The organism is Mesorhizobium quangtriensis (assembly GCF_040081925.1).
Taxonomy (GTDB): Bacteria; Pseudomonadota; Alphaproteobacteria; order Rhizobiales; family Rhizobiaceae; genus Mesorhizobium_K; species Mesorhizobium_K quangtriensis.
Genome location: NZ_JBEBMF010000002.1, coordinates 442515 through 498818, shown reverse-complemented (window position 1 = coordinate 498818; position 56304 = coordinate 442515). Strand labels below are relative to the sequence as shown.

The following is a 56304-nucleotide window of genomic DNA, read 5'->3' as shown; positions in this document are numbered from 1 at the left end:
CGCCGTCTCCAGGCTGGTCGTGTCGGAGGCGACGCGCCCGTCGAGGAACCGCAGCGTGCGCCGGGCGTAGTCGGCGATGTCCTGTTCGTGCGTCACCATCACGATGGTAAGGCCGAGCTCTCCGTTCAGCCGCGTCAACAAATCCATGATTTCGTGGCTGCGGGCGGTATCGAGATTGCCTGTCGGCTCGTCCGCGACGAGCAACGTAGGGCGAGTCACGATGGCGCGGGCGATCGCCACGCGCTGCTGCTGGCCGCCTGATAGTTCAGCCGGCGTGTGCGTTTCTCTTCCCTTCAGCCCGACATCGGCAAGCGCGTTCATAGCGAGCTCTCGCCGTTCTCGCGACGCGACACCGCGATAGATCAGCGGGAGCTCGACATTCTCCACAGCTGTCGTACGCGGCAGGAGGTTGTAGCCCTGGAAGACGAAGCCGATGTAGCGATTCCTCAGCGTCGCGCGGCTGCCCCTGTCTAGCTTGCCGGCATCGACATCGAGGAAGCCGTATCGGCCGGACGTGGGTGTATCCAGGCAACCGACGATGTTCATCGCCGTCGACTTGCCCGAGCCCGAAGGTCCCATGATGGCGACGAACTCGCCCTGGCCAATGGAGACGTCGATGCCCGCCAAGGCGTGCACCTGCGCCTCGCCCTTGCCGTAGGTCTTCCAGACATTCTCGAAGGTGATCAGCGGCTGGCGCCGCATCGCGATGTTCATCATCGCCCCTGCGTGCTCGCGCTTCTGCTGCCGGTGATGACGTGGTCGCCTTTCGAAAGACCCGATACGATCTCGACAACTTCGCCGTCGCTGGAACCGGTCTTCACCTGAGCAGCTTGCGGTGCGCCGTCCTTCAGGACATAGACGGTGCGGGTGCTCGGGTCCGCATTACGCTGTTGCTGGCGCTGCCCGCGCGGGCCCATGCGCGGCATGAACATGTCACGCAGGCTGAAGCCTCGGCTTTCGGTCGTCGCGGGCGGGCTGTAGCGGAAGGCTGCGCCCGGCGCGGTCAGCACACCTTTTGCTTCGCGCGTCACCACCGAAACCGTAGCCGTCATCCCGGGCCGCAGCAGCAGTTCGCTGTTATCCACGTCCAGCCGCGCGTTGTATGTCACGACGCCTTCGGTCGTCACCGAAGCAAACGAGATGTCGCGGATGTCGGCGTCGAAAGTCCGTTCCGGAAAGGCATCAACGGTGAAGCGCGCGCTCTGTCCGGCCTTCACGCTGCCGATGTCAGCCTCGTCGATCGCGGCCTCAAGTTCCATGTTTTCCAGATTTGCCGCCAGCACGAAGAGGACGGGAGCCTGCATGGAGGAAGCGACGGTCTGGCCGGGATTGACCGAACGCGTCAGCACGATGCCGTCGATCGGCGCATAGATCTTGCTCTTCACGAGATCCGCTTCCTGCTGCTTCAGTGTGGCCTGGGCAATCGCCAGGTTGGCTTCCGCCATGGCGACGTTTGCTTCGGCGCGGTCGCGGGTCGCTGTAGCCGTATCCAGCACCTGCTGCGCGGCCATGCCTCGCTTCAGGAGCTGTTCGGCGCGCGTGAATGCCTGCTGACTTTCGGTAAGAGTCGTCTTGGATTCGAGAATCTTGGCTTCGGCCGACTTGACCGAGGCTCTGGCCCCGTCAATCTGAGCTTCGAGGCGGGTGGTGTCGAGTTCGGCCAGCACCTCGCCCTGTTTCACGCTCTGGTTCTCGTCAACCGACACCGAACGCACGACGCCCGACAGTTCGCTCGAAATATCGACCTGGATCAGCGGCTGCAGCGTGCCGGTAGCGGAGACCTGCACCGTGATATCGCCGGGCTCGACCGGGGCGGTGACATAGGTTGGCTGGCTGGATGATCCGCCGGCGAATTGCCAGTAGCCGGCGACGGCTGCGAGGATTGCAAGCGCACCCGCCGCAAGCGCATAGAGCGAGCCGCGACCGCGCTTCCGGCCCTTCGCGCTGGTCAGGCCGAGCGATTGGGAAGCCGACTGCGGCTTGTGTTCCTGCGGTTCAGGCGCACTTCTATTCTGCAGGCTGCCATTACGGTCGACGATCTGGTCCATTGCGCGCCCATGTCTTTTCGATATTGCTACGCGCCGACACACGTATTCCTACGCTGAACTTGTGCCCTCGGGCGGTGATTACAAGTTAAATTTCGCTCATGTTTGATTTTTGGCAGGTGGCAAGCCCATGAAATCGCGTCAATATTTTGTTTACGATGTCTTCGCGGACACTGCGCTTGCAGGCAATCCGCTCGCTGTCGTTATGGATGCGGAGGGACTGGACACCGGCCGCATGCAGGCCATCGCACGGGAGTTCAACCTGTCCGAGACAGTGTTTGTCCTGCCGCCGAAGAACCCGATCCACAAGGCGTCGATCCGCATTTTCATGCCGCGGGGAGAGCTACCTTTCGCCGGCCACCCAACGGTCGGCACGGCGGTCGCGCTGGCGGAACGCGTGAGCGATGATTGCGCTGCCGGCATTCTCGTGCTGGAGGAAAAGGTCGGTCCCGTGCGCTGTGTCGTCACGCGGGGCGAATGGCCGACGTTTGCCGAGTTCGACCTGCCGAAGCTTCCGACACGCATCGATGCCACGCTCGATGCTGCGGCGGTGGCTGCGGCGCTAGGGCTGGTGCCGCACGAGATTGGTTTCGAAAACCACAAGCTCGGCATATGGTCTGCCGGCGTGCCTTACGTAACTGTACCGGTCGCCGGACTCGACGAAGTGGGCAGGGCGGCGGTCGATGCCGCGATGTGGCTCGATATCGCGCCGCGAGTGAGTGGCTCCGTCCCCGCGCCCTATATATACTCCCGGGAGACCGTCGGGCATGATTGCGCTTTCCATGCGCGCATGTTCGCGCCATGGGACGGTATCGCGGAAGACCCTGCGACGGGCTCGGCTGCCGCCGCGTTTGCCGGCGCGGTCCACCATTTCGACCAGCCGACAGACGGGCAGCATCGTTACTGGATCGAGCAGGGGGTCGAGATGGGCCGGCCGTCCCGGATCAGGCTGGAGGTCGACGTGGCGTCGGGCCGGCTGACCCATGCGCGCATCGGCGGGCACGCGGTCAAGGTCGCCGAAGGTCTGCTCTACGCCTGATGGCTCGGGCGCAGGGCCGCGCCTCGTTATCGCCGCTTTGCCCATATTGCCCAGATGATCGCGCCGACCATTGCGCCCATCGGTGCGAAGTAGAACGCGGCACCTTTCACGAAGGCTGTATCCACTTGCGAAGAGTCGAGCATGTATGTTGCTGCGATGGCCAGCGCCATGGCCGTGGCCGCTCCGAATACTACGCCAAAAATCAGCCCCAGAATCAGTCGGTTGGACTTGGACATCGGTTTCCCCTCAACCTCATCCCAACCCGTGCTCAGGGATGATCGCCGCGGCTATTTCGTCGACCGCTCGGCCTGCGTCAACAGCTAAAGCTTCGAAAAAATGATCTTCGTCGTGGCTGGCACAGTCTGATGTCAGAAGCGGCAACGCGCTGCGATCGCGCCGAGCGGCCTAGGCAGCGATCTTCCTCTTGTTTGCCTGTTTTTCGACCTGATGCACGAGTGTCCTGAACTTCATCGCGGCAGGAGAAAGGCTCCGCGAACGTCGCCAGATGAAGCCGTAATTGAGCGTAAGCCAAGGCAACTCCAACGGCAGCGCTTCCAGGTTCAATTCTCCCTCGTATCGGTCAAGCAATACCCGGGGAAGTGCCGAAAGCGCATCGCTCTGACCGATGATGTGTTTAAGGCCGGAAACCGTCTCCACCCTCAATCGCGGTGATCCAAAACCGGTAACTGGATCCACCACACCGTACGGTTTGACTTCCTTGGGAAGGAGGGCCAGCGCGGCATCGGGTATATGCACGCCCGCCCAGGGAAACTCGAAGAGGTCCCCCATGGTCACGCGTTCCAGTCGCGTCAAGGGGTGCCCGGACCGGCATACAACGAGTAGCGGGCACTTTCGAACCAGCGATGTTTCCAGTTCCGGATACTTTAACGCCTCGGTTATGTCTGCCAACCCGAGATCGCAACGTGCATGGAGAACGTCGTCCAATACGGCTGGCCAATCCTTCACGCTGAAGTCGCAAAGGATGGATGGATGTGCACGCGATAGCATCCCCAACGCGTCTTGCCCTGAAATCTCCGCAGGATAGGCACCGACACTGAGAGACAGGCGTCCGCTGTCGATGCCTTTTGTCAGCTCTATCTCGCGGAGGAGTTCGGCGAAGCTGCCGAGTATAGCTTCGCCGCGTTCGAGAACGATGTCTCCGAAGACGGTGGGCGCGACCACTCCGCCTCGATCGAACAGGGGCACGCCGAGCGTTTTCTCGATGTGACGAAGCCCCTTTGTCAGCGCCGGCTGCGAAATGCCAAGTGCCTCGGCAGCCTTTCCAAAGTGCCGATGCGTCCCAAGAGCGACAATCAATTCAAGGTGCCGAACAGAGTTCACGATAGACCCGCACTATTAACTTATGACTATCGGTTATTGGACTTGGTAGTATCCATACACTACGGTTCTCCAAATCCACAATAGATCCGCTCGTGGACGCGTGCGGCCTTCCACTCGACTTCGTTGTCCGGGTGCGAAGACGCACGTTTTTTTACGAACTGCGGTGGGCCTAGCATCACAAACAGGAGTCTCTCATGACCACTCGACGCGAGTTCCTCGGAGCTCTTCCGATCGCAGGGGCCGCATTCGCGGTGGCGGGCGATTTTCTCGGAGAGGGCGGGACAGCACGGGCTCAAGAAGCTCCTCTGGCCGGCCATTTTCATCCGCAGGGCAAGGCGCCGTCGAAATTCACGAAGGAGATCCTGAAGCAATCACGCGCCGGTCTGCCGTTCGCGGATACGCGCGATTTCGACGAGCAGAAGCGTGGCCTGATCGCGTCGATGACCGAAATGACCATCCCGGCGGACGCCGGGCATGTCGCCTGGGACATGGAACGGTTTCTTTTCCTCGACCAGCAGGAGAAGTTTGACAGCATTCATCCCTCGCTGCACCGCATCTCCCGGCTCAACAACAACTACGGGCTGTACGAGGTGATTCCGGGAATTTATCAGGTCCGGGGTTTCGACCTATCCAACATCACCTTCGTCCGCGGCAAGACCGGCTGGATCGTGTTCGACCCGCTGGTTTCCTCGGAGCCGGTGCGGGCTGCATGGAAACTGTTCCAGGATCACAAGGGCGAAGGGCTGCCGGTATCAGCCGTGATCTATTCCCATACGCATGGCGATCACTGGGGCGGCGTACGCGGGCTTATCGACGAGGCCGACGTGCGTTCCGGCAAGGTCGAAGTCATCGCTCCAGTCGATTTCATGGACTTCACCGTCTCCGAGAACGTCTATGCCGGCAACGCCATGAACCGCAGGCTGTTCTATCAATACGGCCTGCTTCTCCCGGCGGGTCCGCACGGTTACGTCGGTCAGGGGTTGGGCCAGGGTGTGTCGGCCGGCGGCACCGGACTGATCGCGCCAACGCGCCTGGTTTCGGAGCCGATTGAGGAATTCGAGGTCGACGGCGTGCGCATGATCTTCCAGAACACGCCGAACACGGAAGCGCCGCGCGAGATGAACACTTATCTCCCGGACCTGAAGGCGCTGTGGATGGCAGAGAACATCAACGCGACGCTGCATAACATCTATACGCTGCGCGGCGCCCAGGTACGCGACCCGCTGGCCTGGTCGAAATATATCGCCGAGGCACTATACCGGTTCGGCATCGAGGCTGAGGTCATGTTCGCCTCGCACCATTGGCCACGATGGGGCAACGAGCGGGTGCAAGAGGTCATGCGCGGCCAGCGTGACATCTATGCCAACATGAACAACCAGGTGCTGCACCTTGCCAACCAGGGCGTGACGATCAATCAGATACACAACGTGTATGAGGTGCCGAAGGGGCTCCAGCAAAAATGGTACTGCCGTGGCTACCACGGTTCGCCGGAGCATAATGCGCGTGGTGTGGTCCAGCGTTATCTCGGTTTCTGGGACTGCAATCCGGCGACGCTGATCCAGCTGTCGCCGACAGACTCTGCCCCGCTCTACGTGGAGATGATGGGCGGTAGCGAAAAAATCCTTGCCCGGGGCCGCGAACTGCACGAAACGGGAGATTACCTGCTGGCCACCGAGATCCTGAACAAGCTGGTCCAGGCTGAACCCGACAACACTGAGGCCAAGCAATTGCTGGCCGACGTTTTCGAGCAGATCGGCTATCAGCAGGAAAATCCCGGTCTTCGCAACAGCTTCCTGGCCGGCGCCTATGAGCTGCGAACCGGCATCCCGCAGGGCGAGGCCGCCAGTTCATCGAGCCCTGACATCATCCGCGCGATGACCACGGAGCTTTTCCTGAACTTCCTCGGAATCAGGATGGACAGCCGCAAGGCTGAAGGGCTCCGCTTCACCATGAATCTCGTCACGCCCGACAACGGCGAAAAATTCATTGTCGAACTCGAAGATGCGACACTCACCAACATCAAAGGTTTCCAGGCTGCGAAGCCTGACCTGACCCTGACCATCAACCGGTCGGATCTGGAGCAGACCATGATGGGCGTGAAAACGCTCGAGGCACAACTCGCCGACGGAACGGCAAAGTTTGAAGGCGACGTTACCGTGCTGGCCAAGCTGGCTGCGACCATTGTCGACTTTGATCCGCGCTTCGAGATCATGCCGGGCACAAAGGCCACGGGCCAGCAGGTTGTGCACGCCGATCCCTATCAGGCAGTGCCGGGCAAGGCGGTTGCGGAATAGCTTCGGCAACACAAGGCGTCGGTGAGGGTAGCGTCGGCGTATCGATCTGATGTGCTGGCGTGGGCGACCCGAAGTTATGAAAGCTTCAGAAAGACAAGATCATGTCCATTGTTGCGAAGACCGCAGTTGTCATAGGGCTGATTTCGCTCACTTCGCCCGCCGTCTATGCAGCAGACCTCATAGACGGGCAAGCGCCGGTAGAAGCGGCTCCTGAACAGGATCGATGGGCATTCAGCATCGCCCCCTATCTTTGGGGGGCGGGATTGCAAGGTGATGTCGGCTTGTTTGGGCTACAGCCCGTCGATGTCGACATGAGCTTCGGGGATATATTTGATAATCTGCGCTTTGGCGGCATGGTCGTCGGCGAGGCGCACAATGGTACTTGGGGTATTCTTGCCGATATCGTCTACGTCAAGATTGAGCTGGACGAGACAGTGGAACGAACGGTGCAGAATGTCGGGCCTGTCGCGCTTGCTGGCAACGTCCAAACAAGCAGCTTCACCGGCACACTGATGGGCCAGTACCGCGTGGTCGCAGAACCGACAGCGACGGTAGATCTGATGGCCGGCGCCCGCATCTGGAGTGTCAACAACGACATATCGCTCAGCCTGTCCGCAGGTGGACCACCGCTTGCCGAATTCAGCGGCAGCGATGGCGCGACCTGGGTCGACCCGATGGTGGGTATCAGAGGGCGCGTTGATCTTAACCCGGCATGGTATCTGACCGGTTGGGGCATGGTCGGCGGTTTGGGCGCTGGCTCCGATGTAAGCTGGGATGTACTGGGCGCGGTCGGCTATCAATGGACCGAGCGAACCTCGATCGTCGGTGGATATCGTGCCCTGGGCGTCGACTACGAGAACGACGGCTTCCTCTACGACGTCGTTCAGTCCGGACCGGTCCTGGGGGCGGTCTTCCGATTCTGAACTCCATCCCATGACGATGTGCTGCTGCTTGTCAGCCTGCCAAGCCTCTGGTCTACCTCGCGCTCTGGGCAGGTTGAGGGGAGATTCTCTTGTCAGGCTTTCTAAACAGGCGGTCCCTGATTGTGGGGGGCGCTTCATCTCTGGCGCTGTTCGGACGCGCTGAGGCTTCGCAGAAGCGTTGGTATATCGGGAGAATCCCGGATCAGCCGTATGATATTCGTCTCGTCGACATGGGGCTTGTTCCCCCGCAGTTCCACCGGCATTCAGTGCCCTATTCGGGCAGGGAGCCTGTCGGAACCGTCCTCATCAACAAGGAAGAGCGCTTCCTGTACTATATCGAAGCGCCGGGTAGGGCGATCCGCTTTGGGATCGCGGTCGGTCGAGCGGGCCGGAAATTCAGCGGGGAGACCATCATCCAGCGAAGGGCAAGATGGCCGGCCTGGCATCCCACCGCCAATATGCGGAGCCGCAATCCGGAATTGCCTGCGCGAGTTCCCGGAGGCCCGCAGAATCCCCTCGGTGCCCGGGCGCTGTACCTCTATCGCAATGGCCGGGACACGCTCTATCGCATCCACGGCACCAACGAGCCGTGGTCGATCGGCAATGCCGCCTCGGCAGGTTGCATTCGCATGTTCAACGAGCACGTCTTCGAACTTTTCGGAACCGTCCGAAACGGCGCGCGCGTCATCGTTCTCTAGTCGTTTGGGACGAGATTTGACTGCCCTCGGGCCCGAAGGTCTCGTCTCAGGAGATTGTTCGCTAGCGGAATGGTGGGTGCGACAGGGATCGAACCTGTGACCCGCTGATTAAGAGTCAGCTGCTCTACCAACTGAGCTACGCACCCGTGCGTCCGGCGAACCGGAGGTCGCGGCGGATATAGCCACAGCTTCCCTGCCTGTCCAGCCCCTAAACAAGCTATCCGCGAAAACGCTTCAAAGCGTTGCGAAACGACGGCCAGCAAACAGGATGGCCCACTGCTGCCTGTCGGAAGTCCGCAATCCCGAATATCCGCGTAATGACCTCTGTTTCGGGACATTTAGGGGGCCAGGCAACCTGTCTGCTTGCCCGGATGTATGAAGACCTGTCTTGCGACAGTCATGGACTTGGATCATGTTGCACGCGCGCGACCGTTTCGATCAATGACTGTCGCGATCAAGCACTCCCAAGCATTCTTCTGGAAATCATCTGGCTGAAAGGATTTGACCGATGGGAACAGTCACAACCAGCGACGGTGTCGAAATCTTCTACAAGGACTGGGGACCGAAGGACGCCCAGCCGATCCATTTCCATCACGGCTGGCCGCTTTCCGCCGATGATTGGGACAACCAGATGCTCTTCTTTCTGCACAAGGGTTTTCGCGTGATCGCTCACGACCGTCGCGGTCATGGAAGATCCTCGCAGGGTGACAGCGGTCACGACATGGATCACTACGCGGCGGACGCCTCGGCGGTGGTCGAACACCTCGATCTCAGGAACTCCGTGCATATCGGCCATTCGACCGGAGGCGGGCAGGTGGCGCGCTACGTCGCCAAGTTCGGCGAACCGCAGGGGCGCGTCGCCAAGGCAGTGCTTATGAGTGCAGTGCCCCCTTTGATGCTGAAGACCGAGAAGAACCCCGGTGGCCTGCCGATCGAGGTGTTCGACGGTTTTCGCGCCGCGCTGGCGGCGAACCGTGCTCAGTTCTTCCTCGACGTGCCGTCGGGGCCGTTCTACGGATACAACCGTCCCGGTGCGAAGGCCGACCAGGGCGTCATCTACAACTGGTGGCGGCAGGGGATGATGGGCGGAGCGAAAGCCCACTACGACGGCATCAAGGCGTTCTCGGAAACGGACCAGACGGAAGATCTCAAGGCGATTTCCGTGCCGACGCTCGTCATGCACGGCGACGACGACCAGATTGTGCCTTATGCCGATTCTGCGCCGCTCTCGGCGAAGCTGCTGAAGAACGGGATCCTGAAGACCTATCCCGGCTTCCCGCATGGCATGGCGACGACGCATGCCGACACGATCAACGCCGATCTTCTGGCCTTCATAAAGAGTTGACGCCAGGCAAGGACGCTCGCCTCCGCGTAGCTGGCCGGGCTTCCTTGCTGACTATTTATCGGAGACGCCGGCCTCGGCAAAACTCGCCATGCCGATGTGACAGGCCAGCGCTGAGCGCACGACATTGATCGCCAGCGCTGCGCCCGAACCCTCGCCAAGCCGCATGCCGAGATCGAGTAGCGGCCTCAGGTTCAGCGCTTCCAAGAGGCCGTGATGGCCGGCTTCTGCCGAGACATGCGCTGCGAGCGTGTGCGCCAGCCCGTTGGGATCGAGCCTCTGCAACGGCGCGGCTGCGGCGGTACAGACGAAACCGTCCAGCAATACGGGAACGTTCTTGTGCCGTGCGGCGAGCGTCGCGCCCATGATCGCGGCGAGTTCGCGGCCTCCCAGTGCGGCGGCGACCTTCAGCGGATCGCCGAGAGAAGCCTTGTGCAGGGCCAGGCCCTTCTCGATCGCGACCGCCTTGCGCTTCAGCCCGGCGTCATCGACGCCGGTACCTCGCCCGACCCATCGGGCTGGTTCTCCGCCGAACAGGGCTGCCGCCAAGGCTGCTGCGGTCGTCGTATTGCCGATACCCATCTCGCCGAAGCAGGCGAGGTCGGCGTCGTCCGCGACAGCCGCGTAGCCAGCCGAGACGGCGGCGAGGAATTCTGCTTCGTTCATCGCAGGTTCCTGCGTGAAGTCTCGCGTCGGGTGCTCGACCTCCAGCGGCACGACCGACAGTTCCGCGCCGGCCTGCCGCGAAAGCTGGTTGATCGCCGCGCCGCCGGCGGCGAAATTTGCCACCATCTGGTGCGTAACCTCGGCCGGGAAAGCAGACACGCCCTGCGCCGTGACACCGTGAGAGCCAGCGAAGACCACCACCTGCACCTTGTCGAGCTTTGGCATGGTGCGTCCCTGCCAGCGTGCCAGCCATGCAGCCAGTTCCTCGAGCCGGCCGAGGCTACCCTGCGGCTTGGTCAGCGTATCCTGGTGGGCAAGCGCAGCGGCCTGCGATCGTAGATCGCCTGTCGGCAGCGTCGTGCAGGCCGCGCGCAGTTCATCGAAGGATTTGAACGACATGGCGAAAAGAGCTCCGTGGTCGAGTCAAGGTTTTGAGAATTCGATTCAGGTGATGAGAGTGGCCGCCACGACCAGCACGGCGATTTCGCTGAGCTGCTGCAGCGCTCCCAGCGTGTCGCCGGTCTGGCCGCCGATCTGGCGCAGGCAGAGCGCACGAAATGCGAAGAAGACGAGGGCGAGGACGATCGCAGCGAGGGTCGCCGCAGTGAGACCGAGGCAAGCGACAAGAACCGCCGCGCCGATTGCAAGCGCAGTATAGGCGGTATTTGCCTCAACCTTGCCTGCGCCTGCTGCGAGGCCGTCCGTTCGTGCCGGAGGCATGATCTGCATGAAGGCTGGAATGAGCGCGCGGGAGACCGTGTGCGCGACGATCAGGCTCCAGAACGTCAGCGAGGGGCCGAACAGCGAAATCAGCGCGCTCCAGCGCAGCAGCATCGACATCATGAGCGCCGAAGCACCGTAAGCGCCGATGCGGCTGTCGCGCATGATCTCCAGCTTGCGTTCGCGGGTGGCTCCACCGCCAAAACCGTCGGCTACGTCCGAAAGCCCATCCTCGTGCAGGCAGCCGCTCGCCAGCATCGTGGCAGCAAGCGCAAGCGCGCCGGCTATCAGGAAGGAGACGCCGAGCCATACCATGACCACGTGCACCAGCCCGCCCGCCAGCCCCACGGCGAAACCCGCTACGGGGGCTGCCCAGATTGCCTCGCCGAGCGTGCGCGCGCCGAATTCGAGGCGCGGAAGCGGCAGCCGCGTAAAGAACACGAGGCACAGCGCGATATCGTCGACAATGCGTCTCGGGTTCATCCGTCCCTCGCGATCGCGTGGAAGAATGTCCCGCTGACCAAGCCGCGCCTGCCGCCCGAGACACCCAAGGCGTTGCCCTGACCGTCGGCAATCTCGGCCAGCGGCTCGTCGGAGCCGGGATCGATGACCCTGGAATAATGGAACTCGTGGCCGCGCACCGCGCTGCCCGAAGGGCCCAGCGCCGACGCGGCTTTCATGCGCGCCCGCCGGTAGCCGAGATTCATCTTGCGCTCGGCGTAGCTTGTCGCATGGGAAAGCAGGCCGAGCATCTCGTGCCGCTGGCCTTCCGCATCGACCAGACCTTCGCCCAGCGCCATGAAGCCACCGCACTCTCCGTGGACCGGCTTTCTCGCTGCGAATGCCTGCATGCCGGAACGAAAATTCTGCGCCGCAGCCAGTCTTCCTGCATGCAGTTCAGGATAGCCGCCGGGCAGCCAGCAGACGTCGCAGCTTTCGTCGGGTGCCTCGTCGGCGAGGGGAGAAAATGGGACGATCTCCGCGCCAGCCTTGCGCCAATGCCGCGCCACATGCGGATAGACGAAGCTGAACGCTTCGTCCTGCGCCAGCGCGATCCGCTGGCCCGGCGGGGGCAGCGCTGCCGAAGTGTCGCTGCCGATTGGTGCGAACGGCGCCATCAGATCGAGTACCCGATCGATGTCGATCGAGCGTTCCATGACATCGGCGAGACGGTCGATATGTGTTTCGATGTCGTCGTGCTCGCCGGCCTGCACCAGTCCCAGATGCCGTTCGGGCAGGCTGAGCGTAGGGTCGCGCATCACTGCGCCCACGACCGGTATGCCCAACGCCTCGATCGCTTCGCCGGCCAGCCGCCTGTGCCGTTCGCTGCCAAGCCGGTTGAGGATTACTCCCGCGATTTTGACGCCCGGATCGTAGCTGGCAAAACCCTTGGCTATGGCGGCAGCCGTCTGCGATTGGCCCGACACGTCGAGCACCACCAAAACCGGCAGTCCGAAGAGCTGGGCGAGATCGGCCGCTGAGCCCGAGCGTCCCGGTTCGGCGGGAATGCCGTCAAACAGGCCCATGGCGCTTTCGACGATGACGGCCTCAGAATCACCGGCTGCTTCCCCCGCAAGTGCCGACAGCAGTCCCGGCGGCATCGCCCAACTGTCGAGGTTGACGCCGTCCTTGCCCGTCGCGGCGGCGTGGAAACCGGGATCGATATAGTCCGGGCCGGATTTCGCGCCGCGAACAGCGATACCGCGCCTTGCCAGTGCGCGCAGCAGGCCGATCGTCACCGAGGTCTTGCCCGAGCCCGAACGGGGTGCGCCGATGATGACTGCCTTCGCCGTCATGCGCCGCTTCTCAACCTGTCGCGCAGGCTCACGATATGCCCGATCACGATCAGGGCGGGGGACACAATGTGCTCTCGGAAGGCTGCTTCCGCCAGCGTGCCCAGCGTGGCGGTCACGACGCGCTCCTCCGGCAGTGTCGCGCTCTCTACGAAGGCGGCGGGTGTATCGGCCTTGAGGCCGCCCTGCATCAGAGCAGCCACGGTATCGGCCATGTGGGTCAGGCCCATGTAGATGACGATCGGCTGGCCTGTTCTGGCAAGTGCCGCCCAGTCTGGGCGGTCGTCGCTCTGGGCGGCGAAGCCGGTCGCGAGGATCACCGCGCCGTTGATGCCGCGCATGGTCGCAGGAATGCCCGCAGAGGCAAGGCCGCCGAAAGCGGACGTGACGCCGGACAGCACGCGGTAAGGGATACCTTCCGCCGCCAGCGCCAGCGCCTCCTCGCCGCCGCGCGCGAAGACCAGCGGGTGGCCGCCCTTCAGCCGCACCACCTTGCGGCCTTCCTTGGCAAGCCGCACCAGAAGCGCGTTGATCTCGCCCTGCGGGATCGACAGCCTGCCACCGCGCTTGCCGACGAAGAACTTTTCGGCCTGCGTCGCGACCGCCACGACCTTCCCCGCAACCAGCGCGTCATGCACCAGCGCGTCGGCCTGCGCGAGCGCCGACAGCACGTCGAGCGTCAGCAGGCCGGGATCGCCCGGACCAGCACCGGCAAGCCAGACGTGGCCCGGCTGCAATTCCGGTTCGTCATGGGCTAGGCGCGCGATCGCCTGTTCGAGGAAAGCCTTGCTCATGCGTTTCCCCCATGACGCGCCACGTCGCGCGCCCTATAGATCACGCCATGGTCGAGGAAAACCTGCCCTCCGGAACGCCGCTGAAGCGCGGCTGGACAACCGGCGCCTGCGCCGCTGCCGCTGCCAAGGCCGCTGCCACTGCGCTTGTTTCGGGCGACTTTCCCGATCCGGTGGAGATCGCGCTGCCTTCCGGCCGCCGCGTCGCCTTCGCGCTGGCGAGTCACGATCTGTCCGAAGGCACCGCCACCGCCGCAATCGTCAAGGACGCCGGCGACGATCCTGACGTCACCCACGGCGCGCTGGTGACCGCCACGGTGCGCCGGGGCGCTGCCGGCTCCGGCATTACCTATGCGCGGGGTGAGGGGGTGGGTCTCGTGACGCGACCGGGCCTGCCGATCCCGCCCGGCGAACCGGCCATCAATCCCGTTCCGCGCAAGATGATCGCTGCGTCCGTTCAGGAAGCAGCGGGCGAGAGCGCCGACATCGAGGTCGAAATTTCCGTGCCGGGTGGCGAAGAGATGGCGACGCGCACGCTCAACGCGCGCCTCGGCATCCTCGGCGGCATCTCCATCCTCGGCACGACCGGTGTCGTCATTCCCTATTCCTGCTCGTCCTGGATCCATTCCATCCATCGCGGCATCGATGTCGCGCGCGCCATGGGCTTTTCCCATGTCTCCGGCGCGACCGGGAATGCCTCCGAGGTCGCGGCCCAGAAAATGTACCGCCTGCATGAGGTCCAGCTCATCGACATGGGCGACTTCGTCGGGGGCATGCTGAAATATGTCCGGGATCATCCCGTGCCGCGCGTCACGGTAGCCGGCGGCGTCGCCAAGATGACCAAGCTCGCGCAGGGCATGCTCGACGTTCATTCCGCGCGGGGCATGGCCGACCTCGATGCACTGGCTGTCGTCGCAGAAACGTCCGGTGCATCCGACGAGCTCGCGGCGCGGATGAGGGCGGCCAACACGGTCGCCGAGGCGTTTTCGCTTGCTGTCGGCGAAGGAATTCCGCTTGGCGGTGCCATCGCGTCCCTGGCGTGGAGCACCGCCGCTACGGTGCTCAAGGGCACCGGCATCGAACTCGAGCTTCTTGTCTTCAACCGCGACGGCGACCTGATGGGCAAGAAGGACTTTGCGGCGACCTGAGCGCATCAAAGTCCCTCCCGGCCGCGGAACCGCCGCTGGTAGTAGGCGTCGTACAGCGAACTTTCGCGAAAGCCTTCAGCCGCCAGCCCGCGTCCCACGAAGACGATGGCGCTGCGCTCGATCGGATCGGCGGCAAGCTTCGCCTCGATGTCGGCCAGCGTCCCGCGCACGACGCGCTCCTCCGGCCATGAAGCCCGGAACACGACTGCGACAGGGCAGTCCGCGCCATAGAGCGGCGTGAGGTCGGCCACGATCTCGCCGATCGCATGGATCGCGAGATGGATCGCCAACGTAGCGCCGGTCTTGCCGAAGCCTGCCAGCGTCTCACCGGGCGGCATTTTTGACGCGCGGCCCGAAACGCGGGTCAGCACCAAAGACTGTGTGACTTCCGGAATAGTGAGTTCACGTCCAAGAGCAGCAGCCGCCGCCGCGAAGGAGGGGACGCCTGGGGTCAGCGTGTAGGGAATGCCGAGCGCTTCCAGCCGCCTGATCTGCTCGGCAACGGCGCTCCAGACGGAGAGGTCGCCCGAATGGAGCCGTGCGACGTCCTGGCCGGCTGCATGCGCGGCGGCATATTCGGCCTCGATTTCGTCGAGCGACATTGGGGCCGTGTCGACAATTCGCGCGTCTGGCGGGCAGTATTGCAGCAGTTCCGCCGACATGATTGACCCGGCGTAGAGGCACACGGGACAGGCAGCGATCAGGTCGCGTCCGCGCACCGTGATGAGGTCCGCAGCGCCCGGACCTGCGCCGATGAAGTGCACGGTCACGGCTCAGCTCCGAAGGCGATTGCGCAGGTGACGGAGCCGACAATTATCCGCGGGCCGGCCAACCTTGCGCCTTGTCCGGCGGCTGCAAGCGCTGCGGCCTCGGAGACTGAAGGCGTGTTCGCCGTCGCCATGGAAGCTGCGGACTTGGTGAGAGTCGCCGCCGACACATCTTCCAAGGCCTTCTGGTCGATCAGGATCAGCGGAAGGTTCATCATGCCGCTCGCGGCGATAATGCCTGGTTCGTTCCCCTTCAGGCTCGCCGTTGCCAGCATAGCCAGCCCACTTCGATGCAGCGCGTGATCAGCCAATGCAAGATCCACCGCAACGACAACTTCCGCCGCGCTCACGCCCTTGCGACTGCCGATGCCCGCAACGATCATGGTTTTACCCACGACCACTGGGTCACCGGCATAGCGGGACGCCAGCCGCTCATCGAGCCGATAGCGGTTTCGCGCGAGATCGCGATGCGGACAAGGTCGCCGCCGAGCTCGGCGTGTTTCGCCAGCAGAAGGCCTTCCATTTCCAGCGTCACCGCATTGGCCACCAGCCGACCGCCTGCGGGCAGGGCGGATATTGCCGCATCCATCACGCCACCGTCTGTGCCGCCGCCGCCGATGAAGATCACGTCGGGTGTAGGCAGTCCAATCAGCGCGGCGGGTGCTGCTCCCTCAACGACCGTCAGGCCCGGCACGCCGAATGCGGTCGCGTTGCGCCGGATGCGCGCGGCCCGTTCGGCGTTTTCCTCGATCGCCACGGCGCGCATGGCGGGGTCGGCCAGCATCCACTCGATGGAGATCGAGCCGGAGCCGGCGCCGATGTCCCACAGCAATTCGCCGCGCCGGGGCGCAAGGGCAGCTAGCGTCATGGCGCGAATCTCGCTCTTGGTGATCTGCCCGTCATGCTCGAACAAATCATCGGGCCGTCCGGCCGTCAGCGGCAGGATGCGTGCCTCGCGATCCGATTCAAGTTCGAGCGCCAGAACGTTGAGCGGGTTGATGTTTTCGAGAACGAATTCGCTCGCGGACGTTGTCCGGATACGCTCGTCTGGCCCGCCCAGCGCTTCCAGCACGGTCAGCCTCGATCGGCCGAAGCCAAGCTGGGCCAGCAGCGCCGCTACCGCCCCGGGTCCGTCGCCGTCCGACGTTAGCGCCAACACGCGCCGACCCGATTGGAGCAGCGGGCGGATGAGGTCGATGGCGTGTCCGTGCAGCGACACCGTCTCGATATCCTGCAGCGCCCAGCCGAGACGCGAGGCCGCCAGCGAGAAGGCGGATGGAGCAGTGATCACGATCATTTCACCAACCGGCACCTGCCGCGCAAGCGTGACGCCGACACCGTGCAGGAACGGATCACCTGATGCCAGGACGCAGACCCTTTGTCCGCGCAAGGCGATGACTTCGCGCATAGCGGTATCGAACGGGCTCGGCCAGGCGCGCGATTTACCTTTGATCAGGCTTGCCGCCAACGCCAAATGCCGTTTCCCGCCGAAGACGATCTCGGCTTCGGCGACTAGTCGCTTGGCCGCATCGCCAAGTCCACTGACGCCGTCCTCTCCAATGCCGACGACGGAGAGCCATTTTGAGGAGGCCCTCATACTGCACTCCTCGAGAAGCGCAGGTTCCTCGCCCACGCGAAGCGAGGGAGAGGTGGCGCGCGAAGCGCGACGGAGAGGGGGGGCGGCCTGACTAGCTGAAGGGTCCCCCTCTCCGTCTCGCCCCTGCGGGTCGATCCACCTCTCCCCCACTTCGCGGGGGCGAGGAACCAGCGCCAACCTTGGCGAACGCCTCTCCCCGTATTCACCGTAAGCAGGTAAGGGTGAGGGGTAATGCGTGACTCCGGCACCCCATGAAGAAAATCCTCGTCCTCGGTGGCACCGCCGACGCCCGCCAACTCGCCGGCAAGCTCGCGGCTGCGTACGACGTCACCCTGTCGCTCGCCGGTCGTACCGAAAATCCGGTGGCGCAGGGTGTGCCGGTTCGAACAGGCGGCTTCGGCGGCGCGGAGGGACTTGCCGCCTACCTTACCGAAAACCGTATCGATCTGCTGATCGACGCGACGCACCCCTATGCAGCCCGCATTTCCGCCAATGCGGCGAAGGCCGCTGCGCTCGCCCATGTTCCGGCCATCGCGCTGCGTCGTCCCGCCTGGGAGCGGCAGCCCGGCGATCGCTGGACGCTGGTCGACAGCGCCTCGGAGGCCGTCGGCCTGCTCGGTGCGAGCCCGCGCAGAGTTTTTCTGGCTTTGGGCCGGCAGGAGCTGCTTCCCTTTGAAGCTGCGCCGCAGCACGCCTACCTCATTCGCAGCGTCGATCCGGTCGAGCCGCCGCTTCACCTGCCGGACGCCACTTACATCCTCGCGCGCGGACCGTTTTCCGAAGCCGGCGACCGCGCGCTTCTTGAGACGCACGGCATCGACGCCATCGTATCCAAGAACAGCGGCGGGCAGGCGACCTACGGCAAGATCGCAGCGGCCCGTGCGCTCGGCATCGAGATATTCCTGATACGCCGGCCGGCGCTGCCCGACATGCCGGCCGGCATGGATGTCGACGAGACGATGCGGCTCGCAGATCAAGCCTTGGCTCCCTGAGCAGACAAAAAGCGAGGCGTGTAGACCAGCGCAGGCTGTACGCCGCGCTCGATGACGCGCGTCTCAGCGGAACCGATGATCACGCAGGTCGCCATATCGGCCTGTCCCGCGTCCGCCTCGCCGAGCGGCGTCACCACGATCTTCTCATCGGGCCGTCCGGCGGCGCGGCCGAAGATGATCGGCGTCGTCGTTGACAGGATCGCACGCAAAAGCTCGAGGGCTTTGCCGAGTTGCCATGGCCGCGCCTTGCTGATCGGGTTGTAGAGAGCGATGACGAAGCCCGCCGTGGCCGCTGCTACCAGTCGGTTCTCGATGGTTTCCCAAGGCTTGAGGTTGTCGGATAGCGAGATCGCGCAGAAGTCGTGGCCGAGCGGCGCGCCGATCCGGGCGGCAACCGCCAGCATCGCAGTCACGCCCGGCACAGTGGTCATCTCGATGTCGCGCCATTCGGCCGGGCCTGCTTCGATCGCCTCGCATACTGCCGCGGCCATCGCAAACACGCCGGGATCGCCACCCGAGACGACCGCCACGCGCTCTCCTTCGGCGGCCTTCTGTAGCGCGGCCTGTGCGCGCGAAATCTCCTCGCGGTTGTCGGATGCGACTTTTACCTGGTCGGGCCGCAACTCCAGCCGGTCGACATAGGGGAAATAGCCGTAGAACCACTTCGCAGCCGCCACCGCCGCGCTCGCCTCAGGTGTCACCTGATGCGCGCCGCCGGGCCCGAGGCCGATCACGGCGATATGGCCGCCCTTGCTCATGGCTTCTCGGCCCATCCAGGCACGAGCACGATCGAGAAATAGGGTGCGTCGTCGTTGGTCTTGTCGGCCAGCCGCTCGGAGCGCGTGTTCGCCATCGTGCCGCGCTCGACATAGATGGCCCGATCAAGCAGGCCGGTTGCGGTCAGCGCTGCTCGTATCTTGGGCAAGTTGCGGCCGACTTTCATGATCACCGCCGCGTGTGTATCGGCCAGCCGTCGCGTCAATTCGTATTCGGACAGCGTGCCCGGCAGCACGGTCAGGATGTCGTCGCCCTGGACGATGGGAACGCCCGTCTGAGACCAGCATCCCGACATCGCCGTCACGCCCGGGATCACCTCAGTCGGCCAGCGTCCGGCGAGCCGCACATGCAGGTGCATGTATGACCCGTAAAATAGCGGATCGCCCTCGGAGAGCACGGCGACCGTCTTGCCGTCTTCGAGATGCGTTTCGATCCGTTGGACGGAGGCCTCGTAGAAGTCGGAGATCGCTGTCCTGTAATCCTTCGAATCCTTGTGGATTTCGGTCGTAACAGGGTAAACCAGCGGCAGTTCGACCCAGGCTTCACGGAAATACGGCCCGACGATGCCGCGCGCGTTGCCGTTGCTGCCGCGCTTGGCGAAATAAGCGACGACGTCGGCCTCCTCCAGCGCGCGCACGGCCTTCAGCGTCATCAGTTCCGGATCGCCGGGGCCTGTGCCGACGCCGATCAGGCGGCCGGTTTTCGTCTGTGCGTTCACAGTCCGGGCCTCGCCAGAGCATTGACGGCGGCGGCGGTCATCGCACTGCCGCCCATGCGGCCGCGGACAATTGCCCAGGGGATGCCAAGTCTGCTTTCGGCCAGCGCTTCCTTGGATTCGGCGGCGCCGACGAAGCCCACGGGCATGCCGATGATCGCAGCCGGCCTCGGCGCGCCCTTTTCGAGCATCTCGAGCAGATAGAAGAGGGCGGTCGGCGCGTTCCCGATTGCGACCACCGCGCCATGCAGCCTATCTCGCCACAGTTCCAGCGCTGCCGCCGAGCGCGTGTTGCCGATCTTCTTCGCGAGTTCGGCGGTTTGCGGATCGCGCAGCGTACAGATTACCTCGTTCTTTGCGGGGAGCCGTGCCGCCGTCACGCCCCGCGAGACCATCTCCGCGTCGCAGAGAACAGGCGCGCCAGCCAGAAGGGCGGCGCGTGCGGATGCGACGAAATCCTCGGAGAAGACGAAGTGCTGGGCGGCTTCGACCAGCCCACAGGCGTGGATCATGCGCACCGCGACATCGGCTTCAGGCTCGGAAAAGCGCGACAGGTCGGCTTCCGCGCGAATGATCGCGAAGGACTTTTCGTAGATCGCGTTGCCGTCGTGGATGTAGTCGTAAGCTGTCATGTCCCGTGTTTTCCGAAGGCTTCCGCAAGTCCGGAAAGCCCAATCATGTGAATGGCATGCGCCGTCGTTTCACCCGGCAGCCGTTCTGCCGAAACCAACCGCGCGACGTTGGCGAAAGCGCGCCCTGCGGCGTCGCGATCCGCAAAGGCCGCCGCTTCATCGCGCGCCGTACCGTCCGCGACAAGCCCGATTTCGCGTTCGCCGCCTACCATCGTCAGGGTCGACGCTGCCGGATGCGCGCATCCCTTGGCGCAACCGGAAACATGCAGGTGCAAGGATCCGTCGAAGAAGCCTGCATGTTCCCTGGCGATTTCGGCTGCGATAGTTCGCGCCGGTAAATACCCGGAAGCGCAGTCCGGCGCGCCGGGGCAGGCGGAGATCGACTGTGTGGGATCGTCAGGCGAGGTGATGAAACCGAGCGCTTCCGCCGTCCTGCCCAGTTCCCGCGCTGCCCTCTTCGAGCCGCAGATCGCCACCAGTGTCCGCTTTGGCGCGGGGCGGACGTCCTCTACGCCAAGCGTCAGCGCCTTTTCGGCGAAGGCTTTCAATCGATCGGCGCTGATGTGGCCGAAGGGAAGGGCGACGCCGAGGGCGAGCTCTTGGTTGCGCAGAGCGGTCTCTCCAATCAGCGACCTGGCCGCCTCTCGCCGTCCTTCCGAACCATCGACCAACCCTGATAATGTCGCGTCGTTCAAGTCCCGGCCGCGAGCCTGCCTTCCCATCTCCGCAATCCGGGAAAGCAGCGCCAGCGCGATATTGCAAGTCGCTTGTTCGTCGTCAGTAATGCCAAGCGGTCGCGCTGATTGTTGATCGCCCGCGATTGCCACAATCCAACCGCCACCCGTGACCGCAGTCAGCCTGACATCTGCCGCAACCTCGTCCAGCGCTGTCCTTCCGCCTCCGTCCACCACCACAGAAACCTTCGGCCCGAGCAGGCTTTCCAGTCCGGCTGCGGCGATGCCGGCCCGGATCGCCTCAGCAAGCGGCGTCGGGTCCGAAATCTCCCCGGGATCGAGGCCCGCCATCACGCCGGTCTGCACCGGGATGCCCGTGCGCACGGGAATGCCGAGCTTGTTGACGACTGCGGCAAACTCGACCGCCGAATCCGCCGTCAGTCCGCGTATCTGCACGCTGCCGCGGGCAGTGACTTCGACAATGCCGTTGCCGTGTTCGTCTGCCGCCTCGCAGAGCCCGATCAGCGCCTCCGGCGACACGCCGCCATCCACCGGGTTCAGGCGAACCAGCAGTCCGTCGCCGGTCTTCATCGGCGCGGACAGCGCCGGGCAGGCACCGCGTCGCGCGAAGCCGCCGGCCAATGGCCGTTCCGACGCCTGGACCGTCATGCGGCCTCCTGTGCGCCGCGCGCCTCGGCGATAAGCGCTGCAAGGTCGTTGTCTATGGAATTGCGCAGCGGGTTCCACAGGCCGCGCCGCCGCGCAGAGGCAAAACGCTCGGCGATGAAGGCGGCCGCCTTGGGATTTTCGCGGAGCATGAAGGCGCGCACGGCCTCGTTGCCGAGATAGGCGTCGTGCACCGCCTCGATCAGCGTGCCTGGGATGGCGTTGGTGGTTTCCGCGAAGCCGATCAACCGGTCGACGGTTTCGGCGAATTCGGAAGCGCCGCGTGGCCCGTGACGCATCTGGCCTTCGATGAAGCGCGCACTTGTCGCCCGGGCGCGAACGACACGCGCCACCGCCTGCGTCACCGAGCGCGGCTTGGGCTTCTTCGGGTCAGTGGTGTCGAGCATGATCACCTCGGCCTTGCCGCCGAGCAACGCGACCGCTGCCGAGAACCCGCCCACGAAGGCGACATCCGCCGAGCCTTCCAGGATGTCACGGCCCGGATCGTCGGCGGTGTGGATCAGAAGCTCGGCCTCGGCGATGCGCTCGGCGAAGGCTCCGGGCAGGTGCCGGCCATCACCTTCGGCACCGCCATAGGCATGCGAAGTGGCCTCCAGATAGGCGCGGCCGAGTTCCTCGCGGGTTTCCCAGCCGCCGCCGGACAGAAGCTTCTCCGGTCCGGCACCGTAAGTGCCGGGGGAGGATCCGAAGATGCGCGCCGGAACGCTGTTCTGCTCCCGTGCGGTCTCGGCGAGGGGATTTTCGGATGCGTCCTCGTTACGCTCGGCAACCGCCCGTGTCGCGGCGTCGATCAGCGCGATCTGGGTCGGGAACATGTCACGGAAAAGGCCGGAGATACGCCACGTCACGTCGACGCGCGGCCGGCCGAGCGTCGCGGGGGACAGCACCTCGATGCCGGTCACGCGGCCGGTCGCGGCATCCCATTGCGGCCCGCAGCCCATCAGAGCCAGCCCCTGCGCGATTTCTTCGCCGCCGGTGCGCAGCGAGGCAGAACCCCAGAGGTCGACGACCAGCGAGCGCGGCCAGTCGCCATGGTCCTGCATGTACTGACGCAGCACTTCCGACGCCGCGGCCTCACCGATGTCGAAGGCTGTCGAGGTCGGCATGGTGCGCGGGTCGGCGGTGAACAGGTTGCGGCCGGTTGGCAGCACGTCCTTGCGGCCGCGTGCTGGCGCGCCTGCGGGGCCGGCCGTGACGTGGCGGCCGTCGAGCGCGGCGATCAGCGCTGTGCGCTCGGCTGCGGCGCTGGTCTGCCGGATCGGTTCGTCATCGATTTCGGCGCGGCCATAGATGTGCAGCCCGTCCTTGATGGCGAAGTCCTTGAGGTCGCACAGCCAGGCGTCGATGCGGCGCAGCGCCTCGTCGGGCTGGTCCGTTTCAGCAACGCCGGCTTCCGACGCCAACCCTGTCTTTCCCGCTGTCTCGACGATCAGTTGCGCCAACCGGTCGCGTCTGCGGCGGTCCAGGCCGTCCGCCTGCGCATATTCGTCGACCAGCCGCTCCAGCTTCTGCTTGTCCTCATCCAGTTCGGCAGCCACCAGAGGCGGGGGCAGGTGGCCGAGCGTGACGGCTGAGATGCGCCGCTTGGTCTGTGCGGCCTCGCCTGGGTTGGAGACGATGAAAGGATAGACGACAGGCAGTGGCCCGGTAACGATCTCGGGAAAGCAGTTCTTGCCAAGCGCAACCGCCTTGCCGGGCAGCCATTCCAGGGTGCCGTGCGCGCCGACATGGACAAGCGCATCGACGCCGAGCGTCTCGCGCAGCCAAAGGCCGAAGGCGATCAGTTCGTGGCGCGGCGGCAATGTCGGGTCGTGATAATCGGCGCGGCGGTCCTGCGATTTCCCCCGGTCCGGAGCGAGCGCGACGGTGACGTTGCCAAAGGTCGCGGCCCGGACGGAGAAGTGCGGTGCTCTTAGGCTTGCAGGAACGCCCCACGCGGCTTCCACCGCTTTCGTTGCCTCTTCAGGCAGATTTGCCGACAGCGCGATATATTCTTCGAGGCCCAGACCCTCTTCGCCAGCCTCGACCGCATCCAGCAGTTCCCGCGCCGTTTCCGGAATCCCGTCAACGGCATAGCCGGCATCCTTCAGGTCGTGCAGCATGGCGAGTACGGAGTTCGGTACGTCGAGGCCCACCGCATAGCCTGTGCGTCCAGCCGCGCCCGGATAGTCCGGCATGATGATCGCCAGCCGGCGTTTGTCGCGCGGCGTCGTCTGCAGGCGCACCATGGCCTCGATGCGCGCTGCGACCTGCTCGACACGATCCGGTTCCGGCCGGTTGGCGAAAGCACGGAAGCCGAGTTCGGGATCGATGCCGCTGTCATCCTTGAAGGAGATTGCACCGGCGAGAAGGCGCCCGTCCAGTTCTGGCATGACGACATGCATGGCGAGGTCGGCCGGGCCGAGACCGCGCGGGCTTTTCTCCCATGCCTCGCGCCGCGTTGTCGCGACAATCACCTGCATGACCGGGACGCCGGCGCGGTCGAACAGCGTTTCGACACCTGGCTCCGCACCTGTCGCGAAGGCCGTGGCAGTAACGATCAGCGCTGGATTGAGGTCGCGCAACGCCTGTTCGACGAAGGCGGAGGACTCCTTGTCTTTCAGACTGGCTACAAAAATCGGGACGGGCTGCATGCCTTTGTCGGCAAGCGCCTGCGCCAGCGCCTCGATCGGCGCGACATCGGACGCCAGCAGCATCGAGCGGTAGAAGAGGATGGGGATGTTTGCGCCTTTGGCATAGGGCGGCAGCTTGGTGACAGCCTTCGCCACTGGATCATAAAATCCGGCTTTCGGCACTTCCAAGGCGTCCAGAGTCTGCACTTCGTGCCCCGCTAGCGCGGCCAGCCGGCGCACCAGCGCAATCATGTTGTGCGGGCCGCCCTCGCGGAAACAGGCGAGCAGCGCGTCGAGTTCGTCGCGCGGCAGCGTCGAGCATTCGACCAGACGCTCGTCCTGTTCGCGGCACTCTCCGGGCAGCAGCGCCAGTTTTACGCCGCGCGCCCGCGCCATCGCTGCGAGTTGGTCGCAGCCGTAGCGCCACCATTCATAGCCGCCGAGGATACGCACCAGCACCACCTTGGCCTTCGCGCCGACACTGTCGATCCAGAGATCGACGGACATCGGGTGACGCAGGTCGCGCAGCGCCGCGAGGCGCATGGAGGGCAGCGCGCCGGCTTCGGCCTTCCACGCCGCCGCCATTCCTGCCAGATCGCTGTCGGTGAAGGACAGCGCGACGATTTCTGCCGGCGATTGACGCAGATCGACCGGCTCGACGAGGTCGTCGAGCGAGGCAGACGATGTGGTCAGGATGTGCACGGCGGCCGAGGCTCCTTCAGCCGACCAGTATCTTCTCGATCGCCGGGCGGTTCAAACCCTTGAGGCCGATCACTACCAGGCGCGACCGGCGATCGTCAGCGTCAGTCCAGGCGCGATCGTAATAGTGGTTCACGCGCGGCCCAACACCCTGCACCAGCAGCCGCATCGGCTTGCCGTCCACCTGCACGAAACCCTTTACGCGGAGCACGTTTTCATTCTCGGCAGCGGCAGCCACGCGCGCCGCCAGTTCGTCGGGATTCACGATGGCAGGAATTTCCACGACGAAGCTGTCGAAGTCGTCATGCTCGTGGTCCAGCTCGTCGTCGTGATGGGTCTTGCGGTTCTCGATGTCGTCCTCGACCGCGAGGCCGAGGCCGAGCAGCAGCGAGGCGTCGACCTTGCCGTTGGCCGACGGCACGACCTTGACGCCCGGCCTTGCATGGTCGAGCGCAGCGTTGGCGCGGGCGGCACCTGCCGCATCGATCAGGTCGTTCTTGGACAGGATGATGAGGTCCGCACACGCTACCTGGTCGTCGAAAACCTCTTCGACGGGGTCGTCATGGTCAAGCGAATCGTCTGCTGCGCGTTGTTTGGCCAGCGCGTCCATGTCGGTCGCGACCTGACCGTCGGCGAGTGCCGCGCCATCAACCACCGCGACCACGCCATCGACCGTCACGCGGCCCTTCACCGTCGGCCACTGGAACGCCTGCACCAGCGGCTTGGGCAGGGCCAGCCCGGACGTCTCGATGATGATGTGGTCGACCTTAGGGGAACGCGCGAGGATCTGGTCGAGTGCGGGCACGAAATCGTCGGCCACGGTGCAGCAGATGCAACCGTTGGCCAGTTCGACGATGTTTTCCTCCGGGCAGGAGTCGATGCCGCAGCTGCGCAGGATGTCGCCGTCGACGCCGACATCGCCGAATTCGTTGACGATCAGCGCCAGCCGCTTGCCCTTGGCGTTCTCGAGCAGGTTGCGGATCAAGGTCGTCTTGCCGGCGCCGAGGAAGCCGGTGACGACGGTGCAGGGGACGCGGGAAAGCGAAGCGGTCATGCGATGTCCTTGAGGATGCCGAGGGGAGGGATGCGCGCGACGAGGCCGCGCTTGAGCGAATCGGGACGGCCGCGCCAGGGGATCAGGCCGTCGGTCGAGCCGGCGAATAGTTTTGCGCCGGCGATGAGGTCGGGGCCGCTTTCGGCCGTGAGATCGCCGAAGACGTAGCTCCAGCAGCCGTCGCGCAACAGGGCGGCCGACAGGCGGCGCCTGCAGTTGCCGAGGCAGTCGACGGTGGTGACTCGGATGTCGCCTTCGGACGCCAGTTTCGTGCGGTCTGCGAGAATCGTGCCCGCGCGAGGGTGGGCGTCGGAGCCGGTCTCGTCGCGACAGGTCCCGCAGACAACGACGGTCACCGCCGAAAGATCGGCGGGCGCGGACGCGGCTGCCCCTTCAGGGGAAATGTCGTCGGCCTTCAAAGCACGGCTCCCTGTCCGGGACACCCGCCGGACGGTCGGTATCACTATCGTTGACGGCAGGTCTCCTGGCTTGCGGGTCGCCGCCCTTGCCGCCTTCCCGGAACTGTCCAGTGGCTTTCGGCTCGGGCTCGTCGCTTACAGTTGCGGGGACAGCCGCGGCGTTGGGTTTTCGCCCGCACCGCATTCCCTCTTAGCCTCTTCCGGTTGGGGAAGAGGACCGTCATCGCGGATTTAGGCTTGGTGGCCGTGTCGAGTCAACGCGCGGGTACGACGCGGAAGGTTGCGCCAGCGTCACTTTGCGCCGGCGAGTTTCACCAGTGCGGGGCCAAGATCACCTTTCGGCAAGACCTCCATGCGTTCAAGCCCGAGCCAGGATTGCATGAGGCGGAACTCCCCCAGCAGCTCGGCAGCGGTCTCGGGCGGTGCGCCGGCCTGGGCGTAGGCGGCGAGGACGCGCAGGACGCCGGCGGGGCGGTCGGCCTTGACGTCGCAGCGCGCGACGATGGTGTCGCCGAGCAGGAAAGGCAGGACGTAATAGCCGTACTGGCGCTTCTCGGCGGGCGTGTAGATTTCAATGCGGTAGAAGAAGTCGAACAGGCGCTCGGCGCGGGAGCGCTCGAAGACGAGCGGGTCGAAGGGCGCGAGCAGGGCGCGGGCCTGCACCTTGCGCGGCATGCGGGCGCCGGTGTGCAGCCACGCGGGCTGCTTCCAGCTCTCGACCTTGACCGGGACGATCTCGCCTTCCTCGACCAGTTCCTCCAGCCGGCCCTTCATGTCACCGGGGTTGAGGCGGAAATAGTCGCGCAAATCGCCATAGGTGGCAACGCCGAGCGCGCGGACGGAATGGCGCAGCAGGTCGCGATGGGCGTCCTCGGCCTTGGGGTGAGGGACGTCAAAGATGTCCTTGGGAATGACGCGCTCCGGCAAGTCGTAGAGCCTCTCAAAGCCGCGCCGGGAGTGCGTGGTGATACGCCCGGCCCAGAACAGCCATTCAAAGGCGTGCTTCTCGTCCGACCAGCCCCACCAGCCGCCCTTGCCCTTGGCGCCCTCTATGTCGGAGGCCGCAAGCGGGCCGCGCGAAGCGACCTCGGCGTAGATCGCGTCGATCAGCGGCATGTTCTGTTGCGCCCAACGGGCAAGGCCGCCGTAGATTTCGCTTTTGTCATTGTCGGCGGCGCGCTGCATGCGCCACTGCATGAGCGGCCAGGTTTCCAGAGGCAGGAAGGAGGCCTCGTGCGCCCAGTATTCGAACAGACGGCGTTTCTTGCCCGACGCGGCCTCGTCCAGCAGGGTGGTCGCGTATGGGCCTAGCCGCGAGAAAAGCGGCATGTAGTGGGCCCGCACGACAGCGCTGACCGAATCGATCTGCAGCAGTCCGAGGCGGCCGATGACGCGATTCAGGTGACGGCGATCGATAGGACCAGATGGACGCGGCTCTGCGAAACCCTGCGCCGCGAGCGCTACGCGTCGCGCGGTCGGCAGTGAGAGCTTTTCTTTCATGCCGAGAAGTAACGTTGCGGAACGCGGGAGGGGTGTGGTTTCACAGGCTGCAAATTCGTTGATTTTCGAGCCATTCTAGCAGGCTTTCCAGCCGAATACTGTCAGGAGAATAAAGTGGAGTAAAATGGTAAGGAATTCACGGAGATGCTAAACGTTGGAAGTGCCTTCTTTCGGTCAAGGTTTGTCTTGCTTCACCGTGACTGCTGCGCTAACCCTCCCGCGTTGCAGCATGAACCCCGAACGGTTCTGTGTACGCTCTGTCGCGCTTCCTCAATCGGGTCCCGTGCTGTAAACCAAACTGGATCGTATCCGCGGATCTGAGGCAATGAGCGAACTCCTGGGCTCCTACCTGCCCGTCGTGATCTTCATCGGCGTTGCGCTGTTTGTCGGCATCGCGCTTGTCGTGGCGCCTTTCCTAATCGCCTACCGCAACCCGGACCCCGAAAAGCTTTCTGCTTACGAATGCGGTTTCAATTCCTTTGACGACGCCCGCATGAAGTTCGACGTGCGCTTCTATCTGGTGTCGATCCTCTTCATCATCTTCGACCTCGAAGTGGCCTTCCTGTTCCCGTGGGCGGTTTCCTTCGGTGAAATCGGCGTGTTCGGCTTCTGGTCCATGATGGTCTTCCTCGGCGTGCTCACCATCGGCTTCATCTATGAATGGAAGAAGGGAGCGCTGGAATGGGATTGAGCCCGACCATGACCCCCACTGCGACCAATACGGGCGGCACGCTGGTTGCCCCTACGCCAAAAGGCATCCTCGACCCGGCTACCGGCAAGCCGGTCGGCCATGACGATCCGTTCTTCGGCGCCATCAACGAGGAGCTTTCCGACAAGGGCTTCCTCGTCACCTCGTCGGAAGCGCTGATCACCTGGGCGCGCACCGGCTCGCTCATGTACATGACGTTCGGCTTGGCCTGCTGCGCGGTGGAGATGATCCACTCGGCCATGCCGCGCTACGATTCCGAGCGCTTCGGCATCGCGCCGCGGGCCTCGCCGCGCCAGTCGGACGTGATGATCGTCGCCGGCACGCTGACCAACAAGATGGCGCCTGCGCTGCGCAAGGTCTACGACCAGATGCCGGAGCCGCGCTACGTCATCTCGATGGGTTCGTGCGCCAATGGCGGCGGTTATTATCATTATTCCTATGCCGTGGTGCGCGGCTGCGACCGCGTGGTGCCGGTCGATATCTATGTTCCCGGCTGTCCGCCCACGGCGGAAGCGCTGATGTACGGTCTTCTCCTGCTGCAGAAGAAAATCCGCCGTACCGGCACGATCGAGCGGTGACCCCATGAGCGAGGCGCTTCAGGGACTTTCCGAGTATCTTGCCAGCAAGCTCGCCAGCAAGATCGTCAATACCGAACTGGCGTATGGCGAGTTGACAGTCACGGTGGCCGGCGACGACCTGCTCGAGGCGATGACGCTATTGCGGGACGACGCGTCCTGCCAGTTCGTCTCGATCGTTGATGTGTCCGGCGCGGACTATCCGTCGCGCGTGCTGCGCTTCGATGTCGTCTACCACCTGCTGTCGCCGAAGAAGAACCTGCGCATCCGCGTCAAGGTCCAGACTGACGAGGATACGCCTATTCCGTCGGTAACCGGCATCTATCCCGGCGCGGACTGGTACGAGCGCGAGACCTACGACCTCTACGGCATCCTGTTCTCAGGCCATCCGGACCTGCGCCGCATCCTGACCGACTACGGTTTCGAGGGCCATCCGCTGCGCAAGGACTTTCCGGTCACCGGCTTCGTGGAAGTCCGCTACGACGACGAGGTCAAGCGCGTCGTCTACGAGCCTGTCGAACTGAAGCAGGAATTCCGCAATTTCGACTTCCTCTCACCTTGGGAAGGCACCGAATACGTGCTGCCGGGTGACGAGAAGGCGAAGCAGTGATGCGGCAGAGCTAACGATCATGAGCGAACTTTCCGTCCGCAACTTCAACATCAACTTCGGCCCGCAGCATCCGGCCGCGCACGGCGTGTTGCGCCTTGTGCTGGAACTGGACGGCGAGGTCGTCGATCGCGTCGATCCGCATATCGGCCTGCTTCATCGCGGCACCGAGAAGTTGATGGAGCAGAAGACCTATCTGCAGGCGGTGCCCTATCTGGATCGCCTCGACTATTGCGCTCCGATGAACCAGGAGCACGCTTACGCGCTCGCGGTCGAGCGGCTGCTGGACATCGAATTGCCCAAGCGCGGCCAGTTGATCCGCGTTCTCGTCTCGGAACTCGGCCGCATCCTGTCGCATATTCTCAACGTCACGACGCAGGCCATGGACGTCGGCGCACTGACGCCGCCGCTCTGGGGCTTCGTCGATCGCGAGAAACTGATGGTGTTCTACGAGCGCATCAGCGGTTCGCGCATGCATGCGGCCTACATCCGGCCGGGCGGCGTCCATCAGGACATCCCTGACCAGGTGCTCGAGGATATCGGTACCTGGACGGCGCAGTTCCTGAAAACGATGGACGATCTCGACAATCTCCTGACGCCCAACCGCATCTTCAAGCAGCGCAACGTCGACATTGGCGTGATTTCGCTGGAAGACGCCTGGGCCTGGGGCTTTTCGGGCGTCATGGTGCGCGGTTCCGGCGCGGCGTGGGACCTGCGCAAGTCGCAGCCCTACGAATGCTACCCGGAAATGGAATTCGACGTCCCGGTCGGCAAGAATGGCGACTGCTATGACCGCTACCTGATCCGCATGGAAGAAATGCGCCAGTCGGTGAAGATCATCCGCCAGTGCCTGGAACGCCTTCTCGGCAAGGATCGCGGCGGGCCTGTGTCGAACACTGACGGCAAGGTCGTGCCGCCGAGGCGGGGCGAGATGAAGCGCTCGATGGAAGCGCTCATCCATCACTTCAAGCTCTACACCGAAGGCTATCGCGTCCCGGCGGGCGAGGTTTACGCGGCCGTCGAGGCGCCCAAGGGCGAGTTCGGCGTCTATCTCGTGTCCGACGGCACCAACAAGCCATACCGCTGCAAGCTGCGTGCGCCGGGTTTCGCGCATCTGCAGGCCATGGATTTCCTGTGCCGTGGCCACATGCTGGCCGACGTGACCGCCGTTCTAGGCTCCCTCGACATCGTGTTTGGTGAGGTCGATCGCTAATGTCCGTCCGTCGCCTCGCAGATATCTCCGAACAGCCCGCTACATTCGCGTTCAACGCGGAAAACAGCACCTGGGCTGAAAGGACGATCGCCAAATACCCTGAAGGCCGCGAGCAGTCGGCCGTCATTCCGCTGATGATGCGGGCGCAGGAGCAGGAGGGCTGGGTCACCAAGGCCGCGATCGAGAAGATCGCTGACATGCTGGAAATGCCTTATATCCGCGTGCTCGAAGTCGCTACCTTCTACACCCAGTTCCAGCTCAAGCCGGTCGGTACGCGCGCCCACATCCAGGTTTGCGGCACCACGCCCTGCATGCTGCGCGGGTCGGAAGACCTGATGAATGTCTGCCGCAACAAGATTCATCACGACCAGTTCCACACCAACGAGGATGGAACGCTGTCGTGGGAAGAGGTCGAGTGCCTTGGCGCCTGCGTGAACGCGCCGATGGTCGCGATCTTCAAGGACACCTACGAAGACCTGACGCCCGAGCGGCTGGAAGAGATCATCGATGCGTTCGAGCAGGGCAAGGGTGCCGATGTGCCTGTCGGCCCACAGAATGGCCGCATCTTCTCCGCCCCGCTGACCGGGCAGAAGACGCTGCTGGACGAGACCGCCGTCCTCAAGGTCACGCGCGATCGCATCATCGCCGAGGAAAAGGCTGCTGCGGATGCCGCTGCTCCCGCGCCTGAGGCCGAGGTGGCTCCTTCCAATGCAGCGAAGCCGAAGACCGATGCGCTGGAGACCAATCCTGCCATCAAGTCGCCTTCGCCCGAGAAAGCCTCGCCGGAGGCTGAAAAGGCCGCCAGTGCCGCTGCGCCGGCCCACAATCCGGCGGCCGCCAACAAGGCAGAGCCCGCGCTGGGCGGCGAGGAAAAGCAACGCAAGTCGCGCTCGCCAAAGTCCGAACAGGCGTCTCTTGCGTCGCCCGAGCTGCTGCGCGACGAACCCATCGGCGCTGCGGGCAAGAAGCCGGCAAAGACGGAAAAGCCTGCACTTGATCATCCTGACCGTCCCGCTGGCATCGAAAAGCCGGCTGCGGTGGACGATCTCAAGATGATTTCCGGCGTCGGGCCGAAGATCGAGGGCATCCTCCATTCGCTCGGCATCTATACGTTCGCGCAGATCGCAGAGTGGAACGACAGCCATCGTGGCTGGGTCGACAGCTACCTGAACTTCAAGGGCCGCATCGACCGCGACGACTGGGTCAAGCAAGCCGAGGCGCTGCACAAGGGTGGCGTCGAGGAATACGTCCGCGTTTTCGGCAAGAAACCGGTCTGAGGGCTTAGAGAATGCTTCAGGACAAGGACCGCATCTTCACCAACATCTACGGCCAGTTCGACCGGTCGTTGAAGGGCGCGATGGCGCGCGGCCTCTGGGACAACACCAAGGGTCTCATCGACAAGGGTCGCGACTGGATCGTCAACGAGATGAAGGCGTCCGGCCTGCGCGGGCGTGGCGGCGCAGGCTTCCCGACCGGCCTGAAATGGTCGTTCATGCCCAAGCAGAGCGATGGCCGTCCGTCCTATCTGGTGGTCAACGCCGACGAATCCGAGCCGGGCACCTGCAAGGACCGCGAGATTCTGCGCCACGATCCGCACACGCTCGTCGAGGGCTGTCTCGTCGCCGGTTTCGCCATGGGCGCAGTCGCCGCCTATATCTATGTGCGCGGCGAGTTCATCCGCGAGCGTGAGGCGCTGCAGCGGGCGGTCGACGAGGCCTACGACGCCGGGCTGATCGGCAAGAACAACAAGAACGGCTACGACTTCGACATCATCGTCCACCACGGCGCCGGCGCCTATATCTGCGGCGAGGAGACGGCGCTGCTCGAAAGCCTCGAAGGCAAGAAGGGCCAGCCGCGCCTGAAGCCGCCGTTCCCGGCCAATGTGGGCCTCTACGGCTGCCCGACGACCGTGAACAACGTCGAATCCATCGCGGTTGCGCCGACCATCCTGCGTCGCGGCGCTGCCTGGTTCTCGTCCTTCGGCCGGCCGAACAATGTCGGCACCAAGCTCTTTTGCGTCTCGGGCCACGTGAACACCCCGTGCACGGTCGAGGAAGCGATGTCGATTTCGTTCCGCGAGCTGATCGAGACGCATTGCGGCGGTATCCGCGGCGGCTGGGACAATCTGCTGGCGGTCATTCCCGGTGGTTCCTCGGTGCCGATGGTGCCGGCCGAGCAGATCATCGACGCGCCGATGGATTTCGATGCGTTGCGCGACCTGAAATCCGGCCTCGGCACGGCTGCCGTTATCGTCATGGACAAGTCCACCGACGTCGTGAAGGCGATCGCGCGGCTTGCCTATTTCTACAAGCACGAGAGCTGCGGCCAGTGCACGCCGTGCCGCGAAGGCACCGGCTGGATGTGGCGCGTCATGGAGCGGTTGGTGCGCGGCGAGGCGCAGAAGCGCGAGATCGACATGCTGCTCGACGTCACCAAGCAGATCGAAGGTCACACCATCTGCGCGCTGGGCGATGCGGCGGCGTGGCCGATCCAGGGCCTGATGCGGCATTACCGCGGCGAGGTGGAGCGCCGCATCGACGAGTTCTCGCGCAACGCGCACCGGGTAGAACCAGTGCTGGTGGCGGCGGAGTAGGGTGGCACGACGATGGTCGAGGCGAAGCGCAAAGAGACAGTGACGGAGGGAATGGCCACAGTGCTGCCAACGGAGATGGCGAGCGCGGTCAACCTCTTCGCGCATCCGTTTGCTGGTGTGGCGGCCGCATCGGCGGTCGGCATCGGCCTTGCCAGCCAGGCGTTCGGCTTCTGGATGGGTGCGATCTCGGGCATGGCCGAAGCGTCGCAGCGCGTGTTCGTTCCGCAGGACGCAAAACCCGCTACGGCAAATTCCGTGGCACCGAAGGCGAGGTCCGCCGCGACCAAGGCCAGGACTGCCACCAAGGTGCTGATCGAGGAGACGCAGTCGGCCGCGCTGGAGATCGCTGGCGACGTTGCTGCCAAGGCGGATGTGCCGCCGCTCGCCGAAAAGGCTGTCGACCTGCAACCGGAGGATTTTCGCCAGCCGAAGTCGCTTGCCAAGCCAAAGAAGGCTGACGACCTCAAGGCGATCGCAGGCATTGGTCCGAAGCTGGAAAAGGTGCTGAACGAACTCGGCGTCTGGACCTATTCGCAGATCGCGGGCTGGACAGCGGAAGAGATCGCATGGGTCGATGACTACCTGTCGTTTACGGGGCGTATCGAACGGGACAACTGGACAGGGCAGGCGGCGGCGCTTGCGGGCAAGAAGAAGCGCTGAATTTCCGGACGCTGGACCGGACGAAAAATTGCGGTTTCGGCCGCAGGGGTTTGAGGCAAGATGGCTAAAATCAAGGTCGACGGGAAAGAGATCGAGGTACCCGACCACTACACGCTGCTCCAGGCGGCGGAAGAGGCTGGCGCCGAGGTGCCGCGCTTCTGCTTCCACGAGCGGCTGTCGATCGCCGGCAACTGCCGCATGTGCCTCGTCGAGGTAAAGGGCGGTCCGCCCAAGCCGCAGGCGTCCTGCGCCATGGGCGTGCGCGACCTGCGCCCCGGCCCCAATGGCGAGACGCCGGAGATGTTCACCAACTCGCCTATGGTCAAGAAGGCCCGCGAAGGCGTGATGGAGTTCCTGCTCATCAACCATCCGTTGGACTGCCCGATCTGCGACCAGGGCGGCGAGTGCGACCTGCAGGACCAGGCGATGGCCTTCGGCGTCGATTCCTCGCGCTACAAGGAAAACAAGCGCGCGGTCGAGGACAAGTATATCGGCCCGCTCGTCAAGACGGTGATGAACCGCTGCATCCACTGCACGCGCTGCGTCCGCTTCACCACGGAAGTCGCCGGCATTTCCGAGCTCGGCCTGATCGGCCGCGGCGAGGATGCCGAGATCACCACCTATCTCGAACAGGCGATGACCTCCGAGCTTCAGGGCAACGTCATCGACCTCTGCCCGGTTGGCGCGCTGACCTCGAAGCCTTTTGCCTTCACGGCGCGTCCGTGGGAACTGACCAAGACTGAATCCATCGACGTGATGGATGCCGTTGGCTCGGCGATCCGCGTGGATTCGCGCGGCCGCGAGGTGATGCGCATCATGCCGCGCGTCAACGACCAGGTGAACGAGGAATGGATCTCCGACAAGAGCCGCTTCATCTGGGATGGCCTGCGTTCGCAGCGCCTCGACCGCCCTTATATCCGCAAGGACGGCCGGCTGGTCGCGACTACGTGGCCGGAAGCCTTTGACGCCATCAAGCATGCCGTTGCCAAGGCCGCGCCGGACCGCATCGGCGCGATCGCCGGTGACCTCGCGACCGTCGAAGAAATGTATGCGCTGAAGCAGCTCATGCAGGGTCTTGGCGCCGCCAGCATCGATTGCCGTCAGGACGGCGCCGCGCTCGATCCTTCCATGGGCCGCGCCAGCTACATCTTCAACACCACCATCGAAGGCATCGAGCAGGCCGACGCCGTGCTCATCATCGGCTCCAACCCACGCTTCGAGGCGTCCGTGCTGAACGCGCGTATCCGCAAGCGCTGGCGGCTGGGCAAGCTGCCAGTCGGCGTGATCGGCGATATCGGCGACATCCGCTACGACTATGAACAGCTCGGCGCTGGCCCGGACACGCTGAAGGCTCTCGCCGATGGCGAAGGCAGCTTCTTCGAGACGCTGAAGGGCGCGACGCATCCGCTGATCATCGTTGGCCAGGGGGCTCTGGCCCGCGCCGATGGCGCGACCGTGCTTGCACAGGCAGCGAAGCTGGCACAGGCCGTCAACGCCACGCGTGAGGACTGGAACGGCTTCAACGTCCTGCACACCGCAGCCGCCCGCGTCGGCGGCCTCGACATAGGTTTCGTCCCGGGCCTGAGCGGCAAGGGCGTCTCCGGTATGCTCGGCGGTGGAACAGACGTGCTCTTCCTGCTCGGTGCCGACGAAATCGATACGAGCGCGCTGGGCGAGACTTTCGTCGTCTATATCGGCACCCACGGCGATGCCGGCGCGCACCGCGCCAACGTCATCCTGCCGGGCGCGACCTACACCGAGAAGTCCGGCATCTACGTCAACACCGAGGGCCGGGTGCAGATGACGAGCCGCGCCGGCTTCGCGCCTGGGCAGGCCAAGGAAGACTGGGCGATCCTGCGGGCGCTGTCTGATGTGCTCGGCAAGAAGCTGCCTTTCGATTCCCTGTCGGCGCTTCGCAAGCAGCTTTACGGTGAGTTCCAGCATCTGGCCCATGTGGACGCGATCGCGGCCGGCGACGTTGCCGATCTCAACCGTGTCGCGCTGTTGGGCGGCAAGCTCGACAAGGCCGCGTTCACCTCGCCGGTTACGGACTTCTACCTCACCAACCCCATCGCGCGCGCCTCGGCGGTCATGGCCGAATGCTCGGCGCTCGCGAAGAACGGCTTCAGGCAGGCGGCGGAATAGACGGATGGAAGACTTCTTCTTCACTTATGTCTGGCCGGCGCTGATCATCCTGCTGCAGTCGGTGGTGCTGATCGTCATCCTGCTGGTTGGCGTCGCCTACCTGCTTTATGCCGACCGCAAGATCTGGGCGGCCGTGCAGCTTCGCCGTGGCCCGAACGTCGTCGGCCCGTGGGGTACGCTGCAGGCCTTCGCCGACCTTCTGAAATTCGTCTTCAAGGAGCCGGTCATTCCGTCCGGCGCCAACAAGGGCGTTTTCCTGCTCGCGCCGGTGGTTTCGGCCGTGCTCGCCATCTCCGCCTGGGCCGTGATCCCGGTCAACGAAGGCTGGGCGATCGCCAACATCAACGTCGGCATCCTCTTCGTCTTCGCCGTGTCCTCGCTCGAGGTCTACGGCGTCATCATGGGCGGCTGGGCGTCGAACTCGAAATATCCTTTCCTCGGCGCGCTGCGTTCGGCAGCCCAGATGGTTTCCTACGAAGTCTCCATCGGCTTCGTGATCGTCTGCGTGCTGCTCCTCGTCGGTTCGCTGAACCTCACCGACATCGTGCTGTCGCAGCGCGACGGCCTCGGCACCATAGTCGGCCTGCCGAACAGCTTCCTCGACTGGCACTGGCTGGCGCTGTTCCCGATGTTCATCATCTTCTTCATCTCGGCGCTGGCCGAGACGAATCGCCCGCCGTTCGATCTGGTGGAAGCCGAATCGGAACTCGTCGCCGGCCACATGGTCGAGTATTCGTCGACGCCTTTCCTGCTCTTCTTTCTCGGCGAGTATGTCGCCATCGTACTGATGTGCGCGCTGACCACCATCCTCTTCCTCGGAGGCTGGCTGCCGCCCTTCGATTTCGCGCCCTTCACCTGGGTGCCGGGCGTCATCTGGTTCGTGCTGAAGCTCTGCTTCGTCTTCTTCATGTTCGCCATGGTGAAGGCGTTCGTGCCGCGCTACCGCTACGACCAGCTCATGCGGCTTGGCTGGAAGGTGTTCCTGCCGATCTCGCTGTTCATGGTCGTCGCCACCGCTGCCTTCCTCAAGATCACGGGGCTGGGCTGATGTCGGGCATGCTGACCGGAGCCTTGATCGGCCTGGCCATGGGCCTCGTGGGTTTCTTCGCGATGCGGACGCTGGCGCGCCGCGTCGAATTGCCCGAGACCAAGCAGGTCCTCAACATTGCGGCGATCGTCGATCTCGCACTTTTCCCAGTCCTCGGCGCTTTCGTCGGCGGACTTGCCACGGGAGATTAAGTTCATGTCAGCGCTAGCACAGGCCGCCAAGTCGCTGCTTCTGAAGGATTTCGTTGGAGCATTCTTCCTGTCGATGCGCCAGTTGGTGTCGCCGAAGGAGACTGTGAACTATCCGCACGAGAAGGGGCCGCTGTCGCCGCGCTTCCGGGGCGAGCACGCGCTGCGCCGCTATCCGAACGGCGAGGAACGCTGCATCGCCTGCAAGCTCTGCGAGGCGATCTGCCCGGCGCAGGCGATCACCATCGAGGCCGGTCCCCGCCGCAACGACGGCACGCGCCGCACGGTGCGTTACGACATCGACATGGTGAAGTGCATCTATTGCGGCTTCTGCCAGGAGGCTTGCCCCGTCGATGCGATCGTCGAAGGACCGAATTTCGAGTTCGCGACGGAGACGCGCGAGGAACTCTACTACGACAAGGACAAGCTGCTCGCCAACGGCGATCGGTGGGAGAGGGAAATCGCCCGCAACATGGCGCTCGACGCGCCGTATCGTTGAGGGAACACATGCCTTTCCCCATTCGCGGGGAGAGGAAAAGACACAGAGATAGACGTGCCTGTCAGGCTCGTCTAAGGCACAGGCGGTTTTGCTTCCGGATATGGGATGCGAAGCCGGGACGTAAACCGGGGACTACCCATGCTCAACGGACTTGAAGCGGTATTTTTCTACCTCTTCGCCTTCGTCGCGGTCGGATCGGCCTTCATGGTCATTTCCGCGCGCAATCCCGTGCATTCGGTGCTGTTCCTGATCCTCACCTTCGTCAACGCGGCCGGCCTCTTCCTGCTGACCGGAGCCGAATTCCTGGCGATGATCCTGCTCGTCGTCTATGTCGGCGCGGTGGCGGTGCTGTTCCTCTTCGTCGTCATGATGCTCGACGTCGATTTCGCTGAACTGAAGAGCGGCGCGCTGCAATATGCGCCGGTCGGCGCGCTGATCGGCCTGATCCTGGCGGCCGAACTCATCATCGTGCTCGGAGGTTTCGTCGTCGCGCCGAAGCTTGCCACTACGGTCGCGCAGCCGACACCGGATATTGCCACGCGCCATAACACGGCTGCCCTCGGCGACATCCTCTACACGGACTACGTCTACTACTTCCAGATCGCCGGGCTGGTGCTGCTGGTCGCGATGATCGGCGCGATCGTGCTGACGCTGCGCCACAAGCAGGGCGTCAAGCGCCAGTCGATCGCGGCTCAGGTCGCGCGCGGCAAGGACGCGATCGAAATCAAGAAAGTCGAGACGGGGAAGGGCCTCTGAGATGACCGTCGACATCGGACATTTCCTCACTGTCTCAGCGATCCTGTTCACGCTTGGCGTGTTCGGCATCTTCCTGAACCGCAAGAACGTCATCGTCATCCTGATGTCGGTCGAGCTCATCCTGCTCGCGGTGAACCTGAATTTCGTGGCCTTCTCGGCCGCGCTGAACGATCTGGTCGGACAGGTCTTCGCGCTGTTCGTGCTCACCGTCGCCGCCGCCGAGGCCGCGATCGGTCTTGCCATCCTCGTCGTCTTCTTCCGCAACCGCGGCTCGATCGCGGTCGAAGACGTCAACATGATGAAGGGTTGACGGACGCTAGCCATGTATCAAGCCATCGTCTTCCTTCCTCTTCTCGGCTTCCTGATCGTCGGCCTGTTCGGCAATTCGATCGGCGCCAAGGCATCCGAATACATCACCTCCGGCTTCATGGTGGTGGTGGCGGTGCTTTCGTGGGTCGCCTTCTTCACCGTTGCCATGGGCGATGGCCAGGCGTTCACCGTGCCGCTTTTGCGCTTCCTTGACACGGGCAGCCTGCAGGCCGACTGGGCGTTGCGCATCGACACGCTGACCGTGGTCATGCTGATCGTCGTCAACACCGTGTCCTGCCTGGTGCACATCTATTCGATCGGCTACATGCACCACGACCCGCACCGGCCGCGCTTCTTCGCCTATCTCAGCCTATTCACCTTCGCCATGCTCATGCTGGTGACGTCGGACAATTTGGTGCAGATGTTCTTCGGCTGGGAGGGTGTCGGCCTCGCCTCCTACCTGCTCATCGGCTTCTGGTATCAGAAGCCGTCGGCCAATGCGGCGTCCATCAAGGCGTTCGTCGTCAACCGCGTTGGCGACTTCGGCTTCCTGCTCGGCCTGTTCGGCGTCTTTGTCGTCTTCGGCTCGGTCAATTTCAGCACGATCTTCGCCAACGCTGCGTCGTTCGTCCCGGCGGGCGGGCATGGCGCGGAAGCTGCTGCCGGTGAGGTTGCGGCGCATGGCGATGCTGTGTTGACGTTCCTCGGCTATCACCTCGACAAGGCCAGCGCGCTCACCGTCATCTGCCTGCTGCTCTTCATGGGCGCGATGGGCAAGTCGGCGCAGGTTCCGCTACACACCTGGCTGCCGGACGCGATGGAAGGCCCGACGCCTGTTTCCGCGCTCATCCACGCCGCGACCATGGTCACCGCCGGCGTCTTCATGCTGGCGCGTCTCTCGCCGATCTTCGAACTGTCGCACACGGCGCTGATCGTCGTCACCTTCATCGGTGCGTTCACGGCCTTCTTCGCCGCGACGGTCGGTCTGGTGCAGAACGACATCAAGCGCGTCATCGCCTATTCGACCTGCTCGCAGCTCGGATACATGTTCGTGGCGCTCGGCCTCGGCTTCTATTCCGCGGCCATCTTCCACCTGTTCACGCACGCCTTCTTCAAGGCGCTGCTTTTCCTGGGCTCTGGCTCCGTCATCCATGCCGTTTCCGACGAGCAGGACATGCGCAATATGGGTGGCCTGCGGAAGCTCATCCCGAAGACCTACTGGGCGATGATCATTGGCACGCTGGCGCTGACCGGCGTCGGTATCCCGTTCACGATCATCGGCACCGCCGGCTTCTTCTCCAAGGACGCGATCATCGAAGGCGCGTTCGCGGGCCACGGCTCGATCGCCCTCTTCGCCTTCTGGGCGCTGGTCATCGCTGCCGTCTTCACCAGCTTCTACTCATGGCGCCTGATTTTCATGACCTTCCACGGCGAGCCGCGCGCCAGCCACGAGGTCATGCATCACGTCCACGAGTCGCCGCCCGTCATGCTGGTGCCGCTCGCCATCCTTGCCATCGGTGCGCTTTTCGCCGGTCTGGTATTCAAGGAGTACTTCATTGGCGAGCACTATGAGGACTTCTGGAAGGGCGCACTGTTCACGCTTTCCGAGAACCACATCCTGCACGAGTTCCACAACGTGCCGGGATGGGTGAAGCTGTCGCCCTTCGTTGCGATGGTCGTCGGCTTCCTGGTGGCCTATCACTTCTACATCCGCTCGCCGGAGACCCCCAAGGTTTTGGCGCAGCGCCATCGCGGGCTCTACGCCTTCCTGCTCAACAAGTGGTACTTTGACGAGCTGTACGACTTCCTGTTCGTGCGCCCGGCCAAGTGGCTCGGCACCTTTCTCTGGAAGAAGGGCGACGGCTGGCTGATCGACGGCTTCGGGCCTGACGGCGTGTCGGCGCGCGTCATCGACGTGACCAACCGGGTCGTCAAGCTGCAGACCGGGTACCTCTATCACTACGCATTCGCCATGCTGATCGGCGTCGCCGCCCTGGTCACCTGGATGATGTTCGGGAGCCATTGATGACCGACTGGCCAATCCTATCCACGGTCACGTTCCTGCCGCTGGCCGGCGCGCTGCTCATCCTGTTCATACGGGACGAGGGCGAGGCGGCGCGTCGCAACATCCGCGTCATCGCGCTCTGGACGACGATAATCACCTTCGTCATCTCGCTCCTGATCTGGATCGATTTCGACAATTCGGTGCCGGGCTTCCAGATGGTGGAGAAGGTCGGCTGGCTCGACTCCGGTATCTCCTACCACATGGGCGTCGACGGCATATCGATGCTGTTCGTGATCCTGACGACCTTTCTGATGCCTTTCGCCATCCTTGCCAGCTGGGAAGCGATCGAGAAGCGTGTCAAGGCGTACATGATCTGCTTCCTGCTGCTCGAGACGCTGATGATCGGCGTGTTCTGCGCGCTCGACATCGTGCTGTTCTACGTCTTCTTCGAAGGCGGCCTGATCCCGATGTTCATCATCATCGGCGTGTGGGGCGGCAAGCGGCGCGTCTACGCCTCGTTCAAGTTCTTCCTCTACACGCTCGCCGGTTCGGTGCTGATGCTACTCGCCATCATGGCGATGATCTACCAGTCCGGCACGTCAGACATCCCGACGCTGCTCACGCACAGCTTCCCCGCCAACATGCAGACATGGCTCTGGGTGGCCTTCTTCGCCTCCTTCGCGGTGAAGATGCCGATGTGGCCGGTACACACATGGCTTCCCGACGCGCACGTCGAGGCCCCGACCGCCGGTTCCGTCATCCTGGCCGGCATCCTCCTGAAGATGGGCGGCTACGGCTTCCTGCGCTTCTCGTTGCCGATGTTCCCGCTGGCTTCCGCCGATCTCGCTCCGCTCATCTACGCGCTGTCGGTCATCGCCATCATCTACACCTCGCTGGTCGCGCTGATGCAGGAGGACATGAAGAAGCTGATCGCCTATTCGTCGGTCGCCCATATGGGCTACGTCACGATGGGCATCTTCGCGATGAACCAGATCGGTATCCAGGGCGCCATCTTCCAGATGCTGTCGCATGGTCTGGTCTCCGGTGCGCTGTTCCTCTGCGTCGGCGTCGTCTACGACCGCATGCATACCCGCGAGATCGCGGCCTATGGCGGCCTCGTCAACAACATGCCGAAATACGCCGTCGCCTTCCTCATCTTCACGATGGCGAATGTCGGCCTGCCCGGCACCAGCGGCTTCGTCGGCGAATTCATGACGCTGCTCGGCATCTTCCAGGTCAACACGTGGGTCGCGCTGTTCGCTGCGACGGGCGTCATCCTGTCGGCCGCCTACGCGCTTTGGCTCTATCGCAAGGTGATCTTCGGCGCGCTGACCAAGGAAAGCCTCAAGGGCCTGCTCGACCTGTCGCTGCGCGAGAAGATCATCCTCTATCCGCTGATCGTGCTGGTCATCTTCTTCGGCGTCTATCCCGCGCCCGTTCTCGACGCGACCGCCAGCTCCGTGCAGGCGCTCGTCAACACAATCACCATTTCGCTCGATGCCGCGCCCGGCGCGGCGTCACACTGAGGGGCGGGACCATGACGCCTGAACTGACATCCAGCCTCTCGCTGCTCACGCCTGAGCTGATCCTCGCGGTCGGCTCCATGGTGCTGCTGATGATCGGCGCCTATTCGGGCGAGCGCTCCTACGGCGTCGTCAATGCGCTGGCCGTGCTGCTGATCGTCGTGGCCGGCGGTTGGCTGCTCTTCGCGACCGGCGACGGGCAGGCTTTCGGCGGCGCCTTCGTCTCGGATTCCTTCGCGCGATTCATGAAGGTGCTGACGCTGGTCGGCTCGGCCGCGACGCTGATCATGTCCACGGGCTTCGCGCGCGAGCAGAACTTCGACAAGTTCGAGTATCCGATCCTCGTGCTGCTTGCGACCGTCGGCATGATGCTGATGATCTCCGCCAACAGCATGATCGCGCTGTATCTCGGGCTGGAGCTGCAGTCGCTGGCGCTCTACGTCGTCGCCGCCATCAACCGCGACAACGTGCGCTCCACCGAGGCCGGCCTGAAGTATTTCGTGCTGGGCGCGCTGTCTTCGGGCATGCTGCTCTACGGCATCAGCCTGGTCTACGGCTACACCGGCAACACCGGCTTCGAGCAGATCGCGGCCGCCCTGTCGGACGGCGAGCGCCAGCTTGGCGTCGTCTTCGGTCTTGTCTTCGTGCTTGCAGGCCTGTGCTTCAAGATTTCTGCCGTGCCGTTCCACATGTGGACCCCAGACGTCTATGAAGGCGCGCCGACACCGGTCACCGCCTTCTTCGCCTCCGCGCCGAAGATGGCCGCCATGGCGCTGGTCGTGCGCGTGGTCATGGGCGCATTCGAGCCCATCGCCAGCGACTGGCAGCAGATCGTCTCCTTCATCGCCATCGCCTCCATGGCGCTCGGGTCCTTTGCGGCGATCGGCCAGAAGAACTTCAAGCGCCTGATGGCCTATTCCTCCATCGGCCACATGGGATTTGCTCTCGTCGGTCTCGCGGCCAACAGCGAGGCTGGCGTGCGTGGCGTCGCCATCTACATGCTCATCTATCTGGCTATGACGCTGGGCACCTTCGCCTTCATCCTCTCGATGCGTCGCAAGGAAGGCAATGTCGAGCAGATCAGCGATCTGGCGGGCCTTTCGACCACCAACCCGGTTATGGCGACGATCCTGACCATCCTGATGTTCTCGCTGGCCGGCATTCCGCCGCTCGCCGGCTTCTGGGCGAAGTGGTACGTCTTCCTCGCCGCCATCAACGCCGGGCTCTATCCGCTGGCCGTGATCGGCGTGCTGACCTCTGTCGTTGGCGCTTACTACTATCTGCGCATCATCAAGATCATGTGGTTCGACGACTCCGTCGGCGGCTTCCTGCCAATGGTCGGTTCGTTGCGCGTGGTGCTCGGGATCTCCGGTGCCTTCGTCCTCCTCTATATGCTGGTCGGCGCGCCGGTCGAAAGCTTTGCCGAGGCGGCCGCCAAGAGCTTCTTCTAGCCGTGGGATTTTCCCTCGCCCCGACGGCGATTGTTGCAGGGTACCGGATAGAAGCCCATGAGAGCGTTGGCTCGACCAACGCGCTCGCGCTTGAGCGCGCCGCCGCCGGCGATCCAGGCCGGCTCTGGATCGTATCGAAGAAGCAGGAGAGCGGACGCGGCCGTCGTGGACGCGCCTGGGCGACGCCGGAAGGCAATCTGGCCGCAACGCTTCTCCTTGCCGAAGCCTTCGATCTCAAACTCGCCGCGACGCTCGGTTTCGTCGCAGGTCTTGCTCTCGCCGATGCACTAGACGCCGTTGTGCCCGACATGCGCTTTGCGGTTGCAGTCGATGGCGGCGCGGGCGGCGGCGCCGGGGGCAGGGGACCGCACGGCGACCGCTTTGAACTCAAATGGCCGAACGACGTGCTAGCCAGCGGTGCGAAGCTCGCGGGCATCCTGCTCGAATCCACGCTGCTGCCCGGCAACCGCGCCGCGCTGGCGGTCGGCATCGGCGTCAATGTCGTCGCCTATCCGGAAGGTGTGCCTTACCCGGCGACGTCGTTGAAGGCGCTCGGCTTTGCGGGGGATGCGGAAACGCTGTTTCTTGCGCTGTCCGACGCATGGGCGCAAAACATGGCGGTCTGGCGGGACGGTGCTGGCTTGTCGGAAGTGCGCCGCCGCTGGCTGTCGCGTGCGGCGGGCCTGGGTTCGGAAGTGGCCGTGCGGGTCGATGGCAACATTGTTCGCGGCATCTTCGAGACCATCGATGAAGACTGCCGGTTCGTCATCCGCTCGGGCGGCGATAAAATTGTGATTGCCGCAGGCGACGTGCATTTCGGCGCGGTTGCCTCGGCCGGCGCCGCGTAAGGCGAGGGGATTGCATGGCTAGGTATTCGGGACCGGAACTCGTCTTTGCTCCGTTGGGCGGCGTGGGCGAGATCGGCATGAACTTCGCTCTTTACGGCTTCGGCCCGGCGGATGCCCGCGAGTGGATCATCGTCGATGTCGGGGTGACCTTCCCGGATGCCAGCCTGCCGGGTGTCGACCTGGTACTGCCCGATATCCGCTTCATCAAGACACAACTTGACCGTCTGCGCGGCATTATCATCACGCACGCGCATGAGGACCATTACGGCGCGCTGCATGAATTGTGGCCGCGCCTGAAGGCGCCGCTCTGGATGTCGCCGTTTGCCGCCGGCCTGCTTGAGGCCAAGCGCCAAGGCGAGGGCAACGCGCCGAAGATCCCGGTGACGATCTACCGGGCCGGCGACACATTCGAGGTTGGCCCGTTCAAGATCGAGGCCATCCCGGTCAGCCACTCCATTCCCGAACCGCTTTCCCTTGCCATAACGAGCCCGCTCGGCACGGTCATCCACACCGGCGACTGGAAGATCGACCCCGATCCCGAGATCGGTCCGATGACGGACGAGGCCCGTTTCCGGGCGCTGGGCGACGCAGGTGTGCTGGCGCTGATCTGCGATTCCACCAATGCGTTGCGCGAGGGCGAATCCCCCTCTGAAAAGGAAGTCGGAGCCGGCCTTCGCGCCGTCATCGAGGCGGCGCCCGGCCGCGTTGCGATCACCACCTTCTCCTCCAATGTCGGCCGCGTGCGCTCCATTGCCGAAGCCGCGCGCGACGCCGGCCGGCAGGTTCTGGTGCTTGGCCGCTCGTTGAAGCGCATGATCAGCGTCGCTGGCGACCTCGGCTACATGGAAGGCATTCCACCCTTCATTGCCGAGGAAGACTACGGCTTCATCCCACGCGAGAACCTCGTCATCATCTGCACCGGCAGCCAGGGCGAGGCGCGAGCAGCACTCGCCAAGCTCGCCCGCGACGAGATGAAGACCGTGTCGCTTTCGCCGGGAGACACGGTTGTCTATTCGTCGCGCACCATTCCCGGCAACGAAAAGGCGATCCTCGAAATCCAGAACCTGCTTATCGACCAGGGCATCAAGATCATCCAGGACGGCGACGCGCTGGTGCATGTGTCGGGTCACCCGCGCCGCAACGAGTTGCGCAAGATGTATGCCTGGACGCGGCCGCGCATCGGCATTCCAGTTCACGGCGAGGCCGCTCATCTGGTCGCGCAGGGTTCGCTCATGGCGCAGTCCGGCATCCCCGAGGTGGCACAGGTGCGCGACGGCGACATGATCCGCCTTGCGCCGGGTGCCGCCGAGATCATCGACAAGGTGCCGTTCGGCCGTCTCTACAAGGACGGTCGGCTGGTCGGCGACGACGAGCAGATGGGCATCAAGGAGCGCCGCAAGCTTTCCTTCGCCGGTCATGTCGCGGTCAATGTCGTGCTCGACGAGCGCTATGAACTGGCCGGCGATCCCGACATCGTGGCCGTTGGCGTCGCCAAGGTCGACGGGCGGGGCGAAGACCTCGAGGATTTGATGCTGGAAGCCGCGGTTGGCGCGGTCGAGAGCATTCCGCGACAGCGCCGCAAGGATCTGGATCTGGTTCAGGAGGCTGTCCGGCGCGCGGTGCGTGGTGCGGCAAACGAGACATGGGGCAAGAAGCCGCTGGTGACGGTGTTCGTCACGCGCTAGAAGGCGGCATGCTCGGCCGCCTCAATCACGTCGCCATCGTCGTACCCGATCTCGCTGCGGCGACTGCCATCTACCGCGATACGCTCGGTGCGAAGGTGAGTGCGCCGCAGGCGCTGCCCGAACATGGCGTCACGGTCGTTTTCGTCGATACCGGCAACAGCAAGGTCGAGCTTCTCGAAGTGCTGGGCGAAGGCTCTCCGCTCGCGTCGTTTCTTGAGAAAAATCCGTCCGGCGGCATGCACCATCTCTGCTACGAGGTGGACGACATCATTGCTGCCCGCGACCGTCTGAAGGCGGCCGGCGCACGCGTGCTTGGCGACGGCACGCCGAAGATCGGCGCGCATGGCAAGCCCGTGCTTTTCCTGCACCCGAAGGATTTTGCCGGCACGCTGGTGGAACTGGAGCAGGCATGACCTGGATTTCAGTCATTGCCGTCTACTTCGTCCTCTGGTGGCTGGTGCTGTTCGCAATGCTGCCGTTCGGACTGAAGACGCAGGACGAGGACGGCGAGGTCACGCTCGGCACGGTGCCGAGTGCGCCGAAGGGCCCGCACATGCTGCGCGCGGTCATCCGCACGACCATCGTTACGGCAATCATCCTTGGCTGTTTCTATGCGGTCACCAAGGGGCTGGGCCTCAGCATCGACGACATTCCGCGCATCGTTCCGGACTTCAAAACTGACGTTGGGTCATAGGGCTGACGCCCTCGCTTTTCGCTGTTCCGATTGCACAAAAAAAAAGCAAGGCACGAAGCCTTGCAATTTAAACGCGTCCGATCTGTTTCCGGTGTCCGGCGGCAGCGAAACCGCGCCTAGATCGCATCCTCCCAAGACTTTGACCGCGTAGGGAAGACAGATTTTGTTCTGCCCTCTCGGTTATGCGGCGACACTAGACCAACGCCGGACAAATTGTCACGCACAATTTTGCGTTTGCGACGTTACAAATGTGCTGCAATGCACAATTCCTTGGCAGGGGCTGCCTGCCAAAAGCACAGCGCGAAATCGTAACCCCGAAGACGCCGCCGCGTCGGGTTTCCATTCGGTCTTGAAATCGCTATGAAGCGCTTGCATGCGTTTCGCGTGGAATGCCGATTCCGGCTCCATCATCATCGCCTTTTTAACGGACCCACAATGCGGCTTTCGCGCTATTTCCTTCCCATACTCAAAGAGAACCCGCGCGAAGCCGAGATCGTCTCTCACCGCCTGATGCTCAGGGCTGGCATGATCCGCCAACAGGGGCAGGGATCGTTCTCGATGCTGCCGCTCGGCAAGCGCGTGCTCGACAAGGTTTGCCAGATCATCCGCGAAGAGCAGAACCGCGCCGGCGCTCTCGAAATCCTGATGCCGACCATCCAGTCGGCCGAGCTCTGGCGCGAAAGCGGACGCTACGACGACTACGGCAAGGAGATGCTGCGCATCAAGGATCGGCAGGAACGCGACATGCTCTACGGGCCGACCAACGAGGAGATGGTGACGGACATCTTCCGCACCTACGTCAAGTCGTACAAGGACCTGCCGCTCAACCTCTATCACATCCAGTGGAAGTTCCGCGACGAGGTGCGTCCCCGCTTCGGCGTCATGCGCGGCCGCGAATTCCTGATGAAGGACGCCTATTCCTTCGACCTCGACTATGAGGGCGCAAAGGCAGCCTACAACCGTATGTTTGTCTCCTACCTGCGCACCTTCACGCGCATGGGCCTGCAGGCGATCCCGATGCGCGCCGACACCGGCCCAATCGGCGGCGACCTCAGCCACGAATTCATCATTCTGGCCGAGACCGGCGAGAGCCAGGTTTACTGCCACAAGGACTTCCTGCAGTTGCCGGTACCGGGCGAGAATACAGACTTCACAAACGACGCCGAAATCGGCGGCATCGTGAAGGACTGGACGACGCCCTATGCGGCGACCGACGAGATGCACGACGAGGCCGCCTGGGACAAGATTCCCGATGCCGACCGCCTCTCGGCGCGCGGCATCGAGGTTGGTCACATCTTCCATTTCGGCGAGAAATATTCGAAGCCGATGAACGCGGCGGTGCAGGGACCTGATGGCAAGCAGCACTTCGTCTCGATGGGTTCCTACGGCATCGGCCCGACGCGGCTTATCGCGGCGATTATCGAGGCAAGCCATGACGAGGCTGGGATCATCTGGCCAGAATCGGTCGCGCCGTTCGATGTCGTGATCATCAACATGAAGGTCGGCGACGCCGAATGCGACCGTCTGTGCGAGCAGCTTTACGCGGCGCATCAGGCGGCTGGATTGGATGTGCTCTACGACGACACAGACCAGCGCGCCGGCGGCAAGTTCGCCACCGCCGACCTCATCGGCGTACCGTGGCAGGTCATCGTCGGTCCGCGGGGCGCTGCCGCCGGCGAGGTCGAGGTCAAACGGCGTTCGACCGGGGAGCGCGACACCAAGACGGTCGAAACCCTTCTGGCTTCGCTCGGGCCGAAGGGATGAACACGGTAACTTCCACCGTCGCAGCGAAGCCTGCCGGAGCGGGACCGTTTTCGGTCTTCGAGCGCATGGTTGCGTGGCGCTATTTGCGCTCGCGGCGCAAGGAGACGGTGATCTCCGTCATCGCCTCCATCTCCTTCCTCGGCATCATGCTCGGCGTCGCCACGCTGATCGTCGTCATGGCGGTGATGAACGGTTTCCGCGCCGAGCTCCTGACGCGCATTCTCGGCATCAACGGCCATCTCGTCGTCCAGCCCCTCGATACGCCGCTCGAGGACTATGATGCGGTCGCCCAGCGCATCAACGGCGTCGCCGGCGTCAAGTTCGCCATCCCGCTGATCGACGGACAGGTGCTGGCCTCTGGCGCGGTCGGCGCCGGCACTGGCGCGCTGGTGCGCGGCATCAGCGGTGACAACCTCGACAAGCTGACTATCGTTTCCAAGAACATCAAGCACGGTTCGCTTGCCGGCTTCGACCAGTCGGAAGGCGTGGCGCTTGGCCAGCGCATGGCCAACAATCTTGGCCTCGTGCTTGGCGATTCCATCACGCTCGTCTCGCCTGATGGTGACGTCACCCCAATGGGAACGACGCCGCGTGTGAAATCCTATCCGATCGTCGCCATCTTCGAAGTGGGCATGTCGGAGTTCGATTCCTCCGTCATCTTCATGCCCTTCGAAGAGGCGCAGCTCTATTTCAACATGGAAGGGCGGGCGCAGACAATCGAGGTGTTCGTCGAAAACCCCGACAACGTCGACCAACTCCGCGAACTCGTCGAAATCGCGGCGGCCCGGCAGGTCTACATCACCGACTGGCGGCAGCGTAACGAGACGTTCTTCTCCGCGCTGCAGGTCGAGCGGAACGTGATGTTCATGATCCTGACGCTGATCGTGCTCGTCGCTGCGCTGAACATTATTTCCGGGCTCATAATGCTGGTGAAGGACAAGGGACGCGATATCGCGATCCTGCGAACCATGGGCGCGACGCGCGGCGCGATCATGCGCATCTTTTTGATGACCGGTGCCGCGATCGGCGTCACCGGCACCATCGCCGGCGTCATCCTCGGCGTCGTGCTCTGCCTTAACGTCGAGCGCATCCGCCAGTTCTTCTCGTGGCTTTCGGGCACGGTGCTGTTCAATCCCGAACTCTATTTCCTCAGCCAGTTGCCGGCGAAGATGGAGTTCGGCGAAACCATGTCCGTCATCCTGATGGCGCTGGCCCTTTCCTTTTTCGCGACGCTGTTTCCGGCGTGGCGCGCTGCCAAGCTCGACCCTGTCGAGGCGCTGAGGTACGAGTGAGCGGGTCGGTCATCGAACTCAAGGGCGTCGAGCGCCACTACGTCCAGGGGCAGCGCAAGCTGACAATCCTGAACGGAGCCGATTTCTCGCTGGTGCCGGGAGAAATGGTCGCGCTGGTCGCGCCGTCGGGCGCGGGCAAGTCGACCTTGCTTCACACCGCAGGCCTGCTCGAGAGGCCCGACGCCGGCGACGTCATCCTTGGCGGCCGCGCCTGCGGTCGCCTGTCCGACGACGACCGCACCGCGATCCGCCGCAACGATATCGGCTTCGTCTACCAGTTCCATCATCTGCTGCCCGAGTTCTCCGCGCTCGAGAACATCATGATGCCGCAGATCATAAAGGGGCTGCCGCGCAGCGAGGCGGCCAAGCGCGCCGAACAGCTTCTGGACTACATGCAGATCGGCAAGCGCGCCCATCACCGGCCCGCCGAGCTTTCCGGCGGCGAGCAGCAACGAGTCGCGATTGCCCGCGCGGTCGCCAACGCGCCGCTGGTCCTTCTTGCCGACGAGCCGACCGGCAATCTCGATCCGCACACCGCGCATTATGTCTTCGACGCGCTTGCGGCGCTGGTGAAACAGTCCGGCCTCGCGGCGCTGATCGCCACGCACAATCATGAACTCGCCGCGCGCATGGACCGCCGCGTTACCCTCGCCGAGGGCAAGGTCGTCTCCTTCTGACCGTTAACGGCTTCCCTGCCGTCTCAACCTTCCCTTAACCTACTGGCAAGTCGTGTCAGGAGGACGCGACGGCGTTCTTGACACTTTGAACAAAAATAGAACAAAATAAATACATATCAAAAACAGGAGCGAAACAATGGCCGATCTGTTCCACGACGTTCTCTCTCTGGTCTGCATGAGCACATTCCTCGTCGCATCTGCCATCTGGATCGGTGCGCTCTGAGTCGACGTAGCCGGTCGTCGACCGTTTTTCCGATCGATCCTCTCGTCGATCTCTGATCGATCCTGGCGTTAAGCCTTTCTTCTTGTCGGAAGGTCTAGGGTCGCAGGAAATCGAATGAGGTACGCCTGTCCGGTCTCGTCCCCGGCCGGGCGGTTCGGCGGAGTGAAGCCTTTGTCGCCTGCGCTTGCACTGCTGCTCGTAGCGCTGAACCTCGGCTTGATCTTCGTCCTTTTCGCACTGCCGCTCGGCACGCGCACCGTCCGCGCAGCCCGCCTGGTTTCTACGCGCCGGGACCGTGTGTGGAGCGCAGTCTTTCCTTTCGGCGAGAACGCCGGTTGGTCCGGGCAGCGCCTTGACGTTCAGGCGCTCGATGACCCCGGTCTGGCTCGCATCCGGCTTGGATGGGAGGGTCGCGACGGCGCGCCGATCGAACATGTCGTCCGGTTGGAGGATGTCGTCCAGGGACAGCATTTTTCGATGCGTGTCATCGACGACAGTTCACTGCACCCGACGTTCTGGAAGGACTATATCGAGTCCGTGGATCTGACCGGCGAGGATAGTTCTGTCCGCGTCACGCTTTCACGGACCGACCGCTACCGGGGGGCGGCCTTTTTCGTGTTCCGCTACTTCGCGCTGCGTCGCGAACTCGGCAAGCTCAAGAGATGGGCCGAGACGGGCGAGTATAATGCCGGCGGCCTGTTCGAGCATCCGGCGACCCAGATCGGGTTTGCTGCGCTGTCCGTCCTCATCATGTGGCCTGTCTTCGGGCTCACCTTCGGCGGCTTCCTGCTCGCGAGTGTGCTGACCGCCGTCGTCGCGCTGCACGAACTTGGCCACATGGCCGCCTTCCGCGTGATGGGCCACCGCAAGGTGCGCATGATCTTCCTGCCGCTGCTCGGTGGCATCGCCATCGGCGGCAGGCCGTATGACAGCCGCTTCGAGGTCGCGTTCGTCGCGCTCATGGGAGCGGGCTTCTCGGCATTCCTCGTTCCGCTGGCCATCGCGGCGTGCATTTATGCCCTCGGCGAGGGCTGGTCGCTGGCGGCCACCATCCTCGCCATGCTTGCCGGCATTGCCGCACTCTTCAACATCGCCAATCTGGTGCCGGTCTGGAAGTTCGACGGCGGACAGGTGCTGCGCCAGATTTGCCCGGGGCCGGTCTCGCTTGCGCTATCGTCCTTCGTGCTTCTGCTTGCCCTACTTGGGATCGGTCGGTCGGCTGGCCTTCCGGATTCGCTTCTGGTCATTTCTGGTGTGGTTTTTGCCATTCTCAGCTTGATCACGGCGGGTACGGGCATAAAGCCACGTCACGAGTTGAAGCCGCTCGGCGGCGCCGAGCGCGGCGCGCTGGCATGCGCGCTCGTCGCCGTGTTCGTAATCCATGCCTCGGGCGTACTCTGGGCGTCGGCACGCATCGCCAACTGGCAGCAATTCGAGAGGCAGCATCGCCAACCCGCGGGTCAGATCGCAGGCGTGTCCGCCAGCACCACCTTCTGAGCGCCGGAGTCAATCGCCGACTGCGACGCCCTCCCGGCGCGGGTCCGCTCCGCCTGTCAGTCCTTCCGGCGTGATAGCAATCCCGTGCAGCCCCGAGTTCAGATCGCCGGCCTTGGTCTTGAAGCCGAGCGCTTCGAGATCGTCGACAAAGCCTTCCGCTGACGTTTCTGCCTCGAGCTCGTAAGTGCCGAAGCGGTTCAGCATATGGGGCATGGAGATCGCCGCCTGCATGTCGAGCTTCCAGTCGATCAGCGCGATCAGCGTGTTCGCGACATAGGGGATGATGCTGGATCCCCCGGGCGAGCCAAGCGCATAGACCGGCTTGCCGTCCTTCAGCACGATCGTCGGCGCCATCGAGGAGCGCGGCCTCTTGCCGGGTTCGACACGGTTGGCAACTGTCTGGCCGTCCTTCTCTGGCGCGAAGGAAAAGTCGGTGAGCTGGTTGTTGAGGATGAAGCCGGCGACGATCTGGCGCGAGCCGAAGGCGTTCTCAACCGAACTTGTCATAGAGGCGACGTTGTCCTCGTCGTCGACAATGACGAAATGCGTGGTGGCGGGCATATCGAATGCGGCGCCGTCCATGCGCAACTCTGCCTTGTCCCATGGCGGCTCGCCGGGCTTCACGTCGCCATCGGTCAGCGCCGTCGGCCGGCTGATCAGGGCAGAGCGCTCGGCGAGATAGCCGGTGTTCAGCAGCCCCTTCGGAATGCTGACGAAATCGCTGTCGGCGATGTAGCGCTCGCGGTCAGCGAAGGCGAGACGCGTCGCATCGCCGATGATGCGCCAGCTTTCGGGATCGTCGGCACCGAGCGTGGCGAGATCGAAAGGCTCGACCATGCCGAGAATCTGCCCGATGCTCAGCGCGCCGGAGGAGGGCGGTCCCATGCCGCAGACCGACAGCCCGCGATACGGCGCGCAGACCGCTGGCCGCTCCTTCACCTGATAGTCTGCAAGGTCTTTCAGGCTGAGCGAGCCTGGGTTGGTAGCGTGCGTGTTGACCGCGGCCACGATTTTTTCGGCGATCTCGCCGGTATAGAAAGCATCCGCGCCGCCGTCAGCGATCGCCCGCAGCGTCTGAGCATAATCCGGGTTGCGCACCAGCGTTCCGGCGGCCAATGGCGCCCCTGAGGCATCGAAGAAATAGGCGCGTGTCGCTGGCTGCGTGTCGAGCCGCTCGATGTCCTCCGTGATCATCGTGTTGAGGCGAGGCGACACGGCGAACCCACCTTCCGCCATATCGATCGCCGGCTGGAGCAGGTCCTTCCACGGCGTCCTGCCGTATTTCGCGTGCACCGCCTCCATAAGCCTCGGCACGCCCGGCACACCGACCGAACGCCCGCCAATCACCGCGTCGAAGAAGCCAAGCGGCTCACCGTCCGCGCCGAGGAAAAGCGCCGGCGTCGCGGCCGCCGGCGCGGTTTCGCGTCCGTCGAATGTCGTGACGGTCTGGCCTGCCGCATCATACCAAGTCAGGAACGCGCCGCCGCCGAGGCCTGACGATTGCGGTTCAACCAGCCCCAGAACCGTCTGCACCACGACAAGAGCGTCCGCCGCGTTGCCACCGTTTCTCAGCACGTCCAGCCCCGCCTGCGCGGCCAACGGGTTGGCAGCGATCACCATGTGCTTTGTTGCACGAACCGCCGCCTTTTGCTCGATGGCGGAAGGCGATTCAGGGGCGATGACATCGGACGCTTGCTGCGCGACGGCCGGCATCGCCAGAAGTGCAGCCAGCGCCGTCAGTATCAGTGTCCCGGACGTTCTCATCAGCCTGCCCTTCTGGATTGCTCTCCGGCGAAGCACGTGTCCCCGAAGACCTCCTCGAACGCGCCCCTCAGTGCGACGTCGAGGTCGCCCATCGTCACGGGCAGACCGAGGTCGACGAGGCTAGTAACGCCGTGATCGCTGACGCCACAAGGTACGATGCCCGAAAAATGCGAGAGGTCAGGCTCGACGTTGATCGAGATACCGTGGAAGCTGACCCACTTCCTCAACCGAATGCCGATAGCCGCGATCTTGTCTTCCGCTGGCGATCCGTCCGCCATCGCGGGTCTGTCTGGCCGCACCACCCAGACGCCGACGCGGTCCTCGCGCCGCTCGCCTTTCACGTTGAAGCGGCCGAGCGTGCGGATGATCCATTCCTCGAGCGCCGCCACGAAGGCGCGTACGTCTTCTCGCCGCCGCTTGAGGTCCAACATGACATAGGCAACGCGCTGTCCCGGCCCGTGATAGGTGTATTCGCCGCCGCGTCCCGCCGCAAAGACCGGAAAACGATCCGGCTCGACCAGATCCTCGGCCTTCGCACTCGTACCGGCCGTGTAGAGCGGTGGATGCTCGACCAGCCAGACCATCTCTGGTGCGATGCCAAGGCGGATCTCCTCAGCGCGCTTTTCCATGACGGCAAGCGCATCTTCATATGCGGTCAGCCCTGGCGCGATCCGCCATTCGACAGGCGCCAAGCCGGGCGCCGGAAGGAAGTCGGGGGCGATCTGGCTGCGTTCGAGCATGGCGCTTCCGTTGCTGAAGCCCCTATATGGCCCTGCCGCCTCGCGGCGTCCAGACGCCGATGTCTTGCCGTCCCATGCTGCGGAGTCCTGTGGCTTAACGACTTTTTTGCCCGGATGCGTCATGCTCGCTGCGAAGGAAGCGCACCATGCAACAAAGTCTGACGCTCAGCATCGGCCTGCCCGCTGGGCTTGTCATCGTCATGCTCGGCCTTGGGCTTTCGCTGCGCATTCAGGATTTTACCCGTTACCTGTCCCGCCCATGGCCCATCGTCCTTGGTCTGGTCTGCCAGATCGTTTTGCTGCCGCTTCTTTGCTTTGCGTTGGTCTACGCCGCCGGTTTCCCGCCTGCGATCAGCGTTGGCATGATGCTGCTGGCGGCAAGTCCGGGAGGGACATCGGCTGCGCTCTTTACCCACCTCGCCCGCGGCGACGTGGCGCTGAGCCTCATCCTCGCGGCCGCTACGACCATCATCGCCCTTGTCAGCCTGCCGATCATCGTCAATCTCTCCATGATCGTTTTCTATGGCGAAGCCAGGACAGTCAGGCTGGATATCGTTCAGGTGCTGCTGATCTTCGCCATCGCGATCGTGCCGGCTTCGATCGGCGTTTTCGTGCGCAGCAGCTTTCCCGACCTGGCTGAGCGCCTCGACCGCCCGGTCAAGACGATAACGATGATCTTCCTTGTCGGGCTGATATTGATCGCGCTCATCGGCCAATGGCGGCTGCTTGTTGTGTGGGGACCGACAGTCGGCCTCGTCGCCCTGATCTTTGCAGTCGTCAGCCTGCTCGCTGGTTACTTTCTCCCGCTTCTCCTTGGGGTCGAGCCACGCCAGGCCGTAGCCCTGTCGATGTCGATCGGCATCCACAACGCGGCGCTCGTCATTGCGCTCGCGATGAGCGAACACATGCTGAAC

General features: G+C 63.8%; 53 protein-coding genes, 1 tRNA gene and 1 riboswitch (2 of these 55 running past the window's edge). Of the genes, 32 read left to right on the top strand and 22 right to left on the bottom strand.

The genetic code is table 11. The annotated features are described in order from the left end of the window. A protein-coding gene (locus ABMA32_RS11120) for an ABC transporter ATP-binding protein (protein WP_349014719.1) crosses the window boundary here: on the bottom strand, window positions 1–714 show its 5' portion. Its footprint begins 3 nt before the window's first position; only the first 714 of its 717 coding nucleotides appear in the window; the start codon lies at window positions 712–714; its stop codon lies beyond the left edge, outside the window. Continuing rightward, the gene (locus ABMA32_RS11115) at window positions 714–2048 is read right to left on the bottom strand and encodes an efflux RND transporter periplasmic adaptor subunit (RefSeq protein WP_349013827.1); all 1335 of its coding nucleotides are present in this window, start codon (window positions 2046–2048) and stop codon (window positions 714–716) included. The genes ABMA32_RS11120 and ABMA32_RS11115 overlap by 1 nt, the downstream gene beginning before the upstream one ends. A gap of 127 nt (window positions 2049–2175) precedes the next feature. Here ABMA32_RS11115 and ABMA32_RS11110 point away from each other — a divergent pair, with 127 nt between their 5' ends. Further along, window positions 2176–3084: a PhzF family phenazine biosynthesis protein gene (locus ABMA32_RS11110; protein WP_349013826.1), complete on the top strand. Its 909-nt coding sequence runs from the start codon at window positions 2176–2178 to the stop codon at window positions 3082–3084. Window positions 3085–3110: 26 nt separating this feature from the next. Here ABMA32_RS11110 and ABMA32_RS11105 read toward each other — a convergent pair whose 3' ends face one another. Then, entirely contained in the window at window positions 3111–3320 is a 210-nt protein-coding gene (locus ABMA32_RS11105; protein ID WP_349013825.1) for a hypothetical protein, read from the bottom strand. Window positions 3321–3489: 169 nt separating this feature from the next. Further along, the gene (locus tag ABMA32_RS11100; RefSeq protein ID WP_349013824.1) at window positions 3490–4401 is read right to left on the bottom strand and encodes a LysR family transcriptional regulator; all 912 of its coding nucleotides are present in this window, start codon (window positions 4399–4401) and stop codon (window positions 3490–3492) included. Between the two features lie 218 nt (window positions 4402–4619). Here ABMA32_RS11100 and ABMA32_RS11095 point away from each other — a divergent pair, with 218 nt between their 5' ends. From ABMA32_RS11095 to ABMA32_RS11085, 3 genes are all read left to right on the top strand, one after another. Further along, window positions 4620–6719 carry an alkyl/aryl-sulfatase gene (locus tag ABMA32_RS11095; RefSeq protein WP_349013823.1) on the top strand — a complete coding sequence of 700 codons (2100 nt, stop codon included), beginning with the start codon at window positions 4620–4622 and terminating at the stop codon, window positions 6717–6719. Between the two features lie 101 nt (window positions 6720–6820). Then, window positions 6821–7642 carry a hypothetical protein gene (locus ABMA32_RS11090; protein WP_349013822.1) on the top strand — a complete coding sequence of 274 codons (822 nt, stop codon included), beginning with the start codon at window positions 6821–6823 and terminating at the stop codon, window positions 7640–7642. Window positions 7643–7872: 230 nt separating this feature from the next. Continuing rightward, window positions 7873–8340, top strand: coding sequence for a L,D-transpeptidase (locus tag ABMA32_RS11085; protein WP_349013821.1), 468 nt, complete (start codon window positions 7873–7875; stop codon window positions 8338–8340). A gap of 70 nt (window positions 8341–8410) precedes the next feature. Here the strand turns inward: ABMA32_RS11085 and ABMA32_RS11080 are convergent. Continuing rightward, window positions 8411–8486 (bottom strand) — tRNA-Lys (locus ABMA32_RS11080). Between the two features lie 362 nt (window positions 8487–8848). Here ABMA32_RS11080 and ABMA32_RS11075 point away from each other — a divergent pair. After that, window positions 8849–9685, top strand: a complete 837-nt coding sequence (locus tag ABMA32_RS11075) for an alpha/beta fold hydrolase (RefSeq protein WP_349013820.1) — start codon at window positions 8849–8851, stop codon at window positions 9683–9685. 51 nt (window positions 9686–9736) lie between these two features. On the opposite strand, the gene cobT is transcribed toward ABMA32_RS11075, so the two are convergent. From cobT to cobA, 4 genes are read right to left on the bottom strand one after another with little or no spacing between them, the layout of a single operon-like run. After that, window positions 9737–10747: a nicotinate-nucleotide--dimethylbenzimidazole phosphoribosyltransferase gene (cobT, locus tag ABMA32_RS11070; protein ID WP_349013819.1), complete on the bottom strand. Its 1011-nt coding sequence runs from the start codon at window positions 10745–10747 to the stop codon at window positions 9737–9739. Between the two features lie 45 nt (window positions 10748–10792). After that, entirely contained in the window at window positions 10793–11551 is a 759-nt protein-coding gene (locus ABMA32_RS11065; RefSeq protein WP_349013818.1) for an adenosylcobinamide-GDP ribazoletransferase, read from the bottom strand. After that, window positions 11548–12864 (bottom strand): cobyrinic acid a,c-diamide synthase CobB, encoded by a 1317-nt coding sequence (locus ABMA32_RS11060; protein WP_349013817.1) that lies wholly within the window; start codon window positions 12862–12864, stop codon window positions 11548–11550. Before ABMA32_RS11060 ends, ABMA32_RS11065 begins: the two co-directional genes overlap by 4 nt. Beyond that, the gene (gene cobA, locus ABMA32_RS11055; RefSeq protein ID WP_349013816.1) at window positions 12861–13655 is read right to left on the bottom strand and encodes a uroporphyrinogen-III C-methyltransferase; all 795 of its coding nucleotides are present in this window, start codon (window positions 13653–13655) and stop codon (window positions 12861–12863) included. The genes ABMA32_RS11060 and cobA overlap by 4 nt, the downstream gene beginning before the upstream one ends. Window positions 13656–13666: 11 nt before the next feature. On the opposite strand from cobA, the gene ABMA32_RS11050 reads away from it, so the two are divergent. Beyond that, window positions 13667–14800, top strand: coding sequence for a cobalt-precorrin-5B (C(1))-methyltransferase (locus ABMA32_RS11050; RefSeq protein WP_425475519.1), 1134 nt, complete (start codon window positions 13667–13669; stop codon window positions 14798–14800). Between the two features lie 5 nt (window positions 14801–14805). Here ABMA32_RS11050 and cobM read toward each other — a convergent pair whose 3' ends face one another. Genes cobM through cbiE form a run of 3 tightly spaced genes read right to left on the bottom strand, consistent with a single transcriptional unit; the run spans window position 14806 to window position 17164 of the window. After that, window positions 14806–15570 (bottom strand): precorrin-4 C(11)-methyltransferase, encoded by a 765-nt coding sequence (gene cobM, locus ABMA32_RS11045; RefSeq protein WP_349013815.1) that lies wholly within the window; start codon window positions 15568–15570, stop codon window positions 14806–14808. Next, a complete protein-coding gene (locus ABMA32_RS11040) occupies window positions 15567–15950 on the bottom strand; it encodes a cobalamin biosynthesis protein (protein ID WP_349013814.1) in 384 nt (127 codons plus the stop codon). Before ABMA32_RS11040 ends, cobM begins: the two co-directional genes overlap by 4 nt. Further along, a complete protein-coding gene (gene cbiE / locus ABMA32_RS11035) occupies window positions 15947–17164 on the bottom strand; it encodes a precorrin-6y C5,15-methyltransferase (decarboxylating) subunit CbiE (protein WP_349013813.1) in 1218 nt (405 codons plus the stop codon). Before cbiE ends, ABMA32_RS11040 begins: the two co-directional genes overlap by 4 nt. 251 nt (window positions 17165–17415) lie before the next feature. Here cbiE and ABMA32_RS11030 point away from each other — a divergent pair, with 251 nt between their 5' ends. Next, on the top strand, window positions 17416–18156 hold the full coding sequence (locus ABMA32_RS11030; protein WP_349013812.1) for a cobalt-precorrin-6A reductase: 741 nt from the start codon (window positions 17416–17418) through the stop codon (window positions 18154–18156). On the opposite strand, the gene ABMA32_RS11025 is transcribed toward ABMA32_RS11030, so the two are convergent. The 8 genes from ABMA32_RS11025 to ABMA32_RS10990 all read right to left on the bottom strand — a co-directional run bounded on the left by ABMA32_RS11025 (window position 18138) and on the right by ABMA32_RS10990 (window position 27925). Continuing rightward, window positions 18138–18914, bottom strand: coding sequence for a precorrin-3B C(17)-methyltransferase (locus tag ABMA32_RS11025; protein ID WP_349013811.1), 777 nt, complete (start codon window positions 18912–18914; stop codon window positions 18138–18140). The two genes, ABMA32_RS11030 and ABMA32_RS11025, sit on opposite strands and share 19 nt — an antisense overlap. After that, a complete protein-coding gene (locus ABMA32_RS11020) occupies window positions 18911–19651 on the bottom strand; it encodes a precorrin-2 C(20)-methyltransferase (protein ID WP_349013810.1) in 741 nt (246 codons plus the stop codon). The genes ABMA32_RS11025 and ABMA32_RS11020 overlap by 4 nt, the downstream gene beginning before the upstream one ends. Beyond that, window positions 19648–20280 (bottom strand): precorrin-8X methylmutase, encoded by a 633-nt coding sequence (locus tag ABMA32_RS11015; RefSeq protein WP_349013809.1) that lies wholly within the window; start codon window positions 20278–20280, stop codon window positions 19648–19650. Before ABMA32_RS11015 ends, ABMA32_RS11020 begins: the two co-directional genes overlap by 4 nt. Then, the gene (cobG, locus tag ABMA32_RS11010) at window positions 20277–21623 is read right to left on the bottom strand and encodes a precorrin-3B synthase (protein WP_349013808.1); all 1347 of its coding nucleotides are present in this window, start codon (window positions 21621–21623) and stop codon (window positions 20277–20279) included. The genes ABMA32_RS11015 and cobG overlap by 4 nt, the downstream gene beginning before the upstream one ends. After that, window positions 21620–24955, bottom strand: coding sequence for a cobaltochelatase subunit CobN (gene cobN / locus ABMA32_RS11005; RefSeq protein ID WP_349013807.1), 3336 nt, complete (start codon window positions 24953–24955; stop codon window positions 21620–21622). The genes cobG and cobN overlap by 4 nt, the downstream gene beginning before the upstream one ends. A gap of 16 nt (window positions 24956–24971) precedes the next feature. Further along, on the bottom strand, window positions 24972–26006 hold the full coding sequence (gene cobW, locus ABMA32_RS11000) for a cobalamin biosynthesis protein CobW (RefSeq protein ID WP_349013806.1): 1035 nt from the start codon (window positions 26004–26006) through the stop codon (window positions 24972–24974). Continuing rightward, a complete protein-coding gene (locus tag ABMA32_RS10995; protein WP_349013805.1) occupies window positions 26003–26425 on the bottom strand; it encodes a DUF1636 family protein in 423 nt (140 codons plus the stop codon). The genes cobW and ABMA32_RS10995 overlap by 4 nt, the downstream gene beginning before the upstream one ends. 38 nt (window positions 26426–26463) lie before the next feature. Further along, a riboswitch (cobalamin riboswitch) is annotated at window positions 26464–26662 on the bottom strand. 54 nt (window positions 26663–26716) lie between these two features. Next, entirely contained in the window at window positions 26717–27925 is a 1209-nt protein-coding gene (locus ABMA32_RS10990) for a winged helix-turn-helix domain-containing protein (protein WP_349013804.1), read from the bottom strand. Between the two features lie 325 nt (window positions 27926–28250). Here ABMA32_RS10990 and ABMA32_RS10985 point away from each other — a divergent pair, with 325 nt between their 5' ends. The 24 genes from ABMA32_RS10985 (at window position 28251) to ABMA32_RS10870 (ending at window position 52886) form a co-directional block, all read left to right on the top strand. Continuing rightward, on the top strand, window positions 28251–28616 hold the full coding sequence (locus ABMA32_RS10985; protein ID WP_349013803.1) for an NADH-quinone oxidoreductase subunit A: 366 nt from the start codon (window positions 28251–28253) through the stop codon (window positions 28614–28616). A gap of 8 nt (window positions 28617–28624) precedes the next feature. Continuing rightward, on the top strand, window positions 28625–29212 hold the full coding sequence (locus ABMA32_RS10980) for a NuoB/complex I 20 kDa subunit family protein (RefSeq protein WP_349013802.1): 588 nt from the start codon (window positions 28625–28627) through the stop codon (window positions 29210–29212). 4 nt (window positions 29213–29216) lie between these two features. Beyond that, window positions 29217–29819 (top strand): NADH-quinone oxidoreductase subunit C, encoded by a 603-nt coding sequence (locus tag ABMA32_RS10975; RefSeq protein ID WP_349013801.1) that lies wholly within the window; start codon window positions 29217–29219, stop codon window positions 29817–29819. A 19-nt stretch (window positions 29820–29838) separates the two neighbouring features. Further along, a complete protein-coding gene (locus ABMA32_RS10970; RefSeq protein ID WP_349013800.1) occupies window positions 29839–31029 on the top strand; it encodes an NADH-quinone oxidoreductase subunit D in 1191 nt (396 codons plus the stop codon). Next, a complete protein-coding gene (locus ABMA32_RS10965; protein WP_349013799.1) occupies window positions 31029–32306 on the top strand; it encodes an NADH-quinone oxidoreductase subunit E in 1278 nt (425 codons plus the stop codon). Before ABMA32_RS10970 ends, ABMA32_RS10965 begins: the two co-directional genes overlap by 1 nt. An 11-nt stretch (window positions 32307–32317) precedes the next feature. Further along, complete coding sequence (nuoF, locus tag ABMA32_RS10960) at window positions 32318–33622, top strand: NADH-quinone oxidoreductase subunit NuoF (protein ID WP_349013798.1); 1305 nt, start codon at window positions 32318–32320, stop codon at window positions 33620–33622. A gap of 12 nt (window positions 33623–33634) precedes the next feature. Then, window positions 33635–34282, top strand: a complete 648-nt coding sequence (locus ABMA32_RS10955; RefSeq protein WP_349013797.1) for an NADH-quinone oxidoreductase subunit E — start codon at window positions 33635–33637, stop codon at window positions 34280–34282. Window positions 34283–34342: 60 nt separating this feature from the next. Then, the gene (gene nuoG / locus ABMA32_RS10950) at window positions 34343–36427 is read left to right on the top strand and encodes an NADH-quinone oxidoreductase subunit NuoG (RefSeq protein WP_349013796.1); all 2085 of its coding nucleotides are present in this window, start codon (window positions 34343–34345) and stop codon (window positions 36425–36427) included. A 4-nt stretch (window positions 36428–36431) separates the two neighbouring features. Beyond that, window positions 36432–37475, top strand: a complete 1044-nt coding sequence (gene nuoH / locus ABMA32_RS10945; RefSeq protein WP_349013795.1) for an NADH-quinone oxidoreductase subunit NuoH — start codon at window positions 36432–36434, stop codon at window positions 37473–37475. After that, on the top strand, window positions 37475–37666 hold the full coding sequence (locus ABMA32_RS10940) for a hypothetical protein (RefSeq protein WP_349013794.1): 192 nt from the start codon (window positions 37475–37477) through the stop codon (window positions 37664–37666). Before nuoH ends, ABMA32_RS10940 begins: the two co-directional genes overlap by 1 nt. Window positions 37667–37670: 4 nt before the next feature. Beyond that, window positions 37671–38162, top strand: a complete 492-nt coding sequence (nuoI, locus tag ABMA32_RS10935; RefSeq protein WP_349013793.1) for an NADH-quinone oxidoreductase subunit NuoI — start codon at window positions 37671–37673, stop codon at window positions 38160–38162. Between the two features lie 138 nt (window positions 38163–38300). Beyond that, window positions 38301–38918, top strand: a complete 618-nt coding sequence (locus ABMA32_RS10930; protein WP_349013792.1) for an NADH-quinone oxidoreductase subunit J — start codon at window positions 38301–38303, stop codon at window positions 38916–38918. Between the two features lies 1 nt (window position 38919). Then, on the top strand, window positions 38920–39228 hold the full coding sequence (nuoK, locus tag ABMA32_RS10925; RefSeq protein WP_292764567.1) for an NADH-quinone oxidoreductase subunit NuoK: 309 nt from the start codon (window positions 38920–38922) through the stop codon (window positions 39226–39228). A 12-nt stretch (window positions 39229–39240) separates the two neighbouring features. Further along, window positions 39241–41253 (top strand): NADH-quinone oxidoreductase subunit L, encoded by a 2013-nt coding sequence (gene nuoL, locus ABMA32_RS10920; RefSeq protein WP_349013791.1) that lies wholly within the window; start codon window positions 39241–39243, stop codon window positions 41251–41253. Continuing rightward, complete coding sequence (locus ABMA32_RS10915) at window positions 41253–42758, top strand: NADH-quinone oxidoreductase subunit M (protein ID WP_349013790.1); 1506 nt, start codon at window positions 41253–41255, stop codon at window positions 42756–42758. Before nuoL ends, ABMA32_RS10915 begins: the two co-directional genes overlap by 1 nt. An 11-nt stretch (window positions 42759–42769) precedes the next feature. Further along, a complete protein-coding gene (nuoN, locus tag ABMA32_RS10910; RefSeq protein WP_349013789.1) occupies window positions 42770–44206 on the top strand; it encodes an NADH-quinone oxidoreductase subunit NuoN in 1437 nt (478 codons plus the stop codon). 2 nt (window positions 44207–44208) lie between these two features. Continuing rightward, complete coding sequence (locus ABMA32_RS10905; protein WP_349013788.1) at window positions 44209–45054, top strand: biotin--[acetyl-CoA-carboxylase] ligase; 846 nt, start codon at window positions 44209–44211, stop codon at window positions 45052–45054. A gap of 14 nt (window positions 45055–45068) precedes the next feature. Beyond that, window positions 45069–46739: a ribonuclease J gene (locus tag ABMA32_RS10900; RefSeq protein ID WP_349013787.1), complete on the top strand. Its 1671-nt coding sequence runs from the start codon at window positions 45069–45071 to the stop codon at window positions 46737–46739. Between the two features lie 8 nt (window positions 46740–46747). Further along, window positions 46748–47152, top strand: coding sequence for a methylmalonyl-CoA epimerase (gene mce / locus ABMA32_RS10895; RefSeq protein ID WP_349013786.1), 405 nt, complete (start codon window positions 46748–46750; stop codon window positions 47150–47152). Continuing rightward, window positions 47149–47433, top strand: a complete 285-nt coding sequence (locus ABMA32_RS10890) for a DUF1467 family protein (RefSeq protein WP_349013785.1) — start codon at window positions 47149–47151, stop codon at window positions 47431–47433. Before mce ends, ABMA32_RS10890 begins: the two co-directional genes overlap by 4 nt. A 435-nt stretch (window positions 47434–47868) precedes the next feature. Then, window positions 47869–49197: a proline--tRNA ligase gene (gene proS, locus ABMA32_RS10885; protein ID WP_349013784.1), complete on the top strand. Its 1329-nt coding sequence runs from the start codon at window positions 47869–47871 to the stop codon at window positions 49195–49197. After that, window positions 49194–50489 carry a lipoprotein-releasing ABC transporter permease subunit gene (locus ABMA32_RS10880; RefSeq protein WP_349013783.1) on the top strand — a complete coding sequence of 432 codons (1296 nt, stop codon included), beginning with the start codon at window positions 49194–49196 and terminating at the stop codon, window positions 50487–50489. Before proS ends, ABMA32_RS10880 begins: the two co-directional genes overlap by 4 nt. Further along, window positions 50486–51166, top strand: a complete 681-nt coding sequence (locus ABMA32_RS10875) for an ABC transporter ATP-binding protein (protein ID WP_349013782.1) — start codon at window positions 50486–50488, stop codon at window positions 51164–51166. Before ABMA32_RS10880 ends, ABMA32_RS10875 begins: the two co-directional genes overlap by 4 nt. A gap of 337 nt (window positions 51167–51503) precedes the next feature. Then, entirely contained in the window at window positions 51504–52886 is a 1383-nt protein-coding gene (locus ABMA32_RS10870; RefSeq protein ID WP_349013781.1) for a zinc metalloprotease, read from the top strand. Between the two features lie 9 nt (window positions 52887–52895). Here the strand turns inward: ABMA32_RS10870 and ggt are convergent, their stop codons facing one another. Together ggt and lipB are read right to left on the bottom strand one after the other, a co-directional pair. Continuing rightward, window positions 52896–54650, bottom strand: a complete 1755-nt coding sequence (gene ggt, locus ABMA32_RS10865; protein WP_349013780.1) for a gamma-glutamyltransferase — start codon at window positions 54648–54650, stop codon at window positions 52896–52898. Beyond that, a complete protein-coding gene (lipB, locus tag ABMA32_RS10860) occupies window positions 54650–55390 on the bottom strand; it encodes a lipoyl(octanoyl) transferase LipB (protein WP_349013779.1) in 741 nt (246 codons plus the stop codon). Before lipB ends, ggt begins: the two co-directional genes overlap by 1 nt. A 146-nt stretch (window positions 55391–55536) precedes the next feature. On the opposite strand from lipB, the gene ABMA32_RS10855 reads away from it, so the two are divergent. Beyond that, window positions 55537–56304: the 5' portion of a bile acid:sodium symporter family protein gene (locus tag ABMA32_RS10855; RefSeq protein WP_349013778.1), read on the top strand. Its footprint extends 105 nt past the window's final position; 768 of the gene's 873 nt are visible here — the first part of the coding sequence; the start codon lies at window positions 55537–55539; its stop codon lies beyond the right edge, outside the window.

Coding starts and splice junctions, on each gene's coding strand:
- ABMA32_RS11110 (WP_349013826.1), top strand. CDS start 2,176: ATGAAATCGCGTCAATATTTTGTTTACGATGTCTTCGCGGACACTGCG.
- cbiE (WP_349013813.1), bottom strand. CDS start 17,164: ATGAGGGCCTCCTCAAAATGGCTCTCCGTCGTCGGCATTGGAGAGGAC.
- ABMA32_RS11060 (WP_349013817.1), bottom strand. CDS start 12,864: ATGACGGCGAAGGCAGTCATCATCGGCGCACCCCGTTCGGGCTCGGGC.
- nuoH (WP_349013795.1), top strand. CDS start 36,432: ATGGAAGACTTCTTCTTCACTTATGTCTGGCCGGCGCTGATCATCCTG.
- ABMA32_RS10880 (WP_349013783.1), top strand. CDS start 49,194: ATGAACACGGTAACTTCCACCGTCGCAGCGAAGCCTGCCGGAGCGGGA.
- ABMA32_RS11030 (WP_349013812.1), top strand. CDS start 17,416: ATGAAGAAAATCCTCGTCCTCGGTGGCACCGCCGACGCCCGCCAACTC.
- ABMA32_RS11085 (WP_349013821.1), top strand. CDS start 7,873: ATGGGGCTTGTTCCCCCGCAGTTCCACCGGCATTCAGTGCCCTATTCG.
- nuoG (WP_349013796.1), top strand. CDS start 34,343: ATGGCTAAAATCAAGGTCGACGGGAAAGAGATCGAGGTACCCGACCAC.
- ABMA32_RS10970 (WP_349013800.1), top strand. CDS start 29,839: ATGAGCGAACTTTCCGTCCGCAACTTCAACATCAACTTCGGCCCGCAG.
- cobA (WP_349013816.1), bottom strand. CDS start 13,655: ATGAGCAAGGCTTTCCTCGAACAGGCGATCGCGCGCCTAGCCCATGAC.
- ABMA32_RS10980 (WP_349013802.1), top strand. CDS start 28,625: ATGACCCCCACTGCGACCAATACGGGCGGCACGCTGGTTGCCCCTACG.
- ABMA32_RS11105 (WP_349013825.1), bottom strand. CDS start 3,320: ATGTCCAAGTCCAACCGACTGATTCTGGGGCTGATTTTTGGCGTAGTA.
- ABMA32_RS11115 (WP_349013827.1), bottom strand. CDS start 2,048: ATGGACCAGATCGTCGACCGTAATGGCAGCCTGCAGAATAGAAGTGCG.
- ABMA32_RS11040 (WP_349013814.1), bottom strand. CDS start 15,950: ATGATCGTTGCGGGCATCGGCAGTCGCAAGGGCGTGAGCGCGGCGGAA.
- nuoN (WP_349013789.1), top strand. CDS start 42,770: ATGACGCCTGAACTGACATCCAGCCTCTCGCTGCTCACGCCTGAGCTG.
- proS (WP_349013784.1), top strand. CDS start 47,869: ATGCGGCTTTCGCGCTATTTCCTTCCCATACTCAAAGAGAACCCGCGC.
- lipB (WP_349013779.1), bottom strand. CDS start 55,390: ATGCTCGAACGCAGCCAGATCGCCCCCGACTTCCTTCCGGCGCCCGGC.
- cobG (WP_349013808.1), bottom strand. CDS start 21,623: ATGACGGTCCAGGCGTCGGAACGGCCATTGGCCGGCGGCTTCGCGCGA.
- ABMA32_RS10985 (WP_349013803.1), top strand. CDS start 28,251: ATGAGCGAACTCCTGGGCTCCTACCTGCCCGTCGTGATCTTCATCGGC.
- cobW (WP_349013806.1), bottom strand. CDS start 26,006: ATGACCGCTTCGCTTTCCCGCGTCCCCTGCACCGTCGTCACCGGCTTC.
- ABMA32_RS10990 (WP_349013804.1), bottom strand. CDS start 27,925: ATGAAAGAAAAGCTCTCACTGCCGACCGCGCGACGCGTAGCGCTCGCG.
- ABMA32_RS11015 (WP_349013809.1), bottom strand. CDS start 20,280: ATGACAGCTTACGACTACATCCACGACGGCAACGCGATCTACGAAAAG.
- ABMA32_RS11065 (WP_349013818.1), bottom strand. CDS start 11,551: ATGAACCCGAGACGCATTGTCGACGATATCGCGCTGTGCCTCGTGTTC.
- ABMA32_RS10965 (WP_349013799.1), top strand. CDS start 31,029: ATGTCCGTCCGTCGCCTCGCAGATATCTCCGAACAGCCCGCTACATTC.
- mce (WP_349013786.1), top strand. CDS start 46,748: ATGCTCGGCCGCCTCAATCACGTCGCCATCGTCGTACCCGATCTCGCT.
- ABMA32_RS11090 (WP_349013822.1), top strand. CDS start 6,821: ATGTCCATTGTTGCGAAGACCGCAGTTGTCATAGGGCTGATTTCGCTC.
- ABMA32_RS10975 (WP_349013801.1), top strand. CDS start 29,217: ATGAGCGAGGCGCTTCAGGGACTTTCCGAGTATCTTGCCAGCAAGCTC.
- ABMA32_RS10915 (WP_349013790.1), top strand. CDS start 41,253: ATGACCGACTGGCCAATCCTATCCACGGTCACGTTCCTGCCGCTGGCC.
- ABMA32_RS10940 (WP_349013794.1), top strand. CDS start 37,475: ATGTCGGGCATGCTGACCGGAGCCTTGATCGGCCTGGCCATGGGCCTC.
- cobT (WP_349013819.1), bottom strand. CDS start 10,747: ATGTCGTTCAAATCCTTCGATGAACTGCGCGCGGCCTGCACGACGCTG.
- ABMA32_RS11050 (WP_425475519.1), top strand. CDS start 13,667: ATGACGCGCCACGTCGCGCGCCCTATAGATCACGCCATGGTCGAGGAA.
- nuoK (WP_292764567.1), top strand. CDS start 38,920: ATGACCGTCGACATCGGACATTTCCTCACTGTCTCAGCGATCCTGTTC.
- nuoL (WP_349013791.1), top strand. CDS start 39,241: ATGTATCAAGCCATCGTCTTCCTTCCTCTTCTCGGCTTCCTGATCGTC.
- ggt (WP_349013780.1), bottom strand. CDS start 54,650: ATGAGAACGTCCGGGACACTGATACTGACGGCGCTGGCTGCACTTCTG.
- ABMA32_RS10930 (WP_349013792.1), top strand. CDS start 38,301: ATGCTCAACGGACTTGAAGCGGTATTTTTCTACCTCTTCGCCTTCGTC.
- ABMA32_RS10955 (WP_349013797.1), top strand. CDS start 33,635: ATGGTCGAGGCGAAGCGCAAAGAGACAGTGACGGAGGGAATGGCCACA.
- ABMA32_RS10890 (WP_349013785.1), top strand. CDS start 47,149: ATGACCTGGATTTCAGTCATTGCCGTCTACTTCGTCCTCTGGTGGCTG.
- ABMA32_RS11095 (WP_349013823.1), top strand. CDS start 4,620: ATGACCACTCGACGCGAGTTCCTCGGAGCTCTTCCGATCGCAGGGGCC.
- ABMA32_RS10900 (WP_349013787.1), top strand. CDS start 45,069: ATGGCTAGGTATTCGGGACCGGAACTCGTCTTTGCTCCGTTGGGCGGC.
- ABMA32_RS10870 (WP_349013781.1), top strand. CDS start 51,504: ATGAGGTACGCCTGTCCGGTCTCGTCCCCGGCCGGGCGGTTCGGCGGA.
- nuoF (WP_349013798.1), top strand. CDS start 32,318: ATGCTTCAGGACAAGGACCGCATCTTCACCAACATCTACGGCCAGTTC.
- ABMA32_RS11075 (WP_349013820.1), top strand. CDS start 8,849: ATGGGAACAGTCACAACCAGCGACGGTGTCGAAATCTTCTACAAGGAC.
- ABMA32_RS11025 (WP_349013811.1), bottom strand. CDS start 18,914: ATGAGCAAGGGCGGCCATATCGCCGTGATCGGCCTCGGGCCCGGCGGC.
- nuoI (WP_349013793.1), top strand. CDS start 37,671: ATGTCAGCGCTAGCACAGGCCGCCAAGTCGCTGCTTCTGAAGGATTTC.